We start from the raw sequence: 57,671 nt of genomic DNA, 5'->3' as shown, positions 1-57,671 counted from the left end.
CATGCAATTTTCCCATCAAAAACAAGGTCTTCTCATCGTACTTTCCGGCCCTTCCGGAGCGGGAAAGGGAACTGTTTGTGCGCGTTTACGCGATTTTATGCCCGAGTTGACCTATTCTGTCTCCGCCACGACGAGAAAACCGCGTGAAGGAGAACAAGAAGGGGTCAATTATTTTTTCAAGACGCGGGACGAGTTTGAAGAGATGATCCGTAACAACGAACTGTTGGAATGGGCCGAATATGTGGGGAATTACTATGGAACCCCCCGCCGTTTTGTTGAAGAGCGTCTGGCGGAAGGTCAAGACGTTCTGTTGGAAATCGAGGTACAGGGGGCCATGCAGATCAAACGACGTTTTCCCCACGGCGTGTTCATCTTTTTGGTACCCCCTTCACTGGAAGAATTGAGACGGCGGATTGAAGGAAGGGGTACGGAAACGGACGAAGTGGTCGAGCGGCGACTGGTCACCGCTGCAAAAGAACTGGATCTGATCGAACACTATGACTACGTGGTCGTCAACGACCGTGTGGATGCGGCTTGCGATCGGATTCGTTCGATCATCATCGCTGAACATTGCCGCAGAGAACGCCTCATGGCCATTCGGAAATAGGAGGGTTGGAACATGCTCTATCCGTCGATCGACAAGTTGATGGAAAAAACGGACAGCAAATACTCGTTGGTGGTATTGGCCGCCAAACGGGCGAGGCAGCTCTTGGACGGCACGAAACCTGGGATTGAACCCCATTCCAACAAATATGTGGGTATTGCCCTCGAGGAAATCGCCGCAGATGTGGTGAAACCGCAAGAGGATGATACTGCCAATTAACAGAAATGAGCAAGCAACCGAAAACGAAGCGAGGGAGAAGAGGGACCGTTTTCCGGTTGGCTGATGCATCTTCGGCCAGGCTGCAGGAAAATGGGTCCCGTTCGCTTTGTATGGGATCGGGTTGATGAAGGAGGGCATCATGAAGGGGAAACGCATCGTGGTCGGCATCACCGGGGGGATTGCCGCTTACAAGGCTGCTGCGCTGGTCAGCGCACTGACGAAACTGGAGGCCGATGTTCGCGTGATCATGACGGAATCGGCCACCCGTTTCATTACCCCGCTCACACTGCAAACGCTCTCACGGCATCATGTGGCGGTGGATACCTTTGACGAGCAAGATCCGGCAGTGGTTTCCCATATTGACCTGGCCGATCATGCCGATCTTTTTGTCATCGCCCCCGCTACGGCCAATCTTCTGGGGAAACTGGCACACGGCCTGGGAGACGACATGCTGACGACGACCTTATTGGCCACCCAAGCACCGGTGTTGATTGCTCCGGCCATGAACGTGCATATGTACGAAAATCCAATAGTACAGGAAAATATCGCCAAATTGAAACGGCTGGGATATCATTTCATCGATCCGGGTGAAGGTCAGTTGGCGTGCGGTTATGTCGGCCGTGGGCGTATGGCGGAACCGGAAGAGATTGTCGAACGAATCCGGCAACTCTTGGCGGAACCGGTAACGGATCTCCCCGGCAAACGCGTGATCGTCACGGCTGGTCCCACCAGGGAGCCGATGGACCCTGTACGGTTTTTTACCAATCGTTCCTCCGGCAAAATGGGATACGCACTGGCAGAAGCCGCACGGGATGCAGGAGCGGAAGTCGTTTTGATCAGCGGACCCGTTTCCCTGGAAACGCCGAACGGTGTTCGGCGGGTGGATGTGGGTACGGCAGAGGAGATGCTGGATGCCGTCCTGCGCGAGTTGCCCCGGGCGGACGTGGTGATCAAGGCCGCGGCGGTGGCCGACTACCGGCCGGCACATGTGGCTGACCGCAAGATGAAAAAGCACGGGGAGGAAATGGTTGTCCGACTGGAGCGTACTCCCGACATCGCCGAAGAGGTGGGGCGACGCAAACAACCTCATCAGTTGTTGGTCGGATTTGCTGCGGAAACGGATCATGTGGAGACGTACGCACAAGACAAACTGAAGCGAAAGAATATGGACCTCATCGTCGCCAACGACGTCACACAGCCCGGTGCCGGGTTCGAGGGTGATACCAACATTGTTGTTGTCTACGACAGAGACGGGGAAGTACTCCGTTTGCCGAAGCTGTCCAAGCGGGAAGTTGCCCGGCGGCTGATCGGACTGATCGGAGAGAGGTTGCATGTGCGCTGATCGAAGGATTGCCCGAGTGGTTGTCGACGTGCCGAGCAAGGAGACGGATCGGCCGTTTGATTATGTGGTACCAGAATCCCTGCTTGCAGATACCGAGATTGGTTCACGGGTGAAGGTGCCGTTCGGACCGCGAACCGTGATGGGATATGTAGTGGATCTTGCAACGTCTCCTTCCGCATCCCTCACCCGGTTGAAAGCCATCATCGACGTACTGGACGTCACCCCGCCGCTTACTCCCGAATTGGTCCGGTTGGCATTTTGGCTGTCCGAAGTCTGCCTGTGCCGGAAAATCACCGCATTGCACGCCATGGTACCCGCGGTGTTGAAGGGACGGTACCACCGCACGTTGCGTGTCCATCCGCATGCCCCACCGGCAACCGCGTTGCCCGATGCAGAGAGAGTCCTGATTGAACGCATCGAGGAAAAACGGGAGGTACCGCTGTCACAGGTGTTGGCGTGGCCGGGTGTCAATCGGACCATCATTCGGCGACTGATCCGGGAAAAGCGGTTGTTGCTGGTTGAACACGTGGGGGACCGGGCGACATTGCGAACCGTCACATGGGTGAAACCGGCGCTTTCACCGGACGAGCTGTCCCGATGCCTGGCGGACATCCCCGCCCGTGCCGTTCGTCAACGTGCGGTGATGGAACATTTTATTCATCATCCGGAAGAAATCTCCCTCCCGGATTTGCTCTCACAAGCGGGCGCCACCCGTTCCGTCGTCGGAAAGTTGGTGGAAAAAGGGTGGCTTACTTGGGAAGAGCGTGAGGTATATCGGGACCCATACGGTGAACACGCGTTTGAACGCAAGCCGCCTTTGCCATTGACGGATCAGCAACAACAGGCGTTGGACACCATCCTTTCCGCGTTGAACAGCAAAAAAGCGCGCACCATTCTGTTGCATGGGGTGACGGGAAGCGGCAAAACGGAAGTATATTTGCAGGCGATCGATGCCACCATCCGGCAGGGGAAACAGGCGATTGTGCTGGTTCCGGAGATTTCGCTCACACCGCAAATGGTGAAACGGTTCAAGGAGCGATTCGGCTCCGAGGTCGCGGTTTTGCACAGTGGATTGTCCGACGGCGAGCGGTATGATGAGTGGCGCAAAATCCGCTCCGGCGAGGTGCGGGTCGCAATCGGGGCGCGTTCAGCCATTTTCGCCCCGTTTGAACAGCTGGGATTGATCATCATCGACGAGGAGCACGAGTCCAGTTACAAACAGGAGGAACAGCCCAAATACCACGCCCGCGACGTCGCGCTGTGGCGCGCCCGGGAGCATGGGGCTGCGGTGGTGTTGGGTTCGGCCACTCCTGCGGTGGAAAGCTACTTCTTGGCCCGGACGGGCGTGTATGAGTGGGTCACTCTTCCTCAACGGGTAAACAATCGCCCCTTTCCCACCGTGGATGTGGTGGATATGCGGGAGGAATTGCGCCAAGGAAACCGTTCCCTGTTCAGCCGCAAGTTGCGCACCTCCCTCACCCAATGTGTCGAACGGGGGGAACAGGCCGTCTTGCTGCTGAATCGGCGGGGTTACTCCACATTTGTGCTCTGCCGGGATTGTGGGGAAGCGATGATGTGTCCACACTGCGACATTTCGCTCACCTATCACCAAACCAATCGCACCCTGCGTTGCCACTATTGCGGATATGCGACACAGGTCCCCTCCACCTGTCCCGCATGCAGCGGTACGCACATTCGTTATTTCGGCACGGGTACCCAACGGGTGGAAGAAGAGTTGGCCCGTCTGTTTCCGGGAATACGGGTGATTCGGATGGATGTGGACACGACCAGCCGAAAGGGAGCGCACGAGCGCCTGTTGAAGGCGTTTGGCAGCGGCCAGGCAGACGTGCTGTTGGGGACACAGATGATCGCCAAAGGACTGGATTTCCCTCGGGTGACACTGGTAGGTGTCATCGCGGCGGACACGTCGCTGTATTTGCCGGACTTTCGTGCCGCTGAGCGGACATTCCAATTACTGATGCAGGTGAGCGGACGTGCCGGTCGCCATCAGTTGCCCGGCCGTGTGGTGATCCAGACTTACAATCCCGAACACTACAGTGTGGATCTGGCGGCTCGTTACCAGACGGAATCGTTTTACCGGCAGGAATGCCGGTTGCGCAAACAACACCGCTATCCGCCTTTTTGCGGTTTGTTTACGCTGTTGTTGACGCACCCGGACCGGGCGGCACTGATGCGTGCTGCCCACCAGGCAGCCATCAGATTGCAACAGGACCGTTTGCCCGGCGTGGAAGTGTTGGGGCCGGTGCCGGCGCCGATCCCCCGCTTAAAAGATCGGTATCGCATGCAGGTAATGGTGAAATATAATGTAGAAATGGATTCCGCGAACAGTTTGTTGCACCGGTTGCGTGAACTGGAAGACATATTGGACGATCCCCGGCTGAAATGGAGCGTGGACCGGGACGGCCGGATTGATTAAAAAGGAGGCGAAGCGCATGGCAATCAGAAAAATCGTCAAATATCCCGATCCGATTTTGAAAGAAAAAGCAAAACCGGTCACCAAATTTAATGAGCGTCTGCATAAATTGCTCGATGACATGGCGGAAACGATGTATGACGCCAAGGGAGTCGGTTTGGCAGCGCCCCAAGTGGGCATTCCCAAACGCGTGATCGTGGTGGATGACGGAAACGGATTGATCGAAGTGGTCAATCCTGAATTGGTGGATATGAAAGGGGAACAATTGTCGCCGCCGGAGGGATGCCTGAGCATTCCGGGATTGCTGGGTGTCGTGCGCCGTGCCTACCAATTGCGGGTGAAAGGGCAAGATCGCTACGGGCGACCGTTCGAGATGGAAGCGGAAGATTATTTGGCCCGAATTTTCCAGCATGAAGTGGATCATTTGAACGGCATCCTGTTCATCGATATCGCCGAGCGCGTATTCCGGCCGGAGGAAGAGGAGGAAGTGGAAGCGTGAGTGAAAAACCCCGTATTCTGTTCATGGGCACCCCGGATTTCGCGGTGCCTTCTTTGCAGATGCTGGTAGAAAAAGCCTATCCGATCGTCGGAGTTGTGACGCAACCCGATCGTCCCAAGGGACGCAAACAAGTGTTGACCCCGCCGCCCGTCAAAACGGCGGCGCTCTCTTGCGGCATCCCTGTCTTTCAACCGGAAAAATTGCGCGATCCGGCAGCTTTGGAGGAGATTTTGGCACTGAAGCCGGACCTGGTGGTCACCGCCGCCTATGGACAACTGCTGCCGTCCGCATTGCTGGAAGCGCCGCGATGGGGATGCATTAACGTACACGCCTCGCTGTTGCCCAAATACCGGGGTGGGGCGCCGATCCACCATGCGTTGATCAATGGTGAAAAAGAGACGGGGGTCACCATCATGTATATGGTGGAGCGGTTGGATGCCGGCGATATTTTGTCACAACGGGCCATCCCGATCGAAGAAACGGATCACGTCGGTTCGCTGCACGACAAATTGAGCCGATTGGGAGCAGAGCTGTTGGCGGAGACGATCCCCGCACTGTTGGCGGGTGAGATCCAACCGGTGCCTCAGGACGAATCCCAGGTTACATATGCACCCAACATTCGGCGTGAGGACGAGCGGATTGATTGGTCACAGTCGGCCCGTGCCATATTCAACCGGGTCCGCGGTTTGCACCCTTGGCCGGTGGCATTTACGACATGGCAGGAAAAACCGTTGAAAATTTGGTGGGCCGAGGTCGCCGACGTCCGGCATGACGCGGAGCCGGGAACGGTGCTGAACGTCGGGATGGACGGTATTACCGTTGCCGCCGGGAAAGGAGCTGTCGTCATCCAAGAGTTGCAACCGTACGGCAAGAAACGGATGACAGCGGCGGAATTTGTGCGCGGTCGCAACATGGAGCCGGGTGAACGTTTGGGGGACGGGGAATGAAACGCCGCAAATCTGCCAGGGAAGTGGCATTGGATGTGCTGATCGCGGTGGAGACACGTCATGCCTACAGCAACCTGGCGCTGGACCATGCGTTGGATGAAGCGGATTTGTCACCGCGCGATCGCGGTTTGGCCACGGAACTGGTATATGGAACCGTTCAGCGGCGAAATACGTTGGACTGGCTGCTGGATTCATTGCTGAAAAAAGGGGTGGATTCACTCCAGCCGTGGGTGCGCCAGTTATTGCGGATGGGTGTTTATCAATTGGTGTATCTGGATCGGATTCCCGCCCGGGCAGCCGTACACGAGACTGTAGAGATCGCCAAAAAACGGGGGCACCGCGGGATCAGTGGTTTGGTCAACGGTGTTTTGCGCGCGTTGCTGCGTCAACCGTCCGTTCCTGAACCGCCATCGTCCATGCCGACGGTTGAACGTCTGGCGATCACCACTTCTCATCCCGAATGGTTGGTTCGGCGGATGATGGACGTATATGGCGAACAGACCGCGATCGCGATTTTGGAAGCCAACAACCGGCCTCCCGCGGCAGGACTGCGCGTCAATCGACTGAAAACCGACCGTGACACAGTACTGAAACGGCTGAAGGCGGCCCGCCCGGAGGCGACAGTGGAACCTTCCCCCGTATCCGCGCAGGCAATCCGTTACCGGGGCGGGGGCAGTCCCGCTCGTTTGCCCGGATTTGAGGAAGGGAATTTCACCATCCAGGATGAAGCGTCCATGTTGGTGGCGAAGGTGGTGGCCCCCCGGCCGGGGTGGCGCGGCTTGGACGCTTGCGCGGCCCCGGGAGGCAAAACAACCCACTTGGCCGAATTGATGGACAACTGTGGCCACATCCTTGCCTGTGATATCCATTCGCACAAAGTGGATTTGATCCGTGATCATGCGGCAAGGCTCGGTATTTCGATCATCGAGGCCCGCCAAGCGGATGCCAGGAAGTTGGATGCTTCCCAATCGTTTGATTTTGTTCTGCTGGACGCGCCTTGTTCCGGTTTGGGCGTGATCCGACGCAAACCGGATATCAAGTGGAGCAAAGAAGCTGAAAACATCGCACCGCTGATCGCTCTGCAGCGGGAGTTGCTGGATGCAGTAAGCCGAATGATCCGGCCCGGCGGCGTACTGGTCTACAGCACGTGTACATTGGAGCCGCGGGAAAACGAGGAGCAGGTGCAATCGTTTCTTGCGCGCCATCCCGCATTTCGGGCGGATGAACAATTGCCGCGATTGTTGCCGGAGACAGTGGTCGAGCACTGTCGGGTGGAAAAGGGAATGGTCCAATTGTTGCCGCATCAGTTGGACACGGATGGCTTTTTCATCGCCCGCATGATAAAACAAAAATAGAGACAGCTTGTCGCCGGCAGGCGGCTCTCGGGCTCTGCCGGCGATTTTTGATGACAAAGGTGGTGAAACGGACGGTGGATATGGATCTGGAATTGATCGCAAAAGTGATCATCAGCAATCCGTTGCTCACCTACGGTTTGCTCGCATTGATGATCACGGTGGCTGTCGTGTTCGTGTGGCGGGCAAAAAAGGGGGACCGAATTGCACTCTGGGGAATTGTCATCGAACCGAATAAAACGATCCATGAATTGAAGGATTCCAACGAACGCATGTCCCAAGAATTCAAGCGTGCCCAGATGGTGATCGAATCAATCAAGACGCTGTCCGAGGAAATTGCCGCTGTTCTTTGCGGTTCCCAAACGGATTTTGAACGTCAACGAAGAGCCATCTATACGTATTTTCTCTCTCAACTCGTCGCCGTCATGACCGTGAACAAGGCCAACAACCCGCGGGTTTGCGTATTTATTTCCGCCGGTGACGGTACGCTCAAAGTACATGAAGCCGCGCTGCACACACCGGAGGGAATGAAGAAATTGCGGTTGCCGATCGACGATTCAGCAGCAGGGTATACATACCGTACGGGCGAAGTCTATTTTTCCGGCGACATCCATTCACCAGGCAACCGATTCAAAGCCCATCCCAAAGCGCATAAAGTGTATCATTCCCTGATTTGCGTGCCGATCAAGACGGGAGAGCGGGTCATCGGCATCCTCAGTGTGACGGGAGATGAGCAGAAAACGTACTCGGATGCGGAAAAAATGTATTTGCAGGCATTTGCCAATGTCCTGGCGCCCTTGTTGCATCTGGAATTGCACGGTTTCCCGATAGAGCAGACGAAGGAAGCCGATGAACACGAAACGGTGGCGGCACCAACCTGATGGATTGATATTTCATTTTTGACTGATGATTGGAAATTGAAAGATACCGACCTGATGCCTGGCATCAGGTCTTCTTTTTTTCCTTGGTATGGTTTTTTTGGGAGGCGGGGATGTTAAAGAGTGGTGATGATCATGGAAAAACAGGGGAACAAATGGACACGCAAACGGACGATCAAAAAAGCGGAAAAACTGGAGAAGCGAGCGGAGAAAAAGGTAAAGGATCGGGTGAACGATACCGCCGTGACAGCGGATGCAGAGAAGAACGCCCAATATATGGTCAAATTGTTGGGGGACAGTGCGGATGTGATCTCACGCATTTTCACCATTCAATACACACCTGACCGGAAAGCGGCCGTTTTGTACATCGACGGTCTTGTTAATATGGCGATTGTCGATCAGTTCATTCTTCATCCGTTGATGGTGGAAGGGGAACGTTTGAAAGTCAAGACGGACTTGTGGCAAATGGTCAATGAGAGCTTGGTGCAGACCGGTGAGATGAAGCAATCAACCAAAATGCAGGAAATCGTCAACGGATTGTTGTCCGGGGACACCATTTTGTTTGTGGACGGGTATGATACCGGTTTGATTATCGGTACGCGAGGTTGGGAAAAGCGCGGGGTCGACGAACCACGTGCGGAAGCGGTGATCCGCGGTCCGCGTGAAGGGTTGACGGAAACGATCCGCATCAACACCTCCATGATTCGCCGGCGGTTGAAAGATCCCGACTTGCGGCTGAAAAACTATATGGTCGGCAAACGGACGAAAACCAACGTCTCCATTTTCTATATTGAGGGTGTGGCTGATCCCAAGGTTGTACAAGAAGTGGAGAAACGGATACAAAACATTCAAATTGACGGTGTGTTGGAATCAGGATATATCGAGGAGTTGATCCAGGACCAAATCTGGACACCGTTTCCCCAGTTGCAAAACACCGAGCGTCCCGATGTGGTCGTGGGTCATTTGCTGGAAGGAAAAGTGGCCATTTTGGTTGACGGAACACCGAACACGTTGATCGCGCCGGCGGTGTTTACCCAGTTCTATTACAGTCCCGAAGATTATTATGAGCGATACCTGATTACGTCATTTTTGCGGATGATCCGTTTGCTGAGTTTGCTTATCGCACTGTTGTTACCGGCGCTCTACATTGCGTTCGTTTCTTTTCACCCGGAGATGATCCCGTCCAAATTGGCGATCGCAATGGCCGCGGGGAGGGCGACGGTGCCGTTCCCTTCCATCGTCGAAGCGTTGATCATGGAAACCAGTGTGGAGGTGTTGCGGGAGGCGAGTATCCGTCTGCCGGGTCCCATCGGTCCGACGATCGGGATCGTGGGGGCGTTGGTCATCGGGGATGCGGCGGTGTCAGCCGGGCTCGTCAGTCCGGCGATGGTGATCATCGTCGGTTTGACGACGATCAGCTCGTACGCAAACCCCTATTACAATGCGGCCATCTCGCTCCGTCTGATCCGCTTTCCGCTGATGATTGTGGCGGCCCTTCTCGGACTGTACGGCATCATGTTGGCGTTGATGCTGATGTTGTTGCACCTGGTGAAATTGAAGTCGTTCGGTGTGCCCTATTTGGCACCGTTTTCCCCGATCAATTGGACTGATTTGAAAGACACATTGATCCGGGTGCCGTGGCAATTGATGAAGCATCGGCCCAAACTGATGAAGCCCGGCGATACGCAGCGACAAGAGGAAGGGGGGAGCAAGACGTGAACGCTTCATCCAAGCAAATGACGCAAAAGACGGTTTCCACCTATCAAGCCTTCGCCTTGATTGTCTCTGCCATGGTCGGGATCGGGGTGCTGTCCATGCCGCAGGGGGTCGCCAAGGATGCGGGACCGGACGGGGTGTGGATCTTCCCGTTGGCCGGACTGTTGGTCGCTTTCGGGACTTTTTTGGTTACAAAACTGGGACAACGGTTTCCCGGTCTGCACTTTGTCCAATACATTCCCCGCATTCTCGGTAGCAAGCGGTCTCCTTGGTTGGGCAAAATCATGGCGGCTCCGTTGATCATCATCGGCGTGCTTCTCTGGTTGGTGACATCCGCCTTGGTCAGCCGCCTGTTTGGCGAAGGTCTGGTCACCGTGACTTTGCAACGAACACCTATTCAATTCATCATTTTTACTCTGATCGCGGTGGGAGCTGTCGTTTCGGCCCAACGAACGGAAGTAATCGCACGGTTCAACGAGTTTTTGTTACCCTTTTTGTTCATTCCGTTTGTGTTGAATCTCTTTACCTGGTTGCAGCGGGGTGAATTGGAAAACCTGTTTCCGTTGTTTCAAGTCGAACCGAAACAAATACTGCGTGGTTTGTTGACCAGCTTTTTCTCTTTTGCCGGATTTGAGTTTGTGCTCAACTATATGCCCGATTACCAACGGCCCCAAAAAGCGATGATCGGACATATGACAGGTATTGCCGTTGTGACGGTATTGTATTGGACCACTTTCATGGCTTCGCTCGCCGCATTCGGCCAGTTTGAACTGGTGCGTATGATCTGGCCCACGTACGAATTGGTCAAGATACTCAGTATTCCCGGCAATATACTGGAACGGTTGGAATCAGCAATCCTCACCGTTTGGATGATTGCTGTGTTCACCACCTTGATCATCGGTTTCAATACGGTTATCAATACGATCATGGTGGCGTTTCGATGGCCGGATCGGTATCGCAAATGGATCGCCTTGGGATGCGTCCCCCTCTTGTATGTGATCGCAGTCTGGCCACCTGATTTGAAGACCGCGTTTCTCGTGCGGGATTGGATCGGAATCGGATTGGTTTCATACGCCGTTTTTGGTTCCGCTCTTTTGTTACTTATTGCCGTCATTCGCAAGATCAAAGGGGGGACCGGGGATGTGGCATCCTCATAACCCGTGGAAATCGACCAAGTACTTCGGTTGCCTTCCACTGTTTCGAGGCATGATGGCATGGATATTGTTGGTGACAATGCTGACAGGGTGTTGGGACCAGCGAGAAATCGAGGAACGGACATCGATCGTCGCGTTGGCGATCGACGAGGACCCGACGGGATACAAAATCTCCGTTCAGGTACCCAATCCAATCAAGATTTTCGGTGCCGGTGGCGGCGGAGGAGGAGGCGGTGGAGAGGAAGCCGTAGAGATGCTGATTGGAAGAGGGGAAACGCTCATGGAAGCGATGAATGACATTCAAAATCAAACCAACCAGGAAATATTTCTCGGGCACACTCGACTTGTCTTGATCGGAGAAAAGGTGGCAAAAAAAGGGATTTGGCCGTTGATCGACGGTTTTCGGCGGCATCCGGCCATCCGCAGACGGCTCTGGCCTCTGGTCGTAAAAGGCGAGGCCCAATCCGTGTTGCAGGTGAAAACCAGGTTGGAACAAATTCCCACCGTTTTTATCATGGACATGGTGGACAGCGGGGTCAGAGACGGCAGCATGGCCGACATGACACTGGGTAGGCTGTACAAGGCTTTATACGACCCTGCGGTGGATCCCTATCTCAACTATATCCAAGCCGAGAAGGACACGGTGCGATGGCTGGGGTTGGCTTTGTTCAAAAAGGACAAAATGGTAGGCACACTCAATACGCAAGAAAGCGCGATTTTATTGCAAGCCAGAGAATCCAAATCAGGTGATCCGGTCAGTGTTTCTTGTCCTGATCGAAAAGGGGAAATCGTGTTTCAGCCGGACAGGGTGAAAACCAAATATCAAATCAACAAAACGAACAACAACGTGCGCATCCAAGTTCGCATGCGTGTCGATGGGAAGATTACGGAAAAAACGTGTCCGATCGATCTCAGCCAAAACGGCACGATTGAGAAGATGGAAAAATCATTGGGTGGATGGTATGAACGCATGGGAAACAGTGTGCTGCGAAAAATACAAAAGGATTTGAAAACGGATGTGATAGGTCTTGGCAATAAAATATACGCCTTTCATCCGACCATTTGGAAATCACTCCATTGGAAAAAACAATACCCAAACGCTCACATCGACCTGAAGTATCAAGTGCAGATCCGACGCATCGGGCTGGATAAAAAGTGACGGAAAATGGGGAATCGACTATGGCAGGAAATCGCAACAAGGAAGAAATTCGTTCGATTAACCCGCATCAAGCGCGGGCAATATTGACCGCCACCATGGTGGGTGTGGGAGTACTCACCTTGCCTCGCAGTGTGGCCATTCCGCTGAAGACGGGAGGCGTGTGGGCAGTTTTGGTGGCGGGTGTTCTCAATGCCGTGCCCATCTATCTCATTACGGTATTGGGACGGATGTTTCCCGGACAGACATTGGTGCAGTACATCTCGCAGGTGGTAGGCTTCAAAAATCGCCCTGGGCTGTCCAAAATGATTTCCTTCCTGTTCGTCCTGCCACTCGGTCTGTTTTTACTGTTATCCATTTCCATTGTGACGCGATATTTCGCCGAAGTGGTGAAAACCGCAGTGCTGATCAACACTCCCATTGAAGTCACGATGATTACATTATTGTTCACAGCGGCCGTGGTCGCAAGCAATCACTTAGGGGTTATTGCCCGTTTGAGTGAGCTTCTCCTTCTTATCTTGTATATGCCCGGTCTCCTCCTTATCTTCGCTGGAATACAAGAGGGAAGTATTGAGAACCTCATGCCGTTGTTTTCTTTCAGTGGGAGGGAATTGGTTCAGGGAGTACTGGCTTCTTCCTATTCGTTTCAGGGATATATCGTCGCTTTGATTTTCATGGGATATTACCAGCAGCCCAAAAAATCGCTCCGCCCCCACATGATATCCATATCTGTGGTTACATTAGGATACGCTGTTACCGTATTGGTGACGTTGGCCACATTGGGTTCATTTGAAGCCATTCGGATAATGTGGCCTACACTTGAGGTTTTCAAACTCACGGAATTTCCTGGGGATATTTTTGAACGGATCGAATCGGCAGTGCTGGCTGTGTGGGTGGTGGCCGTCTTCACGACAGTCAAAAATTTGTACGGAGCTGTGGTGGACATAATGATGAGGTATGCCAACTGTCGGGAAAGATTCCGCCCATGGATCTCGTTTGCTGTTGTACCTATAGCGTATCTGCTGGGTATGTGGCCGAACAATGTCTTCGATGTGTTCCGATTTTCCGATATTATAGGTAGCTATGGACTGATATTGTCTTTTGCGATTCCCATTCTGCTGTTGCTGATCGCCTGGTTACGCCGGTTGGGGAGCCGGCGGGAGCAGATGCAAACATGATGGAAAGCAGGAAGTGCGTCTTCCGACTTTTCACCTTCGCGAAAGCTTGATATAATGAGGATTGTTTTGAATGATTTTTTTCGTGGAATCCAAAAATGGTGGGAATGAACATGAACGCTTTTGCATACGATCTGACGCACGAAGACTGGAAGGCATGGATGCGCAAACATGATTTGCCCGAATGGCGCGGAACTCAGGTAATGGAATGGTTATATCAAAAAAGAGCCACTTCCTTTGATGAAATGACCAATTTACCCAAAGTTTTACGTTCGCGTCTGGCCGAGTCCTTTGTGATCCAACCGTTGAATGCGATCACGACGCAGGTCTCCCGGGACGGGACGGTCAAATTTTTGTTCGCGCTCCCGGACCAGCATGCGATCGAAACCGTCATCATGCGCCATGATTACGGGATCAGCGTTTGCGTCACCACCCAGGTCGGGTGTCGGATCGGCTGCACGTTTTGTGCATCAACATTGGGAGGATTGAAGCGAAACCTGCAAGCGGGGGAAATCGTCGCACAAGTGGTCGCGGCCCAACAATACCTCGACCAGGAAGCGGAACGGGTGCGTTCCGTTGTCGTCATGGGGTCGGGGGAACCGTTTGAAAACTATGAGGCGACGCTGCAATTTGTCCGTGTGATCAACGATGCCAAAGGGTTGAACATCGGGCAACGGCACATCACGGTTTCCACCAGCGGCGTGATTCCGGAGATCTACCGGTTTGCCGACGAAGGCTTGCAAGTGCGGCTGGCCGTTTCGCTTCACGCCCCGAACACGGAATTGCGATCCAAGTTGATGCCGATCAACCGTCGTTTTCCGTTGCCGGATCTGATGGAGGCCTGTCGGTATTACCTGCGGAAAACCGGGCGGCGGATCACGTTTGAGTATGCCCTCATCGGGGGTGTGAACGACCGGGACGAGCATGCGCACGAGCTGGCCGGATTACTTCAGGGATTCGATTGTTTGGTCAACCTGATTCCGGTCAATTATGTCCCGGAACGGAACTATGTTCGGACGCCGCGCAAGCAGGTGTTCGCTTTTCAGCGCATTTTGGAATCCCACGGCATTTCGGCGACGATCCGCCGGGAACACGGCAGCGATATTGCAGCTGCCTGTGGGCAACTAAGGGCCAAGCATCTGGAAAAACTGGAGAACACAACAGGTTGATCAAGAGAAAAAAGAAATGGAAGCGGGAGCCTAGGAATCCTTTCGGGGGAATCCTCGTTTCCATCAGAATGAATGGGAGCGTTTTTCCATGTAGATGAGGAAAGGGGTTACCGGGGATGAAGATGGCATGGCGGACCGATACAGGCCGGGTGCGCAAGCACAACGAAGACAGCATCGGTCTGTTTCGCACAAAAAAAGGGGCTCTGGTTGCAGTGGTTGCTGACGGGATGGGCGGTCATCAAGCCGGAGACGTAGCCAGCAGGCATGCCGTCGAGATCATCCGTCGGGAATTGGATACACTCTCTTCTAGGGCAGATGTGGAGGAGCGTCGTCAGCGTCTGCTGGAAGCCGTCCAAAAAGCCAACCAAAGCGTCTTCCAATTGGCGAACGAAGTGCAAAAATACAAAGGGATGGGCACTACACTCATTGCCGCCGTCATCGCCAAACGTGAAATTGTGCTCGCCCACATTGGCGACAGCCGTGCCTATCTGCTCCATCGGGGTGGCCTGTATCAATTGACGGAAGATCATTCGCTGGTGAACATCTTGAAAAAACACGGCCAAATCACGGAGGAAGAAGCGCGGAATCATCCCCAGCGCAATGTAATTATTCGATCGTTGGGCACCAATGAAGAAGTGGAAGCGGACATCATTGAGACACCGTGGAACCCGGGAGACACCTTGCTGATGTGTACAGATGGTCTGACCGGCATGGTAGATGTCCGCCAGATCGGGTTGGTGTTGACCTCCCGGATGACGTTGGACCAACAGGCCGATCGGCTGGTGCAATTGGCCAATGAAGCGGGGGGAACGGATAACATTTCCTTGATCTTGCTGAAAAATACCCGGGCGAGAAAAACATATTCGGGATAGGTCGGAGGAGGAGCGGGGTGACATGAATATGGAAGGGAAAAAGCTGGGTGGGCGTTATCACGTCATCAGTCGCGTCGGCGGTGGCGGAATGGCCGTGGTATATAAAGCAAAGGACCTTTTGTTGAACCGGTATGTCGCCATTAAAGTGCTGAACGAGTCGCTCAGCAACGACGCGGAATTCATCCGCCGTTTCAGCAGGGAAGCGCAGGCGGCAGCCAGTTTGTCGCATCCCAACGTCGTGAATGTGTATGACGTGGGTAAGGATGGACACACCCACTATATCGTGATGGAGTATGTGGAAGGGCCGACGTTGAAGGAGTTCATTTTGGAGAACGGTCCCTTGCCTCCGGAAGAAGCGGCGGCCATCGCGATCCAGATCTGCGACGCATTGGCGCACGCCCATGAAAACCAGATTGTTCACCGGGATATCAAACCGCACAACATTTTGCTGGGGTCCAACGGACGGGCCAAGGTGACCGATTTCGGCATCGCCCGTGCGGCCACCTCGTCCACCATCACGCAAACCGGATCAGTGATGGGGTCGGTGCATTATTTCTCCCCCGAGCAAGCGCGCGGGGGCGTGATCGGTGAAAAATCCGATCTGTACTCCCTGGGTGTGGTATTGTACGAGATGGTGACCGGCGTATTGCCGTTTGACGGTGATTCGGCGATCGGCATCGCGCTCAAACATCTGCAGGAACCCGTACCGGACCCGCGGCAGTGGAATCCGGACATTCCGGATCAACTGATCGACATCATCATGCGGGCGCTGGAAAAAGATCCGCAAAACCGTTTCCCGTCCGCCAAAGCTATGATGCAGGAACTCAAATTTGCGTTTCATTCGGACCGATTGGAAACACCGCGTTGGCGTGCGGAAACAAAGGAAGACGAAAATACCAAACCCATCGCCACGTTGTCCCGGGCGGAAGCGGCGGCGAAAGCAGAGGAACCGCGCCAATCCACCCAGGTGGGTCAGGACACCATGGCCAACTTGGAACGCCTGCGCAACATTCCGGCCGACCAAAACAAGACCGTTTTGCAGCGTACCGTCATCTGGCTGGAGAATATGCAGGCCAACATGCCGTGGTGGCAAAAACTTCTTTTCGGACTGTTTACCATGGTCGTGATCATCGCCTTGACCATTTTCGGATTCACCAGCCTGTGGAGCCTCTTCTCCAGTGCGGGTGAAGACGAAGAAGCGATGAAGAACAAAAACCAAACGACCGCTCAGGTGACGTTGGTGGATTTGACCGACAAACCCCGTAAAGAAGCGGTGGCGTGGTTAAGAAATCACGGTTTGAAACCTGAGATCAAGAAAGAGAGCAAAGAAGGCGTCGAACCGGGTGTCGTTTTCAACCAGGAGCCGGCGAGCGGGACTTCCGTCAAGCCCGGCTCGTCGGTTACTTTATATGTGGCTTCCAATGAAGGTATGGTACAGGTGCCCGATTTGAGGGATAAATTTCAAAGCAGAGTGGAAAATACTCCGGGATTTGATATTCAATTCCGGTGGTGGGATTTTCCTGGTGGTGTTTACGGAAAGGTATATGAACAATATCCATCACCCGGTTCATGGGTGAAACCCGGCTCAACCATATATGCCTGGGTAGATGTAAACAAAAACGTCGATACACCGCCATCCCAGGGAGGAAAACCGTAAGTTCCGTTTACACAGGTTTGTTAGATTTCTCACATAGGGAAGATGAACAGAGGGAGATACGAAACGGCACAGGGACCGTTTCCCGTCGTTGGTCTGCGGCGGGATGACGCGTCCCGCCTTTTGTGAAGTGAATACATACGACAAGGAGGAATGTTATGCCGGAAGGGCAAATCGTTCGGGCTGTCAGCGGTTTTTACTATGTGCGGACGCCGGAAGGGGAACAGGTGCAATGCCGCGCACGCGGCGTATTCAAAAAGAAAAACGTCACACCGTTGGTGGGTGATCTCGTTCGCTTTGATTGGACGGGCGATGGTCAAGGCTTCATCACGGAAGTAAAACCGCGCAAGACCCAACTGATTCGCCCTCCGATTGCCAATGTGGAGCAGGCGATCGTCGTGTGCGCTTTGCGGGAGCCTGCGTTTCAACCCATGGTGGTGGACCGTGTGTTGGTGCATTGTGAAAAGGCCGGGCTGGACGTGGTGCTTTGTCTGACCAAAACGGATTTGGTGACGGAAGAGGAAGAAATCGAACGGATTCGCTCGGTTTACGAATCGGTCGGTTATCCGGTGGTGGCCACCAGTGTGGTGAAGGGTGAAGGAATCGATACCGTCAGGCAATATCTGAAAGGGGCATTGTCGGTATTTGCCGGCCAGTCCGGAGTGGGCAAATCTTCGTTGCTCAACGCCATTCACCCCGGGTTTCAACTGGCGACCGGAACTGTCAGCAGCAAAATCGGCCGGGGACGACACACGACCCGAACGGTGGAGATACTGGACCTTCCTGATGGGGGGCAAGTGGCGGATACACCGGGATTCAGTCAGTTGACATTTCAGGGTATGGAAGCTTCAGAGTTGAGCGATTGCTTTCCCGAATTCCGTCTGCGCTCCCCCGAATGCCGATTCCGCGGATGCCTTCACCGCAATGAGCCGGACTGCGCCGTTCGGGCGGCGGTGGAGAAAGGGGAAGTTGACGCCGGCCGTTATGAGCATTACCTTCAGTTTTTGCAGGAAGTCGAATCGTTACGGAGGTATTGAGCATGATCAAGATTGCGCCCTCCATTCTCTCAGCCGATTTCTCCCGATTGAAAGAGGAGATCAAGGAAGTGGAAGCGGCGGGAGCGGACTGGATTCACGTGGATGTGATGGACGGCCATTTTGTTCCCAACTTGACAATCGGTCCGCTTGTGGTGGAAGCGATCCGGCCTCATACGCATCTGCCTTTGGATGTACACTTGATGATCGAGGAACCGGACCGGTACATCCCTGCTTTTGCGAACAGCGGCGCCGACTGGATCAGCGTACATGTGGAGGCGTGTTCGCATCTTCACCGGACCGTTCATCTGATCAAAGAACACGGTGTCAAAGCGGGCGTGGTCCTCAATCCGGCTACCCCCGCAGGGGTATTGGAACCCATTTTGCCTGATGTGGACCTGATTTTGCTGATGACGGTCAATCCCGGCTTCGGCGGTCAGAAGTTCATCCCGTCTGTACTGCCGAAAATCGGACAGGTTCGCGACATGCTGAAACGCGTGGGACGAATGGATGTCGCATTGGAAGTGGACGGAGGGATCAATCCGCATACCGCGGCCGATGTTGTGGCGCAAGGAGCCGACGTGTTGGTCGCCGGCTCGGCAGTGTTCGGGGCCGAGGATCGAGGCGAAGCGATTCGCCGGTTGAGGGAAGCGGCGGGCAGCGCGCTGACGTGAGACGATTGGATTCATCGGTTCCGGTGAAACATGATAAACCGGGTTGATAAAGAGCGAGCGGGAAAACCCGGCTCTTCAGGGTTGGAATGAAAGCGAGCGTCGGACGCGGGAGGGCTTGTTCCTCTCGCAAGTCCGACGGAAGTTGGGTACAATCGAGGTGACAAGTGCGAAAACACTGAAAGTGACCATGCGGACGAAAACTGATGAGACGAAAATCACCCGGGCTTGGACGAAGGTATCGTGGAAGGATGCGGGTTGTCAAGCCGAATGAAGCGAGATACCCACGGCGACCGAAGGTGCCTCCGGAGCCGTGAGGGGGTAAGTCACATTGGGGCCGTTTCCCTGGCAAACAGTGGGAAACGGCCTTGACCGTCTTGTCAACCGTATCCGCGTTGACAATAATAATAGAGATGAACTTTCGGCTGTGAAAGCATGGCCTGGATTCATGCAAAGATCGCGATAGATCAAATGAAGGAGAAAAGGAGGGATGAACATTGACCGGTCAACGGCGTTTGCTGACTTTGACCGAAATCGCCATCATGGCTGCGATCGGCGTATTGTTGTCCACGTTTGTCAAAATCCAGGGGCTGTGGCCGCAAGGGGGTTCCATCAGCCTGGTGATGCTGCCGATCGCTTTGGTGGCCTTTCGCCGTGGATGGGCGGCTGGCGCGGTTTGCGGTTTGTTGGTCGGTTTGATCAATTGGATGGTGGAGCCGTTCGTGGTGCATCCCGTACAGGTGGTGTTGGATTATCCGCTGGCTTTTGCGGCGCTGGGCCTGTCCGGCGTGTTCGCGCTGAATCGCGACATGCCCCGTGGCAAGCAGGTGATGCGGGCCATTCTGGGTCTGATCCTCGCTGGCGGTTTGCGCTTGCTGTCCCATTTCATCTCGGGTGTGGTCTGGTTCGGGCAGTATGCACCCAAAGGGATGAATGTGGCTTTGTATTCGTTCCTTTACAACATTTCCTACATCTTGCCTGATGTGATCATCGCCGCAGTGCTCATGACGATTCTGATCACGCAGGCACCGCAGTTGGTGATGAAACAACGGTGAGTGGGAAATTGCACGTAACAGGGCGTGTCGTGATTGTGACGGGCGGGTCGACCGACACCGGGGATTTTTCGGCCATTCGTTCGGATGACGTGGTGATTGGCGTAGACGGCGGTGCTGTTCGCCTGTGGGAGGCAGGTGTACGTATCGATTTGGCTGTCGGTGACTTCGACACGGCGGGAGAGGATTTTCTTCATCGTTTGTGTGAATCCGGCGTTCCCACGCGCCGATTGCCGGCGGAGAAGGATATGACTGATACGCAGTACGCGGTGGAACAAGCGTTGTTGCACGACCCGCAAGAGATTCTGGTGTTGGGAGCGCTGGGCGGGACGCGCTTTGACCATACATGGGCCAATGTGAGTTTGCTGGAGCGCATCGCCGACCGGGGCAGTGTCGGGATCATTCAGAACCGATGGAATCGGTTACGTCTGCTGAAGGGGGCCGGATCGCTCATTCTTCCGCGAGATCGTTACGCTTTCTGTTCACTGTTGCCGGTGTCGAAGGAAGTGACCGGGGTAACGCTGTCCGGGTTTCGTTATCCATTGAAAGAGGCGACGCTAAAACGGGGTGACACCTGGGGCATCAGCAATGAATGGCAAGCGGATCGGGCAGTCATCGTCATCCGCTCCGGCGTGTTGCTGGTGGCGGAGAGCCAAGACGGCTCCGCCGTTTAGCGTGTTTGGTCGGGCTTGGGCTTGTCGCTCGCGGAAAACATTGCCTCCTGTTGGATTGCCGGAGAACGCACTGAAGTGTATGGGCAATCTGTTTTCTTGCTTGGTATCCGAGGTTGTTTCTGGGCACACTTTTCCCTCCGCCGCATATAAATAAATGACGTCAGCGAACACGGAATTTTACGTGCGTACTAACAGCGGTAAGGAGGGGTAGGGGTGAAGTTTTACACCATCAAGCTCCCGAAATTTCTCGGTGGGATGGTCAGAGCCCTCTTGAGCATGTTTCAGAAGGAAAAATGAGCTTCATCATCATGATCCATCAATGCGCGTTCCGCTCACGTCCCGGGGAGACCAGGGACGATGACGGCGTGTCCACGAAAAAAGCACCGCAAACGGTGCTTTTTTTGATGGTCTCAAAAAAACCCGCAGTCCGGTCAGACGCGGGTTACTTTTCCCGATTTAAGGGCTTTGGTACTTACATAGACGCGTTTCGGCTTGCCGTCCACCAAGATGCGCACCTTTTGGACGTTGACGCCCCATTTGCGCTTGGACTTGCGGTTGGAGTGGCTGACTTTGTTTCCGGTGCGTCCTTCTTTGCCGGTGATGAAGCAACGACGGGCCACTCTGAACACCTCCCAGTTTCCTCTCATAGATAGCAAAACACGTGAACATTTTAGCACAACCCCGGCACCCTTGCAAGGAACGGGGCGACAGACGAAGATCGGTTGGTAACTTTTAATTCCCAAATGATTGTTGTACAATTGTGCTGAATGTGCAAAAGAGTGACCTCTCCCAAGGGGGAATGACGATGAGTCTCGAATTGGCCAATGATCTCGGGCACATCGAAGTAGCCAACGAAGTCCTTGCCACCATTGCCGGTGCGGCGGCCATGGATTGTTACGGCCTGGTCGGCATGGCTTCGCGCAGCCAATTGAAAGACGGTATCACAGAGTTGCTCAAACGGGAAAATCTGAGCAAAGGGATCGAGGTCCGGATTGAGCGGGGAGAAGTGGTGGTCGACATGTACATCATCGTCGGCTACGGAACGAAAATCTCCGAAGTCGCCCACAATGTTCAATCCAAAGTGAAGTACACACTGAAACAATTGGTGGGTATCGAGGTCAACCGAGTCAACATCTTTGTTCAAGGGGTAAGGTTGGTCAACGAAGATTGACACCCTCCCCGGCTCATGCACCCCAAGAGCACATGAGATACCGCAGGATTCTCGGGTCGCTGGTTTTGAGACCGTTTCCTTTTTGAACAATGCCAAGTTCAGAGGTGGTCATCAGCCCGTCCCTTGAAGTTCTGCAACCCGGTTACGTACCTACATAGGCTGCGTACCTAAAAGTACGCCAGATCCTTCTTTCACCCCTGGTTTTATCTGATGAGAGGGATGGGTTCGTACTGGAACCTCATACCAATGATTCGACAGAACAAGAACCACTGGCAGTGGATTGAGCACCGCTCAAGCGTCGATTGACCAAACGATTGGTTACTCTTGCCATTCCCAAAAAAGGAGGTTCCGAGTAACGCCGCCTTTCATCCTGCGATTGAAACTGCGGGGGTTAGTCAGCATTTTCTGTAAGGAGGAGCACTGTTGACACATCAACAGATTGACGCGACACTTTTCTCACTCATGATTTGGGCGGGAGCGCAACAGCTGAACAAACACGTGGAACAAGTGAATGCGCTCAACGTCTTTCCCGTACCGGACGGAGACACGGGGACCAACATGAATCTATCGTTCTCTTCCGGCGCCAAGGAGGTGAAACGGAAAAAGAGTGAACATGTGGGGCAACTGGCGGAAGCCCTGTCAAAAGGTTTGCTGATGGGCGCGCGCGGAAACTCCGGCGTCATTTTATCCCAGTTGTTCCGCGGATTTGCCAAGTCCGTGGAAAACAAGGTGACACTGACAGCGAGGGATTTGGCCCAGGCTTTTCATAAAGGGGTGGAAACGGCCTACAAAGCTGTGATCAAACCGGTTGAAGGCACCATTCTCACCGTTGCACGGGAAGCGGCGGAAAAAGGGCTGGTGCGCATGGCCCAGACCAACGATGTGGTGGCGGTGATGGAGACCGTGTTGAAAGAAGCGCGTCTCTCCCTGTCCCGCACCCCCAAATTATTGCCCGTGTTGGCACAAACCGGTGTGGTGGATGCGGGCGGACAAGGATTGGTCTTCATTTATGAAGGTTTTTTGTCCGCATTGAAAGGAACGGTGAAGTGGCAAGAAACGGAATCGGAAGCGATCATCGTAGAGCCGACTGAATCCTTGGGAGCGCTGGCACATCAAAGTGCACAGGCCCAAATCGACGCATCCGAAATTGAGCATGGGTATTGTACTGAATTCATGATCATGTTGGAAAAGGATGCATCATTTGACGAAACGGCATTTCGCCGGGAGATGGCGCAGTTCGGCGACTCGCTTTTGGTAGTGTCTGACGACGATCTGGTCAAAGTGCACATTCATGCCGAGCGTCCCGGAGATGCGCTCAACTTCGCCATGCAATACGGCGGACTCACGCGCATCAAAATTGAAAACATGCGGGAGCAACACGCCAGCATCGTGGAGAAGAAAGTATCCGCTTCCCCGACTGAACTGCCGGTGGAAAAGGCGGCGGGGGCCGAGGATGCAGAGGAGTCCAAACCTTACGGACTGGTGGCGGTCGCGGCAGGTGACGGCATTGCGGAAATCTTCCGCAGTTTGGGCGTGGATGTGATTATCGAAGGCGGGCAGACGATGAACCCCAGCACGGAGGACATCGCCCGGGCGGTTGAGCGGTTAAACGTTGAGCATGTCATCATCCTGCCCAACAACAAGAACATCATCCTCACGGCGGAACAGGTGGAACACATCGTTGATACGCCGGTGACGGTTTTGCCGACCAAGACGGTTCCGCAAGGGTTGGCGGCACTGCTCGCTTTCCAACCGGAAGCTGACTTGGAGGAGAACCGGCGGCGAATGACGGAAAGCCTCACCCGGGTGCGTTCGGGCGAAGTCACCTATGCGGTGCGCGATTCCAACGTGCAGGATCTGGAAATCAAAGAAGGGGATTTTCTGGGGATTTGTGAAGGAAAAATTGAAACGGTGGGTCGCAGCCTGCTGGCCACTTCCCGTGACCTGCTCCAGAAAATGTTGTCCGAGCCGGCCGATGTCGTCACCATTTTATATGGGAAAGACGTCACCGACGCACAGGTTAAGGAGCTATCCGATTTTCTGAAGCGGAACTACCCCGATGTGGAATACGAAGTGCATTATGGCGGTCAACCTTTGTATTTCTTTCTGTTTTCCGTAGAATAACCGGGGAGGTGCTTATGCATTGCGCAAAGTAAAAGTCATCACCGACAGCACGGCGGACATTCCCGCTGAATTGATACAGGAACTGGATATTTCCGTTGTCCCGTTAAAAGTGCATTTGCAGGGACAAACGTATTTGGACAGAGTGGACATCCAACCCGAAGAATTTTACCAAAAGTTGCAGGAAGCGGATGAGTTGGCGAGCACTTCGCAACCGTCCCCGATTGACTTTGTGGAAACGTACCGTGCGACCGCCAAGGACGGAGGCGTGGATCTCTTGTCCATCCATTTGTCTTCCGCTTTAAGCGGTACGTTTCAATCGGCGCTGCTGGCGAAATCGATGGTGGAGGATGAGTTCAAAATTACCGTCATTGATTCGAAAAAAGCGTCCTACCCCATCGGTATGATCGTGGTGGAAGCGGCACGTGCGGCCAAAGAAGGCAAATCGCTCGACGAATGTGTCTCTCTGGTCAACCGGATGATCGACGACATGGGTGTCTACTTCATGGTGGACACGCTGGAATATCTGCAAAAAGGTGGCCGGATCGGAAAAGCGTCCGCCCTCGTCGGATCGTTGTTGAACATCAAGCCGATCCTCTCCTTCAACGAACACGGCGAAGTATGTCCCGTGGATAAAGTGCGCGGCAAGAGCAGGGCGGAGGCACGTGTCATGGAGTTGGTCAGGGAAAAAGCCGGGGATAAGGGATTGCAAAAAGCGGCAGTATGCCACGCCAACAGGCGGGAAGAGGCCGAGAAATGGGCGGAGCGGTTGCGCACCGAATTTGCGGTGGAAGATGTGGTTATCACGGATGTCGGTCCGGTGGTCGGCACCCATGTCGGACCGGGAACGATTGCGGTCGTCGTTTTGCCGGCATAAATGCGCCCGGTGATTGTCATCATTTATTATCATTTTCTTTTCTCACGGGCGCTGGGAGTATACGGCAATTTGGCGAGCAGGTGGTCGCAGGAGGAGTGAGTGAGAATGAAGTATCGTACGGTGTTTGATATTATCGGGCCAATCATGATCGGCCCCTCCAGTTCCCATACGGCCGGAGCGGCGCGGATCGGACGGGCGGCCCGCGCTTTGTTCGGCAGAAAACCGAAAAAAGTCACGATTACGTTTTATGGTTCATTCGCCAAAACGTATCGGGGACACGGCACGGACGTCGCGGTGGTTGGCGGCGTGTTGGATTTTGACACATTTGACAGACGGATTGTCGATTCCCTGAAAATCGCGCGTGAACAAGGGATCGAAGTGATCTTTCGGGAATCGGAGGAAGTGCCGGATCACCCGAACACGGCGCGGATATTGCTGGAAGACGAGAAAGGGTCGACGGAAGTGGTGGGGATCTCCATCGGCGGTGGCAAGATGGAGATCACCGAACTGAACGGTTTTTCTCTCAATCTGTCCGGTAATGCACCAACGCTGCTCATCCTGCACCGTGACCGGTATGGTGCCATCGCCACCGTGGCCGGTATTTTGGCTCGCCATCAAATCAACATTGGTTACATGCAGGTTTCGCGCAAGGAAAAAGGTTCACTGGCTCTGATGACGATCGAAACGGATCAGCCGGTGAGTGAAGCGGTGAAAGCAGAGATCGAGGCGCAAGAAGGGATCACGGGTGTGACCGTGTTGTCCTGATCCGCGGGGATCCGGTTCACCGTCACTTGCCCGTGACCTTTGTCCAAGAGGCCGTCGATCCCGTGATTCCGGGTTCGGCGGCTGATTTTTTCCTGTTTGATGTGCTATCATAACTGTAGGAAAAAGGAATCTTTATCGTTTATCTGCGACACGTCATCGAAAAGGAGACGGATCTCCATGAAGTTTCGAACGATAGCCGAATTGGTGGAAATTGCCGAGTCGGAACAGATGCCGATCTCGGAAGTGATGATACGGGCGGAGATGGAAGCGACGGGCGAATCCCGCGAGTCCATTTTCCGCATGATGGAGCAAAATCTGGATGTGATGGAGCAGGCCATTCACCGCGGTCTGACGGAAGATATCCGTTCCCACAGCGGATTGACGGGCGGCGATGCCATAAAGATTCAAGCCTACAAAAACAAAGTGAAGCTTCTGCTGTCCGGACCGACTGTTTTGGATGCGGTTTCACGTGCAACGGCCGTATCCGAAGTAAACGCCGCGATGGGGACCATTGTCGCCACACCGACGGCCGGTTCATGCGGGATTTTGCCCGGTTGTGTGTTTACCGCGGCCAACCGGTTGAACTCAGACAGGGAGACGATGGTACGGGCGCTGTTTGTGGGCGGAGCGATCGGATACATCATCGCCAACAACGCATGCATTTCCGGTGCGGCAGGAGGTTGTCAGGCCGAGGTGGGTTCCGCTACGGCGATGGCTGCGGCCGCCGTAGTGGAAATGGCCGGCGGAACCCCCTCGATGTCGGCGCAAGCGGTGGCGATTGCGTTGAAAAATATGCTGGGTTTGGTGTGTGATCCTGTTGCCGGGCTGGTTGAAGCTCCCTGCGTCAAACGCAATGCGATGGGAGCAGCGATCGCCATGGTGGCTGCAGACATGGCGATGGCCGGTGTGGAAAGCGTTATTCCGCCGGATGAAGTGGTGGAAGCGATGTACAAGATCGGCCGGGATATGCCGGTAGCCTTGAAAGAAACGGCATTGGGAGGGTTGGCGGCGACCCCGACGGGACGGGCGTTGGAACGTCGGATTTTCGGGGGGACGCCACAGTGAACGGATGGATTTGAGAAAGACACCGGTGACGGCAGTGACGGGAGTGGGAGAAAAACGGGCGGAAGAGCTGGAGCAGTTGGGTATCCGAACCGTGGAGGACCTGTTGACCTATTTTCCATACCGGTACGATGATTACCGCTTGGTCGACCTGACCACGGCGGAGCACGAGGAGCGTGTCACCGTCCGGGGCAAGTTGCTCACCATGCCCAGCATCCGGTGGTATGGCGGCAAAAAGTCCCGCATCAGTGCCAAACTGGATGTGGACGGCTTGGCGGTTCAAGTGGTGTGGTTCAATCAGGCATATCTCAAATCCAAGCTCCAAATCGGGCAGTCTCTGATGGTCTCGGGAAAATGGGATCGGCATCGCTTGCAGATCACTGCGGACCGGACTTTTTTCAGCGGTGCCGAGCAGGAAAAGCAAGCCGGTCGCCTTTTGCCGGTCTATTCGATCTCGGGCGGAATCAAGGTCGCCTGGTTGCGCAAAACGATCCATCAGGCATTTCTTCAGTTTGGACGACAAATTGAAGAGGTGTTGCCGACTGAACTCCGCGAACGATACCGGTTGATGGACCGGGCGCAGGCCATGTATCGGCTGCATTTTCCCCGGAGCAGGGAGGAAGGAAGCCGTGCCCGACGCCGTATGGCATATGAGGAGCTGTTTTTGTATGAATTGAAACTCCTTCACTGGCGCAGGCAGACGCGTGAACGGGTAAAAGGGATTGCGCATGAATTTGATACAACTCAAGTAAAACAATTGATCGAGCGTTTGCCGTTTTCCCTGACGGGTGCCCAACAGCGCGTCGTTCGCGAAATTTTGGACGATTTGCGTGCCCCGGAGCAGATGCACCGTCTGTTGCAGGGGGATGTGGGTTCAGGCAAAACGGTCATTGCTGCGATTGCGCTCTACGCCAATTATCTGAGCGGTTGTCAGGGCGCGTTGATGGTGCCGACTGAGATATTGGCCGAGCAACATATGCAGTCCTTGCGAAAGCTCCTGGAACCGTACGGTGTTCGTTTGGCCTTGTTGACGGGAAGTTTGACCGCCAAAGAGCGTCGGGAAGTGCTGGGTGAGTTGCAGATGGGGTTGGCCGACGTGGTGGTGGGAACGCATGCATTGATCCAGGAACCTGTGACGTTTCGCCGTTTGGGGTTGGTGATTACGGACGAGCAACATCGGTTCGGGGTGAAGCAGCGGGTCCGTTTTCGGGAAAAAGGAGAATCACCTGACGTTCTCCACATGACGGCGACGCCCATTCCGCGTACACTGGCGATCACGGTTTACGGGGATATGGACGTCTCGGTAATCGATGAGATGCCGGCCGGTCGTCAACCCGTTGACACTTATTGGGTCAAATCGGATGTATGGCCGCGTGTGGTGCAATTCATCGCCAAGGAATGCCGCAACCATCATCAAGCGTACGTCATCTGCCCGCTGATTGACGAATCCGAGAAACTGGATCTGCAAAACGCCCAGTCCGTGTTTGAAGAATTGACACAAACACTGGCACCCGTGCGGGTCGGTCTGTTGCACGGGAAAATGTCCCCGGCGGAGAAAGAGGAAGTGATGAGGCGCTTTGCGGCCAATGACATCCAGGTGTTGGTGTCCACCACCGTTGTGGAAGTAGGAGTCAACGTACCCAACGCCACTGTCATGGTCGTGTATGATGCCGACCGTTTCGGCTTGGCCCAACTCCATCAGTTGCGAGGACGGGTGGGCCGCGGTGGCGGTTCGGCCACTTGTATTCTGGTGGCGGACCCCAAAACGGAAACGGGCGTGGAACGGATGCGGATCATGACAGAGACGACGGACGGATTTGAAATCGCCCAACGCGATTTGGAACTGAGAGGACCGGGAGATTTTTTCGGCGTGAAACAGAGTGGGTTGCCTGATTTTCGGGTGGCCGATGTGGTGGAGGATGCCAAGATCCTGGAAACCGCCCGTACTGATGCCATCAGGCTGATCTCAAGCCCTGATTTTTGGCAGCGGGAAGAATGGTCACCCCTGCACCGCTACCTTCGAAGTTTGGATGAAGAAGGACAAGCCAATTTTGATTAGACAAGTTTTACGTTACCGATTTGCACATAAGAATATGTTGTGACTGAAAAAACCTAGAGGCTATGTGCCTCTAGGTTTTCCCCCGGAAAATGGACCCGTTTCACCATAAGAATGGGTCTTTTTTTCTCGCCTTTCTTTTGTAACGCCGTCCATACCGCTGGGACAGTTGTGCCAATGTCTCGATCAGCCTGACGACCGCAGAGAAGAGTATGATCCATTTCTCCACGTCGTGCCCTCCTTTCCAAACGAAGCTGCTACTGACGGCGGACTTGCCAGCCAACTCCCGTCAAGTCAATGAGGTCAATGGGAGAAAGGAGCGCAGATGGGATACTGATGGTGAAGCCGGAAAGCGGTAGGTGGGGTGGAAACAAACGGATAAAAAAGAGGTTTCAGTCTGATTACTTTGGGGTAAAAATATATTTCGAATTTTTTTAAAATCAGCTTCGAAATTGGTTAAAAAAGGGTGTTGGCCTAATCCCAATATACCATATTAGACCAATGATGTAAATACATAGAAATATTTTTCGGCCGATTCGGCGTTTTTTTTAATGGGATTTTACCTTCCGCCCGGGGTTTTTGCAGGTTGGGTGAACCGATTTGGCAACAACGCATAGGCTGTTGGTATCAGAGCGATGACTGAGTGACTGTCTGTCGATCCGACGGTTAATGGAGGAGAAAGCTGTGAATCCGGATAAAGTGCTCTATATGGATTTGGCCAGAACGATCAATCAGACGTTGGGAAGAAAGGCGATTCACCCTGAAAGAATTCGTCAAGCCGTTGAAGAAGCAAAACGGATCAAACGATATGGAGGTACAGCGGAACTGATCCATTATGCCACTCATTTGTACGAAACATGGTTTACCCCGGAAGAAGTGGAAATGTTAAAACGGTCTCCGAGAAAAAAAGAATTGTCGTACCGCATGATCGATCTTTTGATCCTGGAAAAAGTGCTGACTCCCGCGCAAGGAATGATGCTCAAGCGCATGGTGTAACTTTTGGCCGAAGCATGGTTGGTCCATCCCGTCAGACGTGATCGCATTTCCGGTCGAGCGAAGTCCTGACCCCGATTCCGCATGATCATTGGAAGCGTGGAGGCACAAATGGTACGTTCCTGAACCGAGATGCGGACACAATGAGAACCGACCCTTTTCCAGGCTTGGATGAAGCTGTCGTGGATGGATGTGGATTGCCGCGCCAAATGAAGCGAAAAGCCCACATAGGGAGTGCCTCTGGTGCTTCAGCCGTGCGCAGCAAGTCACTTTCAGTCGAATGGAAGAGTGGCGTCGTACTCTTTGGGCATCCCGCCCGCAAGATTGGGTGGGTTGATTGGGCCGATATCTCGGACAGACGGAGGGCATCCGTCATACGATAGCAGTGTATCCATGGTAGCACATTCAAATGCTCAAAAGGGGGAAGGCGCCCTTTGAAAAAACTGCGGACCCTTGGCCGGCCCCAATCTCGCAGTTTGGGCTGGTTACAGGAAAAAGTGGACCAACTGTTGAAAGACCGTCAGGAACGCCTTTCGCGGCTGCGTGAGCAACAACAGAATCATTGGCCGATGCCGCCCGACATGCCGGATATGTTTCCCCTGCCACACGATCCGGTTCATGAACAGGGGGAACACCTTCGGAGGAACCACATCCACCACGAATCCCCCGGTGCGTCGCAGCGGCATGAATCGCCCCATCGACACAGAATGAACCCAACGGAATCTCCACGCCAGAGAGAGTTCCCCCCGGTTCCACCGTGGGTCCAGGAATGGCCGGATTTGCCGCAGAGTCAGAACAGTGGGCCGCCGCGGGAGCCGGAAGTGTCTCAAAATTTCAGAGAATGGCTGTTGCAGGAATGGGACTATGAGGATATTCCTCCTCCGCGACATTTATTGGAGAGAAGAGAGAGTGCGCAGAGACGAGCACCCCATTTGGGGGATTGGCCGCCGACGGATCAGTGGGAGGCTCCGCGGCACAGTACCCGGAAAACGCAGGATTTGGGAGAGTCTCCACAGATGATGAATGAAACAAAAGAGGTGGAACGCGCCAAAGTGAATGCCGCCAAGAGCAGCGGACGGCGATACGGGAAACGGCGCCGCAACAACCGGTAACCAATATGTCGCATTCGCAGACATTGGAAGTCTGCGGATTTTTTTGCGCAAAAAAGGACTCGCGGGTAATCCCAGCGAGCCGATAGTATCCGTGCATGTTTGCACCGATACTGAAATGGGAGAGGAGAAACCGGAGGAAGAGCTTATGGGGAAACGTAAGTCTTCTCCGCGGTTTGACGGCATCGGTTGATGCCGCCATTCCTATCGTTGACACATCCGAGGCAAAATATACGCCTCGGTTATCCATTTTTTTGCCTTCAGATTGAACGCGTTTTCACCAATGTTTTCTTTGTGGTAGGATAGAAATGTTCATGACGATGATAAAGGCATGTCTGGGAATTTGACAAACCGGGAGTTTCCGGCGATAAAAAGAAGAAAGAGTGAAAGTGGTCTCCCGACCAGGTGACGATAGAGTGTTTCCGGTCATGCCATAAGGGTGGAGGATGTTTCCCGGGTGAGCAAAAATCAGAGCCCGACAGTGTAGAACCGGAAAGCGCCAGTCCCTTGGCGGGCAATTTCCATGATTGGAAGGGATGTGCGTCCTGCACCCTTCGGTTCGGAGAGGGATCGAGAATAAGGGAGACGGCTGTTGCGGGAACTTGTGGGAGTCAGTTCCTTGCAGACCGGACAGACCAGGCATGTCCAAAAAAAGAGGGTGTATCAATTCATGCGGATTATTGCCGGCACTGCACGCGGTTTACGACTGAAAATGGTTCCCGGCAAGCATGTGAGGCCCACCGCGGACAGGGTGAAGGAATCATTGTTTCACATCATCGGCCCTTTTTTTGACGGCGGCTGGGTGTTGGATCTCTTTGCCGGTACCGGTGCCTTGGGCTTGGAAGCCCTGAGTCGCGGGGTGGATCGCGCAGTGTTCGTGGACCGTCATCGCTTGAGTGTGGAAACGATCCGCGCCAATGTCCAATTGGCCGGTTTCGAGGAACAATCGGAAATTTATCAGAGAGATGCGCGAGCCGCTATTCGAGTATTGGTTCGGCGCGGGATTCGCTTTCGTTTCGTTTTTGTCGATCCGCCGTACCGGGAAGGTTGGCATGTACCCGTGTTGAAGCAATTGGCGACAGCACCGATATTGGAAAATAACGGTGTGGTCGTTGTCGAATCGGCGTCAAATCAAGCATTGCCGAAAGAGGTAGGGGCACTTCACGTGACTCGCGAGATGGCGTATGGGGACACTGCGATCCGGTTATACCAGCTACAAAGTGACGCTTAGGAGGTGGAGGCGGTGACGATCGCCGTATATCCCGGAAGTTTTGATCCGTTGACCTACGGACATCTGGATATCATCCAACGCAGTTCCAAAGTGGTGGACCACCTGATTGTGGCGGTACTACATAATGCACAGAAACAACCCTTGTTCACCGTGGACGAGCGGAAAGCCCTCATCAGTGAAGTGGTGGCCGGAATGAAAAACGTGGAAGTGGACAGCTTTGACGGGCTGTTGGTCGACTATGTGCGCAAACGAAACGCGGATGTCATCGTCCGCGGACTGCGGGCGATTACCGATTTTGAGTACGAGTTGCAATTGGCTTCCATCAATCGCAAAATGAATCCTGATGCGGAAACCCTCTTTATGATGACGAACAACCAATATTCTTTTCTCAGCTCCAAAATGGTGAAAGAGGTGGCCAAATACGGGGCGGACGTCAGTGATCTGGTGCCGCCGCCTGTTGAGGCCGCGCTTCGGAACAAATTTGGATTCATGTGATCAACCCGGTGGCTGCATCGGGCTTTTTTTCACCTTTTGGCAGGAGAATGGGAGCGCATCATCTGCACGAGCAAACCCAACCCGATCAAGACGGTGAAAACGATCAGGGCTTTTTCGGCGTACCACAATATTTGTTCCCCGAACGAGGGCCAACCGGAGACGGAGATGCGTTCGGCAAACGCGGGAATGGTCACCTCCGGCTCTGCCATTTTCAACGGCACCCCCAACAGATAGGTCAATGCCGCGGACAAGCCGGCATGAATGAATCGGGCCACCAAATATGGCGTGTAGCGAATGTCTGTTTTGCTCAAAATGCTGACCACTTGGGCATGAACGGACAGTCCGCTCCATGCCAGCACAGCGCCGGCAACGGCCAACTGGTCAGTCGGAGAAACGGTGGGCAAGGTGTTGCTGATCTCTTGCACGCCCAGTGTCGCTTCAAAGAAGCCGGCGACGACAGGGCCGGCCATTTCCACAGGCATGCCCGCTGCCTGTAGCAGCGGCCCAATCAGCAGTACGAGGACATGTGTCACGCCAAGCAGTGTCAACACTTGGATGATGGCGGAAAACATCATGATAAATCCACCGATCATCAATAAGGTCTGAATGGAGGACTGAATCGCGTCCCCCATCAATTTTCCCAAGGTTCGTCCGTCTTGCAACCGGGCATGATGCATGGCCTGAAATGCGCGGATCAAGAAGAAAGAATGATGTTCGTGCGATAGCGTGGTAACCTCCCCGCCCCCTTTGTAAAAGCGCATCAACCATCCAACCAGAACACCGGCGCCATAATGTGCCGAGGCAATGATGACACCCAAGGAAGCATCATGAAAGAAGCCCACGGCAACGGCACCGAACAAAAACAACGGGTCAGCGGTACAGGTGAAGGCGACCAGACGTTCCCCCTCCACGCGGGTCAACAAGTGTTGTTCCCGGAGTCGTGCCGTCAGTTTCGCCCCCATCGGATAACCTGAGGCGAACCCCATCGCCATGACAAAGCCGCCCGCCCCAGGCACGCGAAACAGGGGGCGCATCAATGGCTCCACCAGAATGCCCATAAAGTGGACGACACCGAGTCCCATCAGGATTTCCGATGCGATAAAAAAGGGGAACAGGGCGGGAAAAATCACATCCCACCAAATTTTTAATCCTTTCAAGGAAGCCTGGAAGACGGGTTCAGGGTAAAACACCAGTGAAACGGCAAAAAATAAGGCGACCAAAGCAAGTGCCAGCGATTTCAATTGGGAGATCAGGACAAGGTTTGTCCGAGACATCGGAATCCTCCAAACAGGCGTGAGGTGATGGTGATACCATGTCTACGCGATCATATGGAGAATTAGACCGCTTGTCTGTCCCATAGAATGCGTAAGGAAATGTGTTGGTACAGAAATGGTCGGTCAATCCGTCCATCGACGGCATTTTCTTGGGTGATTGACCAACTGTCAGACTGAGCCGGCAATCGGACACCCTGAAAGGAGTGGGACGTTTTGGGGGGACCGAAAATCGGATTGGCACTGGGTTCAGGCGGGGCAAGGGGTTGGGCCCATATTGGCGTGCTCAAGGTGTTGCGGGAAGCGGGCATTCCCGTTCATATGATTGCGGGAAGCAGTATGGGGAGTTTAGTTGGAGCGTTATATGCCAATAACTTAAAGTTGGACATGATTGAAGGATTGGCAACACGGTTGAAGCGTAAATATTGGGTGGATCTGACCGTTCCGCGCAAAGGATTGATCATCGGTGACAAAGTGAGAGAGCTGATCCGCTTGCTCACGCACGGGAAATCAATAGAAGAATTATCCATTCCCTTGGCGGTGGTGGCGACCGATATTATAAAGGGCGAACGTGTGGTATTTACGTCCGGTCCGGTTGATTTGGCGGTACGGGCGAGTATCTCCATTCCCGGTATTTTTGAGCCGGTTGAATGGGAAGACAAAATCTTGGTCGACGGTGGTGTGATCGATCGCATTCCCATCACGGTGGTACGTGAAATGGGAGCTGATCTGGTGATTGCGGTCGATGTGGTCCCGCGTTTCAACAAGGTCAAAATCCGGTCGATATTTGATGTGATTGCACAAACGCTCGGTGTGATGGAGCGGCAGATTCTCAGCCGGCAATTGATTGAAGCTGACTTCCTGATTCACCCGGAGTTGTCGGAAATCAGCCCGACCGCTTTTCATCAGGTGGAGAAATGCATCCGTTTGGGAGAGGAAGCGGCGCGCGCACATGTGGAACGGATTCGGGAGCGGATCCGCAACTGGGAAGGAGTGGAAGGTGATGGGTTGGCCAAGCAGTAACCGGCGCCGTTGGCTGCAGGGTTTGGTGATTTTGGCGGTTTTGGCTGTATCGGGTTGGGTGATTCCGGTTCCGTATTATGTGGTGGCGCCCGGTTCGGCCATGCCGGTGGCACCGATGGTAAAGATTCGGGGCGTCCACCCGGATGAGAGAGGCGCGTTTTACCTTACGACGGTATCGATGAAGGAAGGAAACGTTTGGACTTATTTACTGGCCAAGTATGGAGATGACGGCGAACTGGTCGCCAAACAGGAAATTTTGGGTCCGGGAGAGAATTCATCCGATTATTTCCAACGGCAGGAAGAAATCATGCGCACTTCGCAGGACAACGCTGTCATCGCCGCTTTTCATCAAGCAGGAAAGCCGGTTTCAGTGAAACTCCGCGGTGTAAAGATCTTGCGTGTCGTCAAGGGCATGCCCGCGGAAAACGTATTGAAGGAAAACGATTTGATCCAGGCGATTGACCGGCAACCCGTTCAAACGGCCGATCAGCTGATGCAGGCGTTGAAATGGCGACGTCCGGGAGAGCGGGTCAAGCTGCGGGTGGTCCGTAACGGAAAAGTAAGGGAGGAAACGGTGACACTGACCCGTCTGCCGGTGATGCCGGGGAAAACGCAGGCGGGAATCGGGATCGTTCCCGTCACGGATCGGGTGGTGAAAACCACGCCCGTCGTCAGTTTGAATGCGGGAGACATCGGCGGGCCATCGGCCGGGTTGATGTTTTCGCTGGAGATCGTCAATCAGCTGACACCCGGCGATTTGACCAAAGGATATCGTGTAGCCGGTACAGGCACGATCTCACCCGACGGACGCGTGGGGCAAATCGGCGGTGTGGAGCACAAGGTGGTTGCCGCGGAGCGGGAAGGTGCGACCCTCTTTTTCGTCCCGAAGGATATCGCACCGGGTGACAATAATACGGCAACCGCACAGGCCACAGTGAGACGATTGAAATTGCGCATGAAAGTCGTTCCCGTCGCCACCTTGCAGGAAGCGATCCGGTATTTGGAGCGTCTGCCCGGGCGGCGGAAGGCGGCTTTCCATCCGACGGAAACATTGACAGGTTGTCGGGATTGGCATATAATAACCCTGTTTTCATAAGGAGTGGGAGCATGCAGGTATCCCTGCGGGAACTCAACCGCATCGGGGCGGAACCGCTGGTTTTGAACGAAACGGTTGAACTGGAAGGGCTTGAACGGGACGTGCGGCAATTGGTTCGGTTTGAGCCGCTCCGCGTTCAGGTCGCTGTTTCCCGTAACGACCATCGATTTCATGTGAAAGGTGAACTGGAGACGACGGCGACGGTCGTCTGTTCCAAATGTCTGACGCAATTTGACGTCCCTTTGCATGCCGAATGGGAAGCGTGGCTGACCGAACATCCCGCGTATGCGGAGGAGACGGAGGAACGGGAAGTTCAACTGATCGAATCCGATCCGGTCGATCTGACCCCTTACATACGGGAAGCAATGTTGTTCACTCTTCCGTTTGTTCCCGTGTGCCGGGAAGATTGCAAGGGGTTGTGTCCCAAGTGTGGTGTCAACCGGAACGAAGTGACCTGCACCTGCGACACGGAACGGATCGATCCCCGACTGGCGGCTTTACAGGATTGGTTCAACCATCATCATGAAAATGATTAGGGCGGTACGGTCATTGATCGACGATCAAAATGCCCTGATCGGTTCCATCACGTTGGAGGGGGTGAAATCATGGCAGTACCTTTTCGGCGTACATCCAAAACCCGTAAGCGCAAACGGCGCACGCACTTCAAACTGGCTGTGCCGGGCATGGTGCGTTGCCCGCAATGCGGTGAATTCAAACTGGCTCACCGCGTGTGCAAAGCATGCGGATACTACAAAGGCAATGAAGTGGCCAGCAATGACTGATCAGACGGAATAAAGCGGAAGACCGGCGTCAACGACCGGTCTTTCATCATTTTTGGGCATCCGCGAAAATAGCCGTTGTATTTTGGCGGCGTTTTCTATATACTAAATTAGGACTTGGTATTAATAGGTGGTCTTAAAAGGTGGTGAAACTCCCGCTGTGCGCCTCTCAAAAAAAGAACGGCAACGTCAGTTGACGTTGGCTTTGGAACAAAACCCGTTCGCGACGGATGAAGAGATGGCCCGCCAATTCGGCGTCAGTATCCAGACGATTCGGTTGGATCGGATGGAATTGGGCATTCCCGAACTGCGGGAACGACTCAAGCACATGGCGGAAGAGAATTTTGACCGGGTGCGTTCGTTGGCGCCGGAAGAGGTGATCGGTGAGATCGTTGAACTCCACCTGGATCGCGGCGGAACTTCCATATTGGAAATCAAGCGGGAGCACGTGTTCACCCGCAATCGCATCGCGCGCGGGCACTACCTGTTTGCGCAGGCCAATTCGCTGGCGGTGGCGATCATTGATGCGGAGGTCGTGTTGACCGCTTCGGCCGGCATTCGTTTTCTGCGTCCCGTTCGCCTGGGGGAAAAATGTGTTGCCAGGGCGAATGTAGTGAAGGAAAGTGCCCATCGCGTACAAGTGGACGTGAAAACCTATGTGGAAGAAGAAATCGTCTTTCAAGGCGTGTTTGATATGTATCGTGCCTCAGGAGACGAGGCGGCCAAGTTGAAGGAGGGGCATTGATGCGCATTGCGTTGGACGTGATGGGCGGGGACCATGCGCCAACGGCCATATTCGAAGGAGTGCGTCAAGCGGCCGAACAATGGCCGGATTTGCGATTGGTGTTGATCGGTCGGGAAGAAGTCCTGCATTCGCAAACGGGGCTTCCATCCAATGTGGAACTCCATCCCGTCACCCAGTCGATTGATGCGGGAGAAGAACCGGTCAAGGCCATCCGGCGCAAAAAAGACTCGTCCATTGTCGTCGGTTGCCGGATGGTGAAGGAGGGCAAGGCGGACGCATTTATCAGCGCCGGAAATACGGGTGCATTGATGGCGGCCGGGTTGTTTTGCACCGGCAGATTGGAGGGAATTGACCGTCCTGCGTTGGCGCCGGTATTCCCCACGATGGACGGGCGCGGCGTACTGGTATTGGACGTGGGTGCCAATCCGGAAGCCAAACCGGAGCATTTGGCGCAATACGCCCGGATGGGTGCAATCTATGCCGAAAAGGTGTTGGGTTTTGAACAACCGCGTGTCGGTTTGCTCAACATCGGGACAGAGGAAGGAAAGGGAACGGAACGGACCAAAGAGGCCTACGGCTTGCTGTCGCAGTTACCCATCCGGTTTATCGGCAATGTGGAAGCGCGGGACGTGTTGTACGGGGTGTGCGATGTTCTCGTGTGCGACGGTTTTTCCGGCAATATTCTGCTGAAAAACACAGAAGGCGTGGCCAAGGCGATTTTTGAACGGTTGAAAACGGAATTTACCCGTACATGGCTGAACAAATTGGCTGCGGCAATTCTGAGACCAGGCCTGAAACGGTTCGCCAAAGCGATGGATTACACCGAACATGGCGGTGCGCCGCTGTTGGGATTAAGCGGGGCGATCGTAAAGGCGCACGGATCTTCAGACGCAAACGCGATTACCAATGCGATTCGCCAGGCGCGTCGGTTTGTGGAACAGGCGGTGATTTCACAGATCTCCGGTGAGATCGGGGATGACAGGAGGGATTGACGACGATGGTGCGATCCGTTGGGATTTTGGGAACCGGCGCGCATTTGCCGGAAAAAGTGTTAACCAATTTTGATTTGGAGAAGATAGTGGATACTTCCGATGAGTGGATCGTGAGCCGGACCGGTATCCGTGAGCGGCGTATCGCGGCGGATCATGAGGCGTCATCCGACTTGGCGGTGGAGGCCGGACGAAAAGCGCTGGAAGCAGCGGGGATCACGCCTGATCAAGTGGACTTGATCATCGTGGCCACGGTGACGCCCGACATGATGTTCCCTGCCACGGCCTGCCTCGTACAGGACCGGCTGGGAGCTTCGAAAGCAGCTACTTTTGATTTGTCCGCCGCTTGCACCGGATTTTTGTACGGCATCACCACGGCGGCCCAATTCATCACCAACGGAATCTACCGTTACGCGTTGGTGATCGGTGTCGATTGCTTGTCCAAAATCATCAACTGGGAGGACCGTAACACCTGCGTGCTGTTCGGAGACGGGGCGGGCGCGGTGGTGCTGGGTCCTGTTGAAGAAGGATTTGGTTTCCTCTCGTTTGATCTGGGTGCGGATGGTTCGGGTGGCAATCTGTTGCTTCAGCCGGCCGGGGGTTCGCGCATTCCGGCGACGATGGAATCGGTGGAGAAAAAGCTGCACACCATTTCCATGACCGGCGGGGAAGTGTTCAAATTCGCCGTTCGCGTCATGGGCAACGCCGCCGAAGAGGCGTTGAAAAAGGCGGGGCTGACCAAGGACGATATCGATTTCCTCGTCCCTCACCAAGCCAATATCCGCATCATCGACGCCGCGGTGAAGCGTTTCGGTCTGTCTGAAGACAAAGTGATTGTCAACCTGGATCGCTACGGTAACATGTCGTCGGCCTCCATCCCTGTCGCGTTGGACGAAGCCGTGCGTGAAAACCGCATTCGTGAGGGGGATACCCTGGTCCTCGTCGGATTCGGCGGCGGACTTACATGGGGTGCGGCCGTCCTTAAGTGGACAACCAAAGAAAAACAAAGCGACTAGGGCGGCAACGTTCCGGGGTGTGTGACGACCTGAGCCCGACAGCCTTGACGGTTCCCCGCAATGGCGCAAGTGGAGCGTGCCGGGAAAACGATGCAGATGATATGGATCAGACACACACTGAAATATGTCAGGCAATGATCGGGCAGGGAGCCTGTTTCTCGCGATCGGTTTGAGATGGTGCGAAACGAAGTGAGGCAAACAGGTTCACCCGGTGCCACCGGCGTGCAGAGATTCGGATGGATCAGACAACCTCCAACACGGCACAAGCTGACGGAAAGGAGCAGGAACATGGGAAAAATTGCGTTTCTCTTCCCCGGTCAGGGATCGCAATCCGTGGGGATGGGTCGGGCCATCGCGGAACACGACGAGCGGGCGGCGCGTCTTTTCGCCCAGGCGGATCAAGTGCTCGGTTATGCGTTGTCCCGGCTCTGTTTCGAAGGTCCTGAAGAGGAGTTGCGCCTGACGGCCAACACGCAACCGGCCATTTTGACCACCAGCATGGCCATCTATACGGTTTTTGCAGACGCGGGGATCGAGCCTGATTATGTGGCGGGACACAGCCTGGGGGAATACTCGGCGTTGACCGCCGCAGGGTCACTTGATTTTGCGGATGCGGTGGCCACCGTGCATCGGCGCGGACTGTTCATGGAAGAAGCGGTTCCTGCCGGTCAAGGGGCGATGTCGGCGGTAATGGGATTGGAACGCGAAGCGCTGGATGCGGTGTGCCGGGAAGTGACGCGTGAAGGCCATGTGGTGGTGGCGGCCAATTACAACTGCCCCGGACAGATTGTCATTTCCGGCCATCGTGACGCTGTCGAGGAAGCGGGCGAAAAAGCCAAAGCCGCCGGGGCGCGTCGAGTGATTCCGCTCGCCGTCAGCGGCCCTTTCCATTCGCCCCTGATGCAACCGGCGGCCGAACGGTTGAAAGACGTTCTGGACACCGTCACCGTCCGGGATGCACGCGTGCCGGTCGTGGCCAACGTCTCGGCTTCCCCGGTCCAAGATGCGGAGGAGATCCGCCGTTCGCTGGTGGAACAAGTGGCCAGCCCAGTTTTGTGGGAGGATAGTGTCCGCTGGATGTTGAATCAGGGAGTGGACACGTTCGTGGAGATCGGGCCGGGTACCGTGTTGACCGGATTGGTGCGCAAAGTGGAGCGCAAAGTGACCGCTGTTTCGGTACAGGACGTGGAAACGTTGCAAACGGCATTGGACATGTTGCGAAAATGACGATGAACCGAAGGAGGCTCACGTATGTTAACCGGTAAAGTGGCAATCGTCACCGGCGGTTCGCGTGGTATCGGGCGGGCCGTTTCACTCCGATTGGCCCGGGAGGGTGCCGATGTAGCCGTCGTGTTTGCCGGCAATCGCGAAAAGGCGGAAGCCGTTGTCGGCGAGATTCAGGAGATGGGTCGTCGATCCGTGGCGATCCAGGCGGATGTTTCCCAGGCGGATCAAGTGGACGCCATGGTGAAACAAGTGATCGAGGCGTTTGGCCGGATCGATATTCTGGTAAACAACGCAGGAATCACCCGTGACAATCTCCTTCTTCGGTTGAAAGAAGAAGATTGGGACGCGGTGCTCAGCACCAACCTCAAAGGGGTGTTCCTGTGCACCAAGGCGGTTACCCGCCAAATGATGAAACAGCGCTTCGGCCGCATCATCAATATCAGCTCGGTGGTAGGCTTGATCGGAAACCCGGGGCAGGCCAACTACGTGGCCGCCAAAGCCGGTGTGATCGGCTTGACCAAAACGGCGGCGCGCGAACTGGCCAGCAGGGGCATCACCGTGAACGCCATCGCGCCGGGATTTATCGAAACCGACATGACGGCCGTCCTGGGAGAAGAGACCAGGGAGCAGATGCTCAGCCAAATCCCGTTGGGCCGTTTCGGTTCCGCCGAGGACGTGGCCGGTGCGGTTGCGTTTTTGGCATCCGATGACGCCGCCTACATCACGGGACAAACCCTGAATGTGGACGGCGGCATGGTGACGTACTGACATCGGGAATCCACGGTGGGCCGACGCAAATGGTCGGATCTCCGACGGGCGTTGCTCATCGTTTTGGATTGCTAGTCTTTTGATGGCACTTTTCGTATAATACGAAAGGGAGGTGAACAAGATGGCAGATACGTTGGAGCGCGTGAAGCGCATCATTGTAGACAAGCTCAACGTCGATCCTTCCGAAGTGACTCCGGAAGCCTCGATCAAGGAAGATCTGGGAGCTGACTCCCTTGATGTGATGGATTTGGTTCTGGAGCTGGAAGATGAGTTTGAAATGGAGATTTCGGATGAAGAAGCTGAAAAAATCTCCACGGTGGGGGATATCATCGCGTACATCGAGTCCCACAAATAATCAAAGTCCCGTTACATAACGGGACTTTCAGGTTATTGATATCTCGACCTGAGCGGGTGGCGTTTTCCCGGCCGAATGTCCGCAATCCGGTGGCTCACGGCGGGAAAACGCGCCCATCCCCTGTTAGAAATCGACAGGATGCCCAACGGTATCCTCGGTTGTTGACAAAGTCCGCGGGCGCCAATTTCCCGTCTCCGCTCCGTAGCAACTGAAAGAGTCGAGAAAGTCGTGGCTCTACCGTTTTGTCAGCGTCTCGGGATACCGGACTTCATCCTTCACATAGATCAGTTGTTGGAAAAGGCGGTGGAATCATGAGCCGACGAGTGGTGATCAGCGGCTTGGGGGTCATTTCGCCGATCGGCAACGACTTGTCGACGTTTTGGAACAACTTGATCGCCGGAAAATCCGGCGTGGGTCCAGTGACCCAGTTTGATGCGAGCGACTTTCCCACGCGCATCGCGGCGGAAGTCAAAAACTTCGACCCGTTGGATTACATGGACCGAAAAGAGGCGCGGCGCATGGACCGTTTTGTCCAGTTTGCCGTAGCCGCTGCCCGTCAAGCATTGGAACATGCCGGATTGGACATGAATCAGGTGGACGTGAATCGCGTTGGTGTGTATATCGGCTCGGGGATCGGCGGTCTGGCCACTTGGGAAGAACAGTACCAAGTGTTGTTGAATCGCGGACCGAACCGGGTGAGCCCGTTCTTCATCCCGATGATGATCTCCAACATGGCGGCGGGTCAGGTATCGATCCTCACCGGCGCCAAAGGGCCCAACAGCACATCTGTGTCCGCTTGTGCCTCCGGTACGCACTCCATCGGGGACGCGTTTCGGATCATCCAGCATGGGGATGCCGACGTGATGATTGCCGGCGGGGCGGAAGCGACGATCCGTCCGCTCGCATTTGCCGGATTTTGTGCGGCACGTGCGATGTCCACGCGCAATGACGAGCCGGAAAAGGCGAGCCGTCCGTTTGACAAAGACCGGGACGGGTTCGTCATGGGCGAAGGAGCGGGTGTGCTGATTCTGGAGGAACTGGAGCATGCGAAAAAACGGGGCGCCAACATCATCGCTGAAATCGTGGGTTACGGCATGAGCGGTGATGCCTATCACCTGACTGCCCCCGCACCGGAAGGGGAAGGGGCGGCCCGTTCCATGGCACACGCGATCCGGGATGCCGGACTGAAACCGGAAGACATCGACTACATCAATGCGCACGGTACGTCGACCGATCTCAACGACAAATTTGAAACCATGGCCATCAAAAAGGCGTTTGGCGACCATGCCAACCAGTTGGCCATCAGCTCCAACAAGTCGATGATCGGACATCTGCTCGGGGCCGCAGGCGGCGTCGAAGCGGTGGCGACGGCGATGACGTTGAAAGAGCAAATCATTCCGCCGACGATCAACTATGAAACACCGGATCCGGAATGCGATCTGGATTACGTCCCCAATGAAGCCCGCCGTGCGCGCATCAGAGCCGCTTTGTCCAACTCGCTCGGATTTGGCGGTCACAATGCGACGATCGTGTTGAAAACGTATGAGGATGCGTAATGACCAGGTGGTGAAAGACGGATGGATTTGACCGATCTGGAGCGAAAAGTCGGCTTCCCTTTTCGGAACCGCCGTTTGTTTCAGCAGGCGTTCACCCATACGTCGTTTGCCCATGAGAGAAAGGGAAGCGATTTTCACGAAGACAACGAACGGCTGGAATTTCTGGGGGACGCCGTGTTGGAACTGGCGGTTTCGGAGTTCTTGTTTCACCGGTTTCCCGACATGAGCGAAGGAGATTTGACCCGGACGCGGGCCCGCGTCGTGTGTGAACCGTCATTGGCCGCTTTTGCACAGGAACTCGATTTCGGTCAATACGTCCGTCTTGGCAAAGGGGAAGAGATGACCGGGGGCCGGACACGTCCGGCCTTGCTGGCTGACGTGTTTGAAGCGTTTGTCGGTGCGCTGTACCTGGATCAAGGCTTGGACCGTGTCAAACAATTCCTGCATGCGGTAATCTTTCCCCGCATTGATGAAAAATGGCTGTCCCAAGTGACGGATGCCAAGAGCCAATTGCAGGAGATCGTGCAACAGGAACGAATGGGACCGTTGGAATATCAAATCGTGGATATTCAGGGACCGGCCCATGACCGCCATTTCGTGGCCGAGGTGTGGCTGGAGGGAAAACGGCTGGGCAGAGGCAGCGGCCGTTCCAAAAAGGAAGCGGAACAGCGTGCGGCCTTTGAAGCCTTGCAGAATTGGGAACAAGGCCCGGGTCACGACATCGCAGACTCCCATCGGCAACGTTGACGGGGAAATGGAAAGCCGGAGCGGATCATGATGGCTCCGGTGGATTTTTCCCATCGACATTGCCGATGGGATTTTCTTTTTGCAGAAAATGGGAGGTTCGATCATAAAGTTGTCGAAAATGGTAAGGGATCATGCGAAAGGGGAGGATGGGGATGGAGTTATTCCATGATTCCATGATGTTGGGGATGGGATTGTTCGGTATCATACTTCCGTTCATCACTTTGACCACATATGTGGTGGTCATGGTTTCGCTATGGAAGATCATGCGTGCCTTGCAAACCGCGGCAGCGGCTTTGGAGAGGTTGGCGGAACAGGAGACGGCATCCCGAACCGATATACAGAAATAGGGGGGATCACCAGTGCAAACCCACCATTGGATGTGGAAAAGATTGGACAGCGGCGGTTACGAGCAAGTTACACTGCAGGAAAAACAGGACGGTTGGCTCGCAGACGGCGTGGGGGTATGGTTGGAAAGCGATCAGCTGGTCCGTTTTCAATATTGGGTGCAAACGGACCAATGGTGGCGGACACGGGAAGTGGTCGTCTGTCTGCAAAACCAGGAGGATTCGGCACCGATCCGCCTGATCTCGGATGGGAGGGGGCATTGGCGGGATGCTTTCGGTCGGCCCGTTCCTGTGCTTGACGGGTGCGTAGATGTGGATTTGAACATCACGCCGTTTACCAATACAATCGCCATACGCCGATTGGGTCTGAATCCGACGGACACGGAAATGATCCGGGTCGCCTATGTCGATGTTCCCGGCCTTCGTTGGCGTCCCGTTTCCCAGCGCTATACATGCATCGCACGTACAGCGGACGAGGCCGTATACCGGTATGAGGGATTGGACACCGGATTCGCCGCTGAGCTTCGTGTTGACGCAGAAGGTGGCGTGATCGATTACCCCGGATGCTTTGAGCAAGTGTGGCGTAAGACAACCATAGCAGCGGGGGGAACGATGCGGTGATCGCCGCCGCTGTGTTTCAGGCATTGATGTTTCACAGCCCCCGAAAAGGAGTGACCCGATGGTTACCTACGCCGATTTCGAACGGATCGAGATGAGAGTGGGACGGATTGTGCGGGCGGAATCGTTCCCGGAGGCGCGTAAACCGGCATACCGTCTGTGGATCGATTTCGGGGAGCCGTTGGGCGTGAAGAAAAGCAGCGCCCAAATCACGAAGCTGTATGAAACCGACACGCTCGTCGGCACACAGGTGATCGCCGTCACCAACTTTCCGCCCCGCCAAGTAGCCAATTTCATCTCAGAAGTGTTGGTACTCGGAGTGGTATTGGATGACGGAGAGGTGGCGCTGATTCGTCCCGACCGGGAGGTACCGCCGGGGAAGCGTGTTTTGTGAAGCTTGGCGAAGGCAGGAAAGAACGAACAGTTGAAAAAGAACTTTTACAAATCGATTTGTAACCTTTGCATCTTGGTTCCCGGTATACCTGTTATGTGGTAAAATAGTACAGTTCGGATAAACACCGTTTGCCCGGCTGATCCGGTTGCCTTTCATGGTGAAAAGGGTGGTCTTTTTCCGGTGAACAGCGAGACGGAAAGGCGTACCCGGACCATTGGATCATGACACCATGATGGAATCGGTGGCCGGGCAAATACGTCCAGACAGTGAAACCCGAGCGAAAGGAGGCTGGAACGTGCATCTCAAGCGGTTGGAGATGATGGGGTTCAAGTCGTTCGCGGATAAGACCGAACTGGAATTCGTCCCCGGCATCACCGCCGTGGTCGGTCCCAACGGAAGCGGCAAAAGTAACGTGACCGACGGTATTCGCTGGGTGCTTGGAGAACAAAGCGCCAAATCGCTCCGGGGGTCCAAGATGGAGGACGTGATTTTCGCAGGAAGCGATTCGCGCAAGCCGGTCGGGTTCTGCGAAGTCTCCATCACGTTCGACAACGCGGACAAAAAGTTGAACCTCGATTATTCGGAAGTGACGGTTACCCGTCGTGTCTATCGCTCCGGAGAGAGCGAATATCTGCTCAACAGGCAACCCTGCCGTTTGAAGGATATTACCGAGTTGTTCATGGATACCGGGATCGGCAAGGAAGCCTACTCCATGATCGGTCAAGGGCGCATCGACGACATCCTGAGCACCAAATCGGAAGATCGGCGTGCCATATTTGAGGAAGCGGCAGGGATCGTCAAATACAAATCAAGGAAGAAGGAAGCGGAAAAAAAACTGGACGCCACCGAACAAAACCTGGCCCGGCTCAACGATTTGGTTCTGGAGCTGAAGGATCAGGTTGCCCCATTGGCGGAGCAGGCGGAGAAAGCGACACAGTACAAAGAGTGGCGCGCGCAATTGGAACAAAAGGAAATCGGTTTGTATGTACATAAGATAGAAACATTGCACCAAGCTTGGCAGGAAGCGACCAAGCAAGTGGAGTCGTTCTCTGCAGGACAGGTGGATCTGGCCGCCGAAGTCAGCCAACGTGAAGCCAAACTGGAATCTCTGCGTTGGGAGATCAGCCGTCATGAGCAAGAGATGGAAGCGCTCCAAACCCGACTGTTGCAGGTGAGTGAAGAACTGGAAAAAGCGGAGGGGCGAAGAGAGGTTCTGCTGGAGCGGATTCGGAACCAGGAAGCGGCATACGCCCAAACGGTCGCACGCATTGGGGAACTCCAGTCAGCCATGGCCCGTCTGCGTGAGGAGCAGTCCGTCAACGACGAGCGCCTGCGGGAGAAAGAAACCGAATTGGCGGAGGCTGAAGCCCGTCTTCGTGAAGCCGAAGCCCGGCTGGCGGCAACAGGGGACGACCGCGCAGTGGAACTGGAGCGGCTTCGTGACCGTTACCGGGAATTGACCAATGAGATAACCGCCTTGCAAAGCGAAGAACGTCACTTGACGGATCGGCGGGAGCAAACCGAACGTCGGCTGGAAGAATTGGCCGAGCAGGAACAACAGTTGGCTGCGACGGAGCGGTCGTTGGCTGAGCGGATGGAACAGCTCCGGCGTGAAACAGCCGAAGTGGAACAGATGTTGGAAACAGCGGCCGATCAGTATCGGCGCACATTGGAGGAGAAAAAGGCGGGAGAAGCTGAACTGGCCGAAATGGTCAAACGGCTCCGTCAAGCGGAACAGCAAGTGGATGCCCTCCGTTCGCGTCATGAGATCGTCAAGGAGATGGAAGCCGAGCACGCCGGCTTTTTTCAAGGCGTCAAAGAACTGTTGAAAGCCCGGGATCGCGGCCATGCGGCACTGAAGGGCATTCATGGCGCAGTGGCCCAATTGATTCAGGTACCCGCGGAATATGAAGCCGCGATGGAAACGGCACTGGGCGGCGCCCTGCAGCATTTGGTCGTCGACACGGAAGAGGATGGCCGCAAGGGGATTCGCTTCCTGAAGGAAAACAGTTTGGGGCGCGCCACGTTCCTCCCGATGAACGTCATCCAACCGCGCCGTTTCCCCGCCCATGAGGCAGACCGTTTGCGCAATGTGGACGGATTTGTCGGGATCGCGGCCGATCTCGTCAAAACGGATGATCGATACCGTTCGGTTGTGGAAAATCTGTTGGGACAAGTGGTGGTCACCCGGACCCTGGAGAAGGCCAATGCGATCGCTCGTCAATTGGGCTACCGTTACCGGGTGGTCACATTGGACGGCGACGTTGTCAACCCGGGTGGGTCGATGACCGGTGGCAGCCGGCAAAAATCCAAGGTCAACTTGTTGGGACGCACCCGTCAGTTGGAAGAATTGGAAACCCGTCTGAGGGAAGCGGAACGTGAATGGCGCGACATCCGGGAACGGGTGGACGCATTGACGGATCGTCAACAGGCTTGGGAGCAAATGTTGGAACAATTGCGCCGCCAAGGGGAGGAACACCGCGCCCGCAAACAGGAACTGCACGCATCCGAACGGGAAAAAGCAGTGGAACACCGGTCGGTCGCCGAGCGATTGCGTGTGGTACGCGAAGAGCGGGAAAAAACGGATGCGGAATTGGTCGAAATCGGTCGGATGCAAACGGAACAAGCCGATCGGCTTGCCGTACTTCGGCAGGAAGCGGAGAAATGCCAATCCGCCATCGCAGGGTTGGAGGCGGAAGTCCGTCGGGAAGCAACGGAAAAAGACGAAGTAGGTCGGATGATCACGGAATGGAAAGTGAATGTGGCCCGATTGACCCAGGAAAGGGAACACCTGAAGACCAACGGGGCGCGTGTTCGGGAAGAGTTGGTACGGTTGGATGAACAACTTCGATCGTCGATGGAACAGCAGGAAGAACTGGAGGCGGAGTTGGAACGCAACCGGAGCGAAGCGGAACAGCTGGAAGCGTCAAGCGGTGAACTGCGCACGGTCAAATCCGAGACGCAAGCCCGGTTGGATGAAGCCCGCAAAAAACGGGACGAATGGTACCGTCAAAGGGAGGAACTGGAGCAGGAGCTGCGGGATGTGCAACAATCCCTGCGCAAACAGGAGGATCAGCTCCGGCAACAGGAAATCAAGGTCAACCGGATGGACGTGGAATTGAATCACTTGCTGGAGAAATTGGCGGAAGAATACGAGATGAGCTTTGAACTGGCCCGCGAACGGTTCCCCGTTCCGGAAGATCCGGCCCAAGCGGAGCGGGAGGTGCGATCGCTCAAACAAAAAATCGCCTCCTTGGGTGAGGTGAATCTCGGGGCGATCGAAGAGCACAAACGGCTGACGGAACGCCTCGAATTTCTGGAGCAGCAGCAAAATGACCTGATTGAAGCGAAAAACACGCTCTACGAAGTCATCCGCAACATCGAGTCGGAGATGTCCCGCCGGTTCCTGGAAAGTTTTGAAGCGATCCGTACCGAATTCCGGGACGTATTTGTTAAAATGTTTGGGGGCGGGCGGGCGGATCTTCACCTGACCGATCCGGACAACCTGCTGGAGACCGGCATCGAGATCATGGCCCAGCCTCCGGGCAAAAAGCTGCAAAACCTGGGCTTGCTCTCCGGCGGGGAACGGGCATTGACCGCCATCGCGCTGCTGTTTGCCGTGATTCGCGTGAAACCGGTACCGTTTTGCGTGTTGGATGAGGTGGACGCAGCGCTGGATGATGCCAACGTGGCCCGCTTTGCCCGCTATTTGCGGGAGTTTTCCCAAAACACCCAGTTCATCGTCATCACCCACCGGAAATTGACGATGGAAGGGGCCGATGTCCTCTACGGCATCACGATGGAGGAATCCGGGGTATCCAAATTGGTGTCTGTCAAGCTGGAGGACTTCGAAGAGCAGGTGGAGGTGGCTGCCACCCACGCGTAAGGAGGGAAAGACGATGAGTTTTTTCAGGAAACTGAGGGAAAAGGTGTCCAAAACGACGGAGTCGGTGACGCAAAAATTCGTCTCCGGCCTGAGCAAGACCAGCTCGTCGCTGGTTGGAGCGATGGAAGATTTGATCCTGCGGCGCAACAAGATTGATGAAGAGTTGTTCGAAGAATTGGAGGAAATCTTGATCAGTGCCGATGTGGGCGTCTCGACGACGATGGAGCTGGTCGACCGTCTGCGCCAAGAGGTAAAAGAACGCAAAATCCAAGATCCGGCTGAGCTGCAACCCTTGATGTCAGAGATTCTTCTGGAAATGATGCAAGGCGATGGCGGAACGCCGTCCCTTGCCATGAACGACGAAGGGTTGACCGTCATCCTCTTTGTCGGGGTCAACGGTGTCGGCAAAACGACCACCATTGGCAAAATGGCACACAAACTGAAATCCCGAGGCAAAAAAGTGGTGTTGGCTGCGGGAGACACGTTCCGGGCCGGTGCGATTGAGCAGTTGGAAACCTGGGGGGAACGCGTCGGGGTGGATGTCATCAAACACCAAGCGGGTGCCGATCCCGCCGCCGTGGTGTACGACGGCATCCAGGCAGCCAAATCCCGCGGTGCGGACGTCCTGTTGTGCGATACGGCCGGACGTCTGCACAGCAAGGTGAACCTGATGGAAGAGTTGAAAAAGGTGTATCGGGTGGTTCAGCGGGAAGTGCCGGGCGCACCGCACGAGGTGTTGCTGGTGCTGGATGCCACGACCGGACAAAATGCGTTGCAACAAGCCAAAACGTTCAGCCAAGCTGTCCATGTCAGCGGGATCGTGTTGACCAAGCTGGACGGCACGGCCAAGGGCGGTATCGTCATCGCCATCCGAAACGAGCTGGATTTGCCGGTCAAATGGGTCGGATTGGGCGAGAAAGTGGAGGATTTGCAGGAGTTTGACGCAGAGCAGTTCGTCCATGGTCTGTTTGGCCAGTCGCGGCTGATGGAAGAGGCGGAATGAAGGATATCAAGGAGAAAACCTTGACACCGGACACAGGACGTGATACAGTGTTACTCTGTAAAGGGCATATCCTTGACGGGCTTGTTGCGAGGTGACTCCGGATGTTGGAGAAAACCAACCGGATCAATTGGTTGTACGACTTTTACGGTCCGTTGTTGACGGAGAAGCAACGAGCCATGTTGGAACTGTATTATCATGAAGATTGGTCTCTGGGGGAAATCGCCGAACACCACGGCATTTCCCGTCAAGCCGTGTTTGAAGCGATCAAACGGGCGCAGACCGCGCTGGAAGAGCTGGAACAGCGATTGCAATTGTTGGAGAAACACAACCGCAGGGTTGCCATCGCGGATGAGATACGGAAGCGGCTGGAAGTGCATCCCGAAGGGAAAGCGCAGATCGAGCCGCTTTTGGATGCGCTGTTGGATCTGGATTAGGGTCTTCGAAAAAAGCCTGTGCGGGAGGCGGCACAATGGCATTTGAAGGATTGTCCGAACGACTGCAGGCCGCCCTGCAAAAATTGCGCGGCAAAGGCAAAGTGACGGAAGCCGACGTGAAGGCGGCGATGCGCGAAGTGCGCCTTGCCCTGTTGGAAGCTGACGTCAACTTCAAAGTGGTCAAAGAGTTTATCGACCGGGTTCGGGAGCGCGCCGTCGGGCAAGAAGTGCTCAAAAGCCTCACACCCGGCCAGCAGGTCATCAAAGTGGTGAACGAAGAGCTGACCCGGCTGATGGGCGGGGAGCAAAGCAAACTCACCTTTGCACAGCGCCCGCCGACCGTGATCATGATGGTCGGTTTGCAGGGGGCCGGGAAAACGACCACGACCGGCAAATTGGCGCGCCTGCTGAAAAAGCAGAACCGCAAGCCGTTGTTGGTGGCGGGCGACGTCTACCGGCCGGCGGCCATACGCCAGCTGCAAGTGCTGGGGGAACAGGTGGGCGTTCCGGTGTTTTCGATGGGGGACAAGGAAAGTCCCGTTCGGATCGCTGCGGAAGGAGTCGCCCGGGCCAAGGAGGAAGGTTGTGACGTCGTCCTGATTGACACTGCCGGTCGGTTGCACGTCGACGAGGCGATGATGGCAGAACTTCGGGAAATCCGCGAAGAGGTTCAGCCTCATGAAATTTTGTTGGTCGTTGACGCGATGACCGGCCAGGATGCGGTGAACGTGGCGGAAAACTTCCACCGCGAATTGGGATTGACCGGTGTCGTGCTGACCAAGTTGGACGGGGATACCCGCGGCGGTGCCGCTCTGTCGGTCAAAGCCGTTACCGACTGTCCCATCAAATTCGTCGGGATGGGCGAAAAGTTGGACTCGCTCGAACCGTTCCATCCCGAACGGATGGCTTCCCGAATCCTGGGCATGGGTGACGTGCTGACCCTGATCGAAAAAGCGCAAGCTGCGGTCGATCAGGAACGGGCCAAAGAACTGGAGCGGAAAATGCGTACCCAGCAGTTTACCTTCGACGATTTTCTGGAACAACTGCAGCAGGTACGCAAAATGGGACCGCTCGACGAATTGTTGGGGATGATTCCCGGCATGGGTCAGCTCAAGGGGATGAAAAACCTGCAGATTGACGAAAAGCAGCTGGCCCGGGTCGAAGCGATCATCCGCTCGATGACGCCCGAAGAAAAACGGCGTCCCGAAATCCTCAATGCCAGCCGGCGCCGCCGGATCGCACTGGGAAGCGGGACGAGCGTACAGGACGTCAACCGGTTGATCAAACAGTTCGAGGATATGAAAAAGATGATGAAGCAGTTCACCGCCATGACCAAAGGCGGCAAGAAAAAGAAACGCGGCGGATTCCGTTTTCCTTTCATGCCGCAGTGAGGATTCAGTTGACCCTGTAAAAGGAGGTGAACACGAATGGCAGTGAAAATTCGCCTGAAACGGATGGGTGCCAAAAAAGCGCCGTTCTATCGCGTGGTGGTGGCCGATTCCCGTTCCCCGCGCGACGGTCGTTTCATCGAAGAAATCGGGTACTACAACCCGCTGACCGAGCCGGCACAAATCAAGATCAATGAGGAAAAAGCCCTGAAATGGCTGTCCAACGGCGCCCAACCGACGGATACGGTGAACAATCTGTTCCGCAAAGTGGGTATCCTGAAAAAAGTGCACGAAGCCAAATACGGCAAGTAAGCGCCCCGTTTTCGTGTAACCAAGGGGGAATGGAAGTGAAAGAGCTGATCGAGCTGATCGCCAAAGCGTTGGTGGACCACCCGGACCAAGTGCGGGTAACGGCGCAGGAAAAGGAAAACACGATCGTGTACCAACTCTCCGTCGCGCCTGACGATATGGGAAAAGTGATCGGCAAGCAGGGGCGGGTGGCCAAAGCGTTGCGCACGGTGGTCGGTTCGGCCGCAGTGAAAGCGGACAAACGCGTCGTTGTTGAGATCGTCTGAGACTCCGCAGGGAGGAACCCGATCCATGAACGAACAAGAACATTTGCTGGTCGGCCAAGTGGTGACGACACACGGTATTCGCGGGGAAGTGCGCGTCTATCCCCATACCGATTTCCCGGAAGTGAGATTCGCGCGGGGAAGTCGGTTGTTGCTCACTCATCCCGACCTGAAGGAACCACTTCCCCTCACCGTTGAAAAAAGCCGTCCCCACAAGCGCGTGGTGATCGTCAAGTTCCGGGAATGGGACAACATCAATCAGGCGGAACCGTACAAAGGCGGAAAACTGGTGGTGGAACGCACTGATGCCGTGGATCTGGAGGAAGGGGAATTTTATTTCCATGAAATCATTGGTTGCCGAGTGGTGACCACGGAAGGACGAAACATCGGCACGGTGCGAGAAATTCTTCAGTTGCCCGCCAACGACGTGTGGGTGGTGGCACCGTCGGACGGGGGCAAGGATATCCTGATCCCGTATATTGATGATGTGGTGAAGGAAGTGGATCCCGAATCGAAACAAGTGGTGATTCAGTGGATGGAAGGACTGGCGTGACGTGGTTCGTATGCATTTCGACGTACTGACCTTGTTTCCGGAGATGTTTACCGGGTTCCTGTCGTCGAGTATCGTCAAAAAAGCTCATGAAAAAGGGATCGTATCCACCTCACTGGTGAATTTCCGTGAATTCAGCACGGACAAACACCGCACCGTGGACGATACGCCGTACGGCGGCGGGGGCGGGATGGTGCTGAAACCGGAACCTTTGTTTCGAGCGGTGGAACATCTGTTGCAGGACGAACCCGAGCACACGCCGATCATCCTGATGACACCGCAAGGGGATCGTTTCTCCCAGAAAAAGGCGGAGGCATTGGCTGAGCACCGACGTCTGATCTTGATCTGCGGCCATTACGAAGGCTATGACGAGCGCATTCGCCAACACCTGGCGACGGATGAAATCTCGATCGGCGATTTCGTACTGACCGGCGGCGAGTTGCCGGCCATGGTGGTAATGGACAGCGTGATCCGACTGTTGCCGGGTGTTTTGGGCAACGAATCGTCAGCCAAAGATGATTCGTTCTCGACCGGATTGCTTGAATATCCGCAGTACACTCGTCCTGCGGATTTTCGCGGGTGGAAAGTTCCGGACGTGCTGTTGTCTGGACATCACCAAAATATTGAACGCTGGCGCCGGCAGGAAGCGCTCAGACGTACGTGGGAGCGCAGGCCGGATCTGCTCCGGACCGCCCGACTGACCGAGGAAGACCGGGCGTTTCTGCGAAAGCTGGAGGAAGGTTCCGGTGAGTGAGCCGTCGGTTTGTGCATCCGCTCCCCATTGTGGTACAATATTTCCCGTGTCTTCCCTTTTCGTGCGGCAATCAGGGATCACTTGAGATACGGGTTGAAGTGGGAAAGGAAAGGAGTGAAAACGATGCATCCGTTGATTCAAAAAGTGACCGAAAGTCAAAAACGGCAGGACATCCCGGAATTCCGCCCCGGTGACACGTTGCGTGTGCACGTCAAAGTGATCGAGGGGCAACGGGAGCGGGTACAGGTATTCGAAGGCGTGGTGATTCAACGCCGCGGCGGCGGAATCTCCGAGACCTTCACCGTCCGCAAAGTGTCCTATGGCGTAGGAGTGGAACGGACCTTCCCGCTGCATTCTCCGCGAATTGAGAAAATCGAAGTGGTTCGGCGCGGGAAAGTGCGTCGCGCGAAGCTGTTCTATCTCCGGAAGCTCCGCGGGAAAGCAGCACGAATCAAAGAAATCCATTCCTGATCAAATGGTTGCGTAAGGGCTTGGCATCTCAAGCCCTTTTCCCGCATATATCTGAAAATTCATTAGTTCCGAGTCGCCCGTCACTCTGCACGAGTTCCGATTTCGTTTGTGATCGTAAGGCAGGAGGAGCTTCATGAACCAGTTACCCTCACGATCCGCCAGGCACAAAAGGCGCGGAAAAAATGAAGCATGGGAATGGTTGCAGGCGTTGGTCATCGCGGTGGTCCTGGCGCTGATTATCCGCTATTTTATTTTCGAACCGTTCAACGTATCCGGCCCATCCATGATGAACACGTTGCATGACGGTGATTTCGTGTTGGTCAACAAAGTTGTCTACCAGTACCGTATGCCCAAACGTGGGGAAGTCGTCGTATTTGAAGCCCCCGGTCAAAAAGATTACATCAAGCGGGTCATCGCAGTGGAAAACGACACCATCGAAGCCCAGAACAACATCGTGCGGGTCAACGGTCATAGTATCGACGAACCGTACTTGGCAGAGGGGATGCGCACGTCAGACATCAAATTCCAAAGAGTCCCCAAGGGACATGTGTTCGTTATGGGTGACAACCGCACGAACAGCAGCGACAGCAGGGAATTGGGGCCGATATCGGTGGACAAGATCGTGGGAAGGGCGGATATCGTCTTCTGGCCGCTCAACGATTTTCGCGTGTTGTGGTAGAAAAGGTGTGGTCAAATGGTGATCCAGTGGTTTCCCGGTCATATGGCCAAGGCGAAACGCCAGGTCGAAGAAAAGATGAAAATGGTGGATGTGGTGTTGGAGTTGTTGGACGCCCGTCTGCCGATGTCCAGCCGCAATCCCCTGATTGATCGGTTGGTCGGCAAAAAGCCGCGGCTGGTGCTTTTGACCAAGACTGACTTGGCTGATCCCGCGGCTACAGAAGCGTGGGTGAGCCAATTCAACCGATTGGGGCTGAATGTACTGCCGGTGGATGCGACGACCGGTAAAGGCGTGGCACAAATCCCCAAGCGGTGTGAGACGCTTTTGGAGGAAAAATTTGCGGCATTGGCTCGCAAAGGCATCCGCACCCGCCGTATCCGTGCCATGATCCTGGGCATCCCCAATGTGGGCAAATCGACATTGATCAACCGGTTGGCCAAACGAAATGCGGCGCAAACCGGCGATCGCCCGGGGGTAACGAAGGGGCAGCAGTGGATCAGAATCGGCAACGCCTTGGAGTTGCTGGATACACCGGGAATTTTGTGGCCCAAGTTCGAGGATCAGCAGGTGGGGTTGCGACTGGCCGCCAGCGGAGCGATCCGGGAGGAAATCCTGCCGCTGGAGGAGGTTGCGGCTTTCGCTTTGCAATATATGGCGAACCGCTACCCGGATCTGTTGAAGGAGCGTTACGGGATCGCGTCGGGCGAGGTGCAGGAAGGTGCAAGGATGTTGGAAGAAGTGGGACGACGCCGGGGATGTATGCGAAAGGGCGGAGAAGTGGATTTGGAGAAAGCGGCGGAACTGGTGGTCCACGAGATTCGCTCCGGGCGCATCGGCCGCATCTCCCTGGAACTCCCGGACGATTGGCAGAAAGAAGGTGAATCATCGGCGCATGAGAGTCCCTGAAACGATTCAGTCCATTAAGAAGCGTTTGGAGCGTGGCGAGGTCACCGAGGCGTTTTTGGCACAACTGAAACAGGATGAGCGTGTCGGCGTGCAAAAACTGATGGCTTCCTATTTGCGCAAGCGGGAACAGAAGCGTAAGGAAGCGGCACGCCTGGAGGAAATGTGGCGGTTTGAGCGGATGTTTCGGGAACAGGGATGCCAACGGATCGCGGGTATCGACGAAGCGGGACGGGGACCACTGGCCGGGCCGGTGGTGGCCGCTGCCGTCATTTTGCCGGAAGACTTTGATCCGACCGGTCTCAACGATTCCAAGCAACTGTCGGCAGAAGAGCGGGCGACATTGCGGAAACGGATCGAACGTCATGCCGTGGCCATCGGGATCGGGATCGTGGAAACGGATTTCATCGATACATACAACATTTTGCAGGCTACATACGAGGCCATGCGTCGGGCTGTCGCCGACTTGCCTGTCCGTCCCGATCAATTGCTGATCGATGCGGTGGAAGTTCCCGAACTGCCGATTCCGCAACATGCCATCATCAAGGGGGATCAACTCTCCCACTCTATCGCCGCCGCTTCGGTGATCGCCAAGACGGTGCGGGACCAGTGGATGATCGAGCAAGCGGCACGTTATCCACAATACGGATTTGAGAAACATATGGGCTATGCGACGCCGGAACATTTGGCCGCATTGGCCGAGTGGGGACCGTGCCCGTTGCATCGGCGCAGTTTCGCGCCGATTCGCGAGCTGGTGCAACAAGTGGAACGAACCACCCGATCGACGGGGTGAAGCGATGAAAAGAAGACGGAAACCGGATGACCGGTACCAGGTCGGGAGGACGGGGGAGGTCATCGCTTGCCTTTACTTGCGGGAGAAGGGATGGGAAATCGTGGAGACAAACTGGCGTACCCGCACGGGTGAATTGGATGTGATCGCCCGGTGTGGGAGCCAGTTGGTGATCGTGGAAGTACGGACCACCCGTAGTACACGGTTCGGTTATGGCTTGGAGTCAGTAGATGCCCGCAAACAACAGCAAGTACGCAAACTGGGTTTGCAATACGTGCATGCTCGTGGATGGCACCATCTTCCCATTCGTTTTGATGTGATCTCCATCTTGTTAACGGATGGAAACCAACCAGCCCGGATCGATCATGTGGAAGGAGCCTTTTGAAACGACGAAGCGCTTGGAGGAAACCATCAACCCCCAAGCGCTTGTTTATATGAAGAGCGGTTGAGCAGCTGTTCGGATCTTTGCTTCCTGCACAGGAACGTTTTGAATTCACCACCTATCTATTCTTAAAGCAAGGATCGACCGTTTTTTAAGAAAAGGAAAGCATGGACAAGGACGAAAAATAAGGGCTGTTAACCAGGATTGCGGTTTTAAATGCCCGTTTCTGGTGTGATCATGATGGATCATCACCAGAAACGGGGATCATCCATTATTTTCCCGGTTCACGTTTTGCAAGGTTCAGTTGCCGTCAACTGCTCACCGCCTACGCTAACGCTTAGAGGCATCTGTCCAGTAGTGCGAGCGTCTTTCGACTCCTACCTTAGAGTGACGATACATCAGGGCAGGTTGACAGCTACCCGTCCGACACAAGTCATACTTGTGCCGAC

Annotated in this window: 62 protein-coding genes; 58 read left to right on the top strand and 4 right to left on the bottom strand. The window is 54.9% G+C overall.

All coding sequences use genetic code 11. The features are described from left to right. Position 1 precedes the first annotated feature (1 nt). From gmk to spoVM, 20 genes are all read left to right on the top strand, one after another. A complete protein-coding gene (gene gmk / locus JQC72_RS02085) occupies positions 2-607 on the top strand; it encodes a guanylate kinase (RefSeq protein ID WP_205492468.1) in 606 nt (201 codons plus the stop codon). A 12-nt stretch (positions 608-619) separates the two neighbouring features. After that, entirely contained in the window at positions 620-823 is a 204-nt protein-coding gene (gene rpoZ / locus JQC72_RS02080; RefSeq protein WP_205492467.1) for a DNA-directed RNA polymerase subunit omega, read from the top strand. A 136-nt stretch (positions 824-959) separates the two neighbouring features. Further along, entirely contained in the window at positions 960-2,165 is a 1,206-nt protein-coding gene (coaBC, locus tag JQC72_RS02075; protein WP_205493201.1) for a bifunctional phosphopantothenoylcysteine decarboxylase/phosphopantothenate--cysteine ligase CoaBC, read from the top strand. Beyond that, positions 2,155-4,602, top strand: a complete 2,448-nt coding sequence (gene priA / locus JQC72_RS02070; RefSeq protein WP_205492466.1) for a primosomal protein N' — start codon at positions 2,155-2,157, stop codon at positions 4,600-4,602. The genes coaBC and priA overlap by 11 nt, the downstream gene beginning before the upstream one ends. Positions 4,603-4,618: 16 nt before the next feature. After that, on the top strand, positions 4,619-5,098 hold the full coding sequence (gene def / locus JQC72_RS02065) for a peptide deformylase (protein ID WP_205492465.1): 480 nt from the start codon (positions 4,619-4,621) through the stop codon (positions 5,096-5,098). 23 nt (positions 5,099-5,121) lie between these two features. Further along, complete coding sequence (fmt, locus tag JQC72_RS02060) at positions 5,122-6,045, top strand: methionyl-tRNA formyltransferase (protein ID WP_205493199.1); 924 nt, start codon at positions 5,122-5,124, stop codon at positions 6,043-6,045. Then, positions 6,042-7,400 (top strand): 16S rRNA (cytosine(967)-C(5))-methyltransferase RsmB, encoded by a 1,359-nt coding sequence (gene rsmB / locus JQC72_RS02055; protein ID WP_205492464.1) that lies wholly within the window; start codon positions 6,042-6,044, stop codon positions 7,398-7,400. Before fmt ends, rsmB begins: the two co-directional genes overlap by 4 nt. Positions 7,401-7,450: 50 nt before the next feature. Continuing rightward, positions 7,451-8,278 (top strand): GAF domain-containing protein, encoded by an 828-nt coding sequence (locus JQC72_RS02050; protein ID WP_205492463.1) that lies wholly within the window; start codon positions 7,451-7,453, stop codon positions 8,276-8,278. Positions 8,279-8,404: 126 nt separating this feature from the next. Then, complete coding sequence (locus JQC72_RS02045; RefSeq protein ID WP_335342391.1) at positions 8,405-9,994, top strand: spore germination protein; 1,590 nt, start codon at positions 8,405-8,407, stop codon at positions 9,992-9,994. Beyond that, positions 9,991-11,148, top strand: coding sequence for a GerAB/ArcD/ProY family transporter (locus tag JQC72_RS02040; protein WP_205492462.1), 1,158 nt, complete (start codon positions 9,991-9,993; stop codon positions 11,146-11,148). Before JQC72_RS02045 ends, JQC72_RS02040 begins: the two co-directional genes overlap by 4 nt. Beyond that, positions 11,132-12,304 (top strand): Ger(x)C family spore germination protein, encoded by a 1,173-nt coding sequence (locus JQC72_RS02035; protein WP_205492461.1) that lies wholly within the window; start codon positions 11,132-11,134, stop codon positions 12,302-12,304. The genes JQC72_RS02040 and JQC72_RS02035 overlap by 17 nt, the downstream gene beginning before the upstream one ends. Positions 12,305-12,324: 20 nt before the next feature. Next, complete coding sequence (locus JQC72_RS02030) at positions 12,325-13,479, top strand: GerAB/ArcD/ProY family transporter (protein WP_205492460.1); 1,155 nt, start codon at positions 12,325-12,327, stop codon at positions 13,477-13,479. A 110-nt stretch (positions 13,480-13,589) separates the two neighbouring features. After that, the gene (gene rlmN / locus JQC72_RS02025; RefSeq protein WP_205492459.1) at positions 13,590-14,645 is read left to right on the top strand and encodes a dual-specificity RNA methyltransferase RlmN; all 1,056 of its coding nucleotides are present in this window, start codon (positions 13,590-13,592) and stop codon (positions 14,643-14,645) included. Between the two features lie 116 nt (positions 14,646-14,761). Further along, entirely contained in the window at positions 14,762-15,517 is a 756-nt protein-coding gene (locus JQC72_RS02020) for a Stp1/IreP family PP2C-type Ser/Thr phosphatase (protein WP_205492458.1), read from the top strand. A 28-nt stretch (positions 15,518-15,545) separates the two neighbouring features. Then, the gene (gene pknB, locus JQC72_RS02015; protein ID WP_419179833.1) at positions 15,546-17,174 is read left to right on the top strand and encodes a Stk1 family PASTA domain-containing Ser/Thr kinase; all 1,629 of its coding nucleotides are present in this window, start codon (positions 15,546-15,548) and stop codon (positions 17,172-17,174) included. 155 nt (positions 17,175-17,329) lie between these two features. Further along, positions 17,330-18,208 (top strand): ribosome small subunit-dependent GTPase A, encoded by an 879-nt coding sequence (gene rsgA / locus JQC72_RS02010; RefSeq protein WP_205492456.1) that lies wholly within the window; start codon positions 17,330-17,332, stop codon positions 18,206-18,208. Between the two features lie 2 nt (positions 18,209-18,210). Beyond that, positions 18,211-18,879 carry a ribulose-phosphate 3-epimerase gene (rpe, locus tag JQC72_RS02005; RefSeq protein WP_205492455.1) on the top strand — a complete coding sequence of 223 codons (669 nt, stop codon included), beginning with the start codon at positions 18,211-18,213 and terminating at the stop codon, positions 18,877-18,879. A 494-nt stretch (positions 18,880-19,373) separates the two neighbouring features. Next, positions 19,374-19,931, top strand: coding sequence for an energy-coupled thiamine transporter ThiT (gene thiT / locus JQC72_RS02000; RefSeq protein WP_302104437.1), 558 nt, complete (start codon positions 19,374-19,376; stop codon positions 19,929-19,931). Beyond that, a complete protein-coding gene (locus JQC72_RS01995) occupies positions 19,928-20,602 on the top strand; it encodes a thiamine diphosphokinase (RefSeq protein ID WP_205492454.1) in 675 nt (224 codons plus the stop codon). The genes thiT and JQC72_RS01995 overlap by 4 nt, the downstream gene beginning before the upstream one ends. Positions 20,603-20,815: 213 nt before the next feature. After that, a complete protein-coding gene (gene spoVM / locus JQC72_RS16700) occupies positions 20,816-20,899 on the top strand; it encodes a stage V sporulation protein SpoVM (RefSeq protein WP_205493194.1) in 84 nt (27 codons plus the stop codon). A 134-nt stretch (positions 20,900-21,033) separates the two neighbouring features. On the opposite strand, the gene rpmB is transcribed toward spoVM, so the two are convergent. Continuing rightward, on the bottom strand, positions 21,034-21,222 hold the full coding sequence (rpmB, locus tag JQC72_RS01985) for a 50S ribosomal protein L28 (RefSeq protein WP_205492453.1): 189 nt from the start codon (positions 21,220-21,222) through the stop codon (positions 21,034-21,036). Between the two features lie 185 nt (positions 21,223-21,407). Between rpmB and JQC72_RS01980 the strand changes: the two genes are divergently transcribed. The 6 genes from JQC72_RS01980 to recG all read left to right on the top strand — a co-directional run bounded on the left by JQC72_RS01980 (position 21,408) and on the right by recG (position 28,657). Further along, on the top strand, positions 21,408-21,773 hold the full coding sequence (locus tag JQC72_RS01980; RefSeq protein WP_205492452.1) for an Asp23/Gls24 family envelope stress response protein: 366 nt from the start codon (positions 21,408-21,410) through the stop codon (positions 21,771-21,773). A gap of 423 nt (positions 21,774-22,196) precedes the next feature. Then, the gene (locus tag JQC72_RS01975) at positions 22,197-23,897 is read left to right on the top strand and encodes a DAK2 domain-containing protein (RefSeq protein WP_419179827.1); all 1,701 of its coding nucleotides are present in this window, start codon (positions 22,197-22,199) and stop codon (positions 23,895-23,897) included. Positions 23,898-23,916: 19 nt separating this feature from the next. Further along, entirely contained in the window at positions 23,917-24,771 is an 855-nt protein-coding gene (locus tag JQC72_RS01970) for a DegV family protein (RefSeq protein WP_205492451.1), read from the top strand. Positions 24,772-24,876: 105 nt separating this feature from the next. Beyond that, a complete protein-coding gene (sdaAB, locus tag JQC72_RS01965; protein ID WP_205492450.1) occupies positions 24,877-25,536 on the top strand; it encodes an L-serine ammonia-lyase, iron-sulfur-dependent subunit beta in 660 nt (219 codons plus the stop codon). A gap of 177 nt (positions 25,537-25,713) precedes the next feature. Then, the gene (gene sdaAA / locus JQC72_RS01960) at positions 25,714-26,601 is read left to right on the top strand and encodes an L-serine ammonia-lyase, iron-sulfur-dependent, subunit alpha (RefSeq protein ID WP_205492449.1); all 888 of its coding nucleotides are present in this window, start codon (positions 25,714-25,716) and stop codon (positions 26,599-26,601) included. Positions 26,602-26,605: 4 nt separating this feature from the next. Continuing rightward, positions 26,606-28,657 (top strand): ATP-dependent DNA helicase RecG, encoded by a 2,052-nt coding sequence (gene recG / locus JQC72_RS01955; RefSeq protein ID WP_205492448.1) that lies wholly within the window; start codon positions 26,606-26,608, stop codon positions 28,655-28,657. 100 nt (positions 28,658-28,757) lie between these two features. Here recG and JQC72_RS16370 read toward each other — a convergent pair whose 3' ends face one another. After that, positions 28,758-28,883 (bottom strand): hypothetical protein, encoded by a 126-nt coding sequence (locus JQC72_RS16370; protein WP_302104435.1) that lies wholly within the window; start codon positions 28,881-28,883, stop codon positions 28,758-28,760. 455 nt (positions 28,884-29,338) lie between these two features. Here JQC72_RS16370 and JQC72_RS01950 point away from each other — a divergent pair, with 455 nt between their 5' ends. Continuing rightward, the gene (locus tag JQC72_RS01950) at positions 29,339-29,650 is read left to right on the top strand and encodes a DUF2461 domain-containing protein (RefSeq protein ID WP_205492447.1); all 312 of its coding nucleotides are present in this window, start codon (positions 29,339-29,341) and stop codon (positions 29,648-29,650) included. Positions 29,651-30,132: 482 nt separating this feature from the next. Here the strand turns inward: JQC72_RS01950 and JQC72_RS01945 are convergent, their stop codons facing one another. Then, on the bottom strand, positions 30,133-30,333 hold the full coding sequence (locus JQC72_RS01945; protein ID WP_205492446.1) for a hypothetical protein: 201 nt from the start codon (positions 30,331-30,333) through the stop codon (positions 30,133-30,135). Positions 30,334-30,426: 93 nt separating this feature from the next. Between JQC72_RS01945 and JQC72_RS01940 the strand changes: the two genes are divergently transcribed. The 3 genes from JQC72_RS01940 (at position 30,427) to coaD (ending at position 32,482) form a co-directional block, all read left to right on the top strand. After that, complete coding sequence (locus JQC72_RS01940; protein ID WP_205492445.1) at positions 30,427-30,759, top strand: hypothetical protein; 333 nt, start codon at positions 30,427-30,429, stop codon at positions 30,757-30,759. A 667-nt stretch (positions 30,760-31,426) separates the two neighbouring features. Continuing rightward, a complete protein-coding gene (gene rsmD, locus JQC72_RS01935; RefSeq protein ID WP_205492444.1) occupies positions 31,427-31,987 on the top strand; it encodes a 16S rRNA (guanine(966)-N(2))-methyltransferase RsmD in 561 nt (186 codons plus the stop codon). 12 nt (positions 31,988-31,999) lie between these two features. Then, positions 32,000-32,482, top strand: coding sequence for a pantetheine-phosphate adenylyltransferase (gene coaD / locus JQC72_RS01930; RefSeq protein ID WP_205492443.1), 483 nt, complete (start codon positions 32,000-32,002; stop codon positions 32,480-32,482). Between the two features lie 29 nt (positions 32,483-32,511). On the opposite strand, the gene spoVV is transcribed toward coaD, so the two are convergent. Continuing rightward, complete coding sequence (gene spoVV, locus JQC72_RS01925) at positions 32,512-33,756, bottom strand: dipicolinic acid transporter SpoVV (RefSeq protein WP_205492442.1); 1,245 nt, start codon at positions 33,754-33,756, stop codon at positions 32,512-32,514. A gap of 213 nt (positions 33,757-33,969) precedes the next feature. On the opposite strand from spoVV, the gene JQC72_RS01920 reads away from it, so the two are divergent. The 28 genes from JQC72_RS01920 to JQC72_RS01785 all read left to right on the top strand — a co-directional run bounded on the left by JQC72_RS01920 (position 33,970) and on the right by JQC72_RS01785 (position 57,225). Beyond that, entirely contained in the window at positions 33,970-34,776 is an 807-nt protein-coding gene (locus JQC72_RS01920; protein WP_205492441.1) for a patatin-like phospholipase family protein, read from the top strand. Then, positions 34,757-35,872, top strand: a complete 1,116-nt coding sequence (locus tag JQC72_RS01915; RefSeq protein ID WP_205492440.1) for a SepM family pheromone-processing serine protease — start codon at positions 34,757-34,759, stop codon at positions 35,870-35,872. Before JQC72_RS01920 ends, JQC72_RS01915 begins: the two co-directional genes overlap by 20 nt. An 11-nt stretch (positions 35,873-35,883) precedes the next feature. Then, positions 35,884-36,408 carry a YceD family protein gene (locus tag JQC72_RS01910; RefSeq protein ID WP_205492439.1) on the top strand — a complete coding sequence of 175 codons (525 nt, stop codon included), beginning with the start codon at positions 35,884-35,886 and terminating at the stop codon, positions 36,406-36,408. 69 nt (positions 36,409-36,477) lie between these two features. Next, the gene (gene rpmF, locus JQC72_RS01905; protein ID WP_205492438.1) at positions 36,478-36,654 is read left to right on the top strand and encodes a 50S ribosomal protein L32; all 177 of its coding nucleotides are present in this window, start codon (positions 36,478-36,480) and stop codon (positions 36,652-36,654) included. A 157-nt stretch (positions 36,655-36,811) separates the two neighbouring features. Beyond that, positions 36,812-37,396 carry a transcription factor FapR gene (gene fapR, locus JQC72_RS01900; protein ID WP_335342374.1) on the top strand — a complete coding sequence of 195 codons (585 nt, stop codon included), beginning with the start codon at positions 36,812-36,814 and terminating at the stop codon, positions 37,394-37,396. After that, a complete protein-coding gene (gene plsX / locus JQC72_RS01895) occupies positions 37,396-38,388 on the top strand; it encodes a phosphate acyltransferase PlsX (RefSeq protein WP_205492436.1) in 993 nt (330 codons plus the stop codon). Before fapR ends, plsX begins: the two co-directional genes overlap by 1 nt. Positions 38,389-38,393: 5 nt before the next feature. Further along, positions 38,394-39,401 carry a beta-ketoacyl-ACP synthase III gene (locus JQC72_RS01890; protein WP_205492435.1) on the top strand — a complete coding sequence of 336 codons (1,008 nt, stop codon included), beginning with the start codon at positions 38,394-38,396 and terminating at the stop codon, positions 39,399-39,401. 288 nt (positions 39,402-39,689) lie between these two features. Beyond that, a complete protein-coding gene (gene fabD / locus JQC72_RS01885) occupies positions 39,690-40,628 on the top strand; it encodes an ACP S-malonyltransferase (RefSeq protein ID WP_205492434.1) in 939 nt (312 codons plus the stop codon). 24 nt (positions 40,629-40,652) lie between these two features. Continuing rightward, a complete protein-coding gene (fabG, locus tag JQC72_RS01880) occupies positions 40,653-41,396 on the top strand; it encodes a 3-oxoacyl-[acyl-carrier-protein] reductase (RefSeq protein ID WP_205492433.1) in 744 nt (247 codons plus the stop codon). A 121-nt stretch (positions 41,397-41,517) separates the two neighbouring features. Next, positions 41,518-41,751, top strand: a complete 234-nt coding sequence (gene acpP / locus JQC72_RS01875; RefSeq protein ID WP_205492432.1) for an acyl carrier protein — start codon at positions 41,518-41,520, stop codon at positions 41,749-41,751. Between the two features lie 311 nt (positions 41,752-42,062). Then, positions 42,063-43,307, top strand: coding sequence for a beta-ketoacyl-ACP synthase II (gene fabF / locus JQC72_RS01870; protein ID WP_205492431.1), 1,245 nt, complete (start codon positions 42,063-42,065; stop codon positions 43,305-43,307). A 21-nt stretch (positions 43,308-43,328) separates the two neighbouring features. After that, positions 43,329-44,054, top strand: coding sequence for a ribonuclease III (gene rnc, locus JQC72_RS01865; RefSeq protein WP_205492430.1), 726 nt, complete (start codon positions 43,329-43,331; stop codon positions 44,052-44,054). A gap of 152 nt (positions 44,055-44,206) precedes the next feature. Beyond that, positions 44,207-44,401 carry a hypothetical protein gene (locus JQC72_RS01860; protein WP_205492429.1) on the top strand — a complete coding sequence of 65 codons (195 nt, stop codon included), beginning with the start codon at positions 44,207-44,209 and terminating at the stop codon, positions 44,399-44,401. Between the two features lie 12 nt (positions 44,402-44,413). Beyond that, positions 44,414-45,019, top strand: a complete 606-nt coding sequence (locus tag JQC72_RS01855; RefSeq protein ID WP_205492428.1) for a putative glycolipid-binding domain-containing protein — start codon at positions 44,414-44,416, stop codon at positions 45,017-45,019. 58 nt (positions 45,020-45,077) lie between these two features. Further along, positions 45,078-45,410, top strand: a complete 333-nt coding sequence (locus tag JQC72_RS01850) for a tRNA-binding protein (RefSeq protein ID WP_205492427.1) — start codon at positions 45,078-45,080, stop codon at positions 45,408-45,410. Positions 45,411-45,705: 295 nt separating this feature from the next. Next, positions 45,706-49,296, top strand: coding sequence for a chromosome segregation protein SMC (gene smc, locus JQC72_RS01845; protein ID WP_205492426.1), 3,591 nt, complete (start codon positions 45,706-45,708; stop codon positions 49,294-49,296). A gap of 13 nt (positions 49,297-49,309) precedes the next feature. Then, positions 49,310-50,299, top strand: a complete 990-nt coding sequence (gene ftsY, locus JQC72_RS01840) for a signal recognition particle-docking protein FtsY (RefSeq protein WP_205492425.1) — start codon at positions 49,310-49,312, stop codon at positions 50,297-50,299. A gap of 101 nt (positions 50,300-50,400) precedes the next feature. Further along, positions 50,401-50,733 carry a YlxM family DNA-binding protein gene (ylxM, locus tag JQC72_RS01835; RefSeq protein WP_205492424.1) on the top strand — a complete coding sequence of 111 codons (333 nt, stop codon included), beginning with the start codon at positions 50,401-50,403 and terminating at the stop codon, positions 50,731-50,733. A 35-nt stretch (positions 50,734-50,768) separates the two neighbouring features. After that, positions 50,769-52,124 carry a signal recognition particle protein gene (ffh, locus tag JQC72_RS01830; protein ID WP_205492423.1) on the top strand — a complete coding sequence of 452 codons (1,356 nt, stop codon included), beginning with the start codon at positions 50,769-50,771 and terminating at the stop codon, positions 52,122-52,124. Positions 52,125-52,160: 36 nt separating this feature from the next. After that, positions 52,161-52,433: a 30S ribosomal protein S16 gene (gene rpsP, locus JQC72_RS01825; RefSeq protein ID WP_205492422.1), complete on the top strand. Its 273-nt coding sequence runs from the start codon at positions 52,161-52,163 to the stop codon at positions 52,431-52,433. 35 nt (positions 52,434-52,468) lie between these two features. Beyond that, complete coding sequence (locus tag JQC72_RS01820) at positions 52,469-52,696, top strand: KH domain-containing protein (RefSeq protein ID WP_205492421.1); 228 nt, start codon at positions 52,469-52,471, stop codon at positions 52,694-52,696. A gap of 25 nt (positions 52,697-52,721) precedes the next feature. After that, positions 52,722-53,246 (top strand): ribosome maturation factor RimM, encoded by a 525-nt coding sequence (gene rimM / locus JQC72_RS01815; RefSeq protein WP_205492420.1) that lies wholly within the window; start codon positions 52,722-52,724, stop codon positions 53,244-53,246. Between the two features lie 10 nt (positions 53,247-53,256). Continuing rightward, complete coding sequence (gene trmD, locus JQC72_RS01810; RefSeq protein WP_205493191.1) at positions 53,257-53,997, top strand: tRNA (guanosine(37)-N1)-methyltransferase TrmD; 741 nt, start codon at positions 53,257-53,259, stop codon at positions 53,995-53,997. Positions 53,998-54,120: 123 nt separating this feature from the next. Next, the gene (gene rplS, locus JQC72_RS01805) at positions 54,121-54,468 is read left to right on the top strand and encodes a 50S ribosomal protein L19 (RefSeq protein WP_205492419.1); all 348 of its coding nucleotides are present in this window, start codon (positions 54,121-54,123) and stop codon (positions 54,466-54,468) included. Positions 54,469-54,601: 133 nt separating this feature from the next. After that, entirely contained in the window at positions 54,602-55,147 is a 546-nt protein-coding gene (gene lepB / locus JQC72_RS01800) for a signal peptidase I (protein ID WP_205492418.1), read from the top strand. Positions 55,148-55,162: 15 nt separating this feature from the next. After that, positions 55,163-56,053: a ribosome biogenesis GTPase YlqF gene (gene ylqF / locus JQC72_RS01795; RefSeq protein ID WP_205492417.1), complete on the top strand. Its 891-nt coding sequence runs from the start codon at positions 55,163-55,165 to the stop codon at positions 56,051-56,053. After that, a complete protein-coding gene (gene rnhB / locus JQC72_RS01790; protein WP_205492416.1) occupies positions 56,040-56,843 on the top strand; it encodes a ribonuclease HII in 804 nt (267 codons plus the stop codon). The genes ylqF and rnhB overlap by 14 nt, the downstream gene beginning before the upstream one ends. Positions 56,844-56,847: 4 nt before the next feature. After that, positions 56,848-57,225: a YraN family protein gene (locus JQC72_RS01785; protein ID WP_205492415.1), complete on the top strand. Its 378-nt coding sequence runs from the start codon at positions 56,848-56,850 to the stop codon at positions 57,223-57,225. Positions 57,226-57,671: the final 446 nt, after the last annotated feature.

Origin of the sequence: Polycladomyces zharkentensis (genome assembly GCF_016938855.1) — a bacterium.
GTDB classification, from domain to species: Bacteria; Bacillota; Bacilli; order Thermoactinomycetales; family JIR-001; genus Polycladomyces; species Polycladomyces zharkentensis.
Note: the sequence above shows the minus strand (reverse complement) of the source record. Positions and strands in the feature narration are given on the sequence as shown.

Excerpts from the sequence above, each read along its gene's own strand:
- gmk (WP_205492468.1), top strand. The coding sequence starts at position 2 with ATGCAATTTTCCCATCAAAAACAAGGTCTTCTCATCGTACTTTCCGGC.
- rpoZ (WP_205492467.1), top strand. The coding sequence starts at position 620 with ATGCTCTATCCGTCGATCGACAAGTTGATGGAAAAAACGGACAGCAAA.
- priA (WP_205492466.1), top strand. The coding sequence starts at position 2,155 with ATGTGCGCTGATCGAAGGATTGCCCGAGTGGTTGTCGACGTGCCGAGC.
- def (WP_205492465.1), top strand. The coding sequence starts at position 4,619 with ATGGCAATCAGAAAAATCGTCAAATATCCCGATCCGATTTTGAAAGAA.
- fmt (WP_205493199.1), top strand. The coding sequence starts at position 5,122 with ATGGGCACCCCGGATTTCGCGGTGCCTTCTTTGCAGATGCTGGTAGAA.
- rsmB (WP_205492464.1), top strand. The coding sequence starts at position 6,042 with ATGAAACGCCGCAAATCTGCCAGGGAAGTGGCATTGGATGTGCTGATC.
- JQC72_RS02050 (WP_205492463.1), top strand. The coding sequence starts at position 7,451 with ATGACAAAGGTGGTGAAACGGACGGTGGATATGGATCTGGAATTGATC.
- JQC72_RS02045 (WP_335342391.1), top strand. The coding sequence starts at position 8,405 with ATGATCATGGAAAAACAGGGGAACAAATGGACACGCAAACGGACGATC.
- JQC72_RS02035 (WP_205492461.1), top strand. The coding sequence starts at position 11,132 with ATGTGGCATCCTCATAACCCGTGGAAATCGACCAAGTACTTCGGTTGC.
- JQC72_RS02030 (WP_205492460.1), top strand. The coding sequence starts at position 12,325 with ATGGCAGGAAATCGCAACAAGGAAGAAATTCGTTCGATTAACCCGCAT.
- rlmN (WP_205492459.1), top strand. The coding sequence starts at position 13,590 with ATGAACGCTTTTGCATACGATCTGACGCACGAAGACTGGAAGGCATGG.
- JQC72_RS02020 (WP_205492458.1), top strand. The coding sequence starts at position 14,762 with ATGAAGATGGCATGGCGGACCGATACAGGCCGGGTGCGCAAGCACAAC.
- pknB (WP_419179833.1), top strand. The coding sequence starts at position 15,546 with ATGGAAGGGAAAAAGCTGGGTGGGCGTTATCACGTCATCAGTCGCGTC.
- rsgA (WP_205492456.1), top strand. The coding sequence starts at position 17,330 with ATGCCGGAAGGGCAAATCGTTCGGGCTGTCAGCGGTTTTTACTATGTG.
- rpe (WP_205492455.1), top strand. The coding sequence starts at position 18,211 with ATGATCAAGATTGCGCCCTCCATTCTCTCAGCCGATTTCTCCCGATTG.
- JQC72_RS01980 (WP_205492452.1), top strand. The coding sequence starts at position 21,408 with ATGAGTCTCGAATTGGCCAATGATCTCGGGCACATCGAAGTAGCCAAC.
- sdaAB (WP_205492450.1), top strand. The coding sequence starts at position 24,877 with ATGAAGTATCGTACGGTGTTTGATATTATCGGGCCAATCATGATCGGC.
- sdaAA (WP_205492449.1), top strand. The coding sequence starts at position 25,714 with ATGAAGTTTCGAACGATAGCCGAATTGGTGGAAATTGCCGAGTCGGAA.
- recG (WP_205492448.1), top strand. The coding sequence starts at position 26,606 with ATGGATTTGAGAAAGACACCGGTGACGGCAGTGACGGGAGTGGGAGAA.
- JQC72_RS01945 (WP_205492446.1), bottom strand. The coding sequence starts at position 30,333 with ATGCCGCTGCGACGCACCGGGGGATTCGTGGTGGATGTGGTTCCTCCG.
- rsmD (WP_205492444.1), top strand. The coding sequence starts at position 31,427 with ATGCGGATTATTGCCGGCACTGCACGCGGTTTACGACTGAAAATGGTT.
- spoVV (WP_205492442.1), bottom strand. The coding sequence starts at position 33,756 with ATGTCTCGGACAAACCTTGTCCTGATCTCCCAATTGAAATCGCTGGCA.
- JQC72_RS01915 (WP_205492440.1), top strand. The coding sequence starts at position 34,757 with ATGGGTTGGCCAAGCAGTAACCGGCGCCGTTGGCTGCAGGGTTTGGTG.
- JQC72_RS01910 (WP_205492439.1), top strand. The coding sequence starts at position 35,884 with ATGCAGGTATCCCTGCGGGAACTCAACCGCATCGGGGCGGAACCGCTG.
- rpmF (WP_205492438.1), top strand. The coding sequence starts at position 36,478 with ATGGCAGTACCTTTTCGGCGTACATCCAAAACCCGTAAGCGCAAACGG.
- plsX (WP_205492436.1), top strand. The coding sequence starts at position 37,396 with ATGCGCATTGCGTTGGACGTGATGGGCGGGGACCATGCGCCAACGGCC.
- JQC72_RS01890 (WP_205492435.1), top strand. The coding sequence starts at position 38,394 with ATGGTGCGATCCGTTGGGATTTTGGGAACCGGCGCGCATTTGCCGGAA.
- fabD (WP_205492434.1), top strand. The coding sequence starts at position 39,690 with ATGGGAAAAATTGCGTTTCTCTTCCCCGGTCAGGGATCGCAATCCGTG.
- fabG (WP_205492433.1), top strand. The coding sequence starts at position 40,653 with ATGTTAACCGGTAAAGTGGCAATCGTCACCGGCGGTTCGCGTGGTATC.
- acpP (WP_205492432.1), top strand. The coding sequence starts at position 41,518 with ATGGCAGATACGTTGGAGCGCGTGAAGCGCATCATTGTAGACAAGCTC.
- fabF (WP_205492431.1), top strand. The coding sequence starts at position 42,063 with ATGAGCCGACGAGTGGTGATCAGCGGCTTGGGGGTCATTTCGCCGATC.
- rnc (WP_205492430.1), top strand. The coding sequence starts at position 43,329 with ATGGATTTGACCGATCTGGAGCGAAAAGTCGGCTTCCCTTTTCGGAAC.
- JQC72_RS01860 (WP_205492429.1), top strand. The coding sequence starts at position 44,207 with ATGGAGTTATTCCATGATTCCATGATGTTGGGGATGGGATTGTTCGGT.
- JQC72_RS01850 (WP_205492427.1), top strand. The coding sequence starts at position 45,078 with ATGGTTACCTACGCCGATTTCGAACGGATCGAGATGAGAGTGGGACGG.
- ftsY (WP_205492425.1), top strand. The coding sequence starts at position 49,310 with ATGAGTTTTTTCAGGAAACTGAGGGAAAAGGTGTCCAAAACGACGGAG.
- ylxM (WP_205492424.1), top strand. The coding sequence starts at position 50,401 with ATGTTGGAGAAAACCAACCGGATCAATTGGTTGTACGACTTTTACGGT.
- ffh (WP_205492423.1), top strand. The coding sequence starts at position 50,769 with ATGGCATTTGAAGGATTGTCCGAACGACTGCAGGCCGCCCTGCAAAAA.
- rpsP (WP_205492422.1), top strand. The coding sequence starts at position 52,161 with ATGGCAGTGAAAATTCGCCTGAAACGGATGGGTGCCAAAAAAGCGCCG.
- rimM (WP_205492420.1), top strand. The coding sequence starts at position 52,722 with ATGAACGAACAAGAACATTTGCTGGTCGGCCAAGTGGTGACGACACAC.
- trmD (WP_205493191.1), top strand. The coding sequence starts at position 53,257 with ATGCATTTCGACGTACTGACCTTGTTTCCGGAGATGTTTACCGGGTTC.
- rplS (WP_205492419.1), top strand. The coding sequence starts at position 54,121 with ATGCATCCGTTGATTCAAAAAGTGACCGAAAGTCAAAAACGGCAGGAC.
- lepB (WP_205492418.1), top strand. The coding sequence starts at position 54,602 with ATGAACCAGTTACCCTCACGATCCGCCAGGCACAAAAGGCGCGGAAAA.
- ylqF (WP_205492417.1), top strand. The coding sequence starts at position 55,163 with ATGGTGATCCAGTGGTTTCCCGGTCATATGGCCAAGGCGAAACGCCAG.
- rnhB (WP_205492416.1), top strand. The coding sequence starts at position 56,040 with ATGAGAGTCCCTGAAACGATTCAGTCCATTAAGAAGCGTTTGGAGCGT.
- JQC72_RS01785 (WP_205492415.1), top strand. The coding sequence starts at position 56,848 with ATGAAAAGAAGACGGAAACCGGATGACCGGTACCAGGTCGGGAGGACG.